Raw genomic sequence first — 57,671 nt, forward strand, 5'->3', positions numbered from 1 at the left:
GTTTATTATCCATCTAAGTATTTGGCAGATGAAGCGATGGGTATCTAGACTCTTATTTCCTACGGTTTGGTGTCTCGAACACATTTTACAGTGGTCTTATTGGCGACGTGCCCCAGAACGCGACTGCGCGTTACTGGCATTTTCAAAAACGAGCTGGTCTTTCCTCTACTTAAATACAACTGTAATATGACTCCTCCATCAATGCTTTCCCAAGTGGGTGAAGCCGTTTGTCTTCGATCTGGTATTCGATAAGGATCTATCCTATTCCCAAGTGTTGAGCCTGAGCCAAGGTTGGATTAACAAGGTCAAGCGATCGTCGCATCATGCCTCGTGAAACATCAATAAGATTGGCGCATTAAGGAAGAGTAAGACCTGAAACTTCAGATATAGCAAAAGAGGTAAAGATTAGGACATAGTAGAGTCGGAGTAAATTGGAGCAAAAAATGGCTGCCCCCTACAGCTATGACTTGAGAAGAAAAGTCATTGAGACAATAGATGGAGGAATGGGGAAAACCCTAGCGAGTAAAATCTTTAAAATTAGCCGAAACACTACCAATTTCTAGCTTCATAAAAGGAAAGAAACAGGATATTATCGAGCTAATGAAGGATACCAACGAGGCTATGGCACAAAAAGCACCAATTTAGAAGAATTTAAGGAATTTACTCGAAAACATGGTAGTCGAACTCAAAAAGAAATGGCTCAAGCTTGGCAGGGAGAAATTAGTGACAGAACTATTGGCAAAGCTTTAAAGAAAATTAAGTTCACACGAAAAAAACTTACGGCTATAGAGAGAGAGATGAGGCGAAAAGGCAAGAGTTTTTAACAGAAATGCGTTGCAAAACTTGCGGTAACTGCCGCATCTACAGCTTTAACTTAACTGAATGCTCAGTTTACTCCACGTTAGTAGGAAGGATTAAAGCAGAAATGGTGCTTGAACTTTTATCAAACTCATTTTGTTCATCGAGTTGATAGTGAGAACGATCGTTCTCACTTGTTGCAAATTTTCGATCGCGACAATCGAGAGCGCCCTACTAGTGGGATAACTCCTCAGACATTTCTATTTACTGAAAAGGTAATGCCTCGATAAATCCATATTTTACCTCTTAAATATGCAATCTGCGAAACAGATAATGCTGTCTAAACTTCAGATCGAGTCCAACTACCCACTTCTGCATCGGTTAAGGGTTTCTCTAATTTGGCATACTCAGCTTGGGCTGCACGTAACAGGTGTTTCATTTGCACCGATTCTCCAGCATCAGCAGCGAGAAAAGCTGCATTGAGAGCGATATTGTAGATGTTGCCCCCTGCAACATTTAATTTTGCCAACTTCATCGGGTCTAACCCTTCTGTGGGAGTATTCGTTGGGAAAACCTGGCGCCAAATTTCTGCTCGTTGAATCATGTCTGGAAAGGGAAACTGAAGCACAAAGCGAATACGACGTAAAAATGCTGTGTCTATCGAACTCTTAAGATTAGTTGTCAAAATTGCCAAGCCAGGGTAAGCTTCCATGCGTTGCAATAGGTAACTGACTTCAATATTGGCATAGCGATCGTGGCTCTCTTTGACTTCACTGCGCTTGCCAAATAAAGCATCAGCTTCATCAAATAATAAAATGACTCCGCTTTCCTCTGCGACATCAAAGACTTGCCGAAGATTCTTTTCTGTTTCGCCAATATACTTGCTAATAACTGAAGACAAGTCAATCCGATAAAGGTCGAGATGCAATTCATTTGCTAGAACTTCAGCTGCTAGGGTTTTACCCGTACCGCTAGCACCTGCAAAAAGGGCGCTAATACCCAATCCCCGCGCACTCTTGCCACCAAATCCCCACGATTCATATATAGTAGTTCGTTGACGTACATGGGCGGCTATTTCATGCAGTATTTGTTTCTGTAACGGCGGTAGCACTAAGTCTTGCCAACCAGCTACTGATTCAATTCTCTGAGCGAGTTCATCTAAACGCGGGCGTGCTTGAATTCGGCATACATCCCATAATATGTCATCGATCTCGTTTTCCTGTCTTTGGCTCAAGTTTCCTACGACTTCCGCACGAGCGGCTTGAATGCTGACAGCGTTCAAGTTGAACTGTTTCACTAAAGTATCGACCTCACCATTTAATTGGGGAACCAAATCGCTGAGTGCCTCTCGCCATAATGTGCCTTGCTCGTCTGAGGTTGGTTTGTGAATCTCAAAGCTAACTGCTGGGCGTTGTTTTACAGTCATTTTTTCTTGACTAGTAATAATTAAAACACCGTGCAAATGCTCGATTAAATGCGCGATCGCCCTCACACGAATTACGTCATTTGTATCTAATTCATCGCAATTTATTAGTAAGGCATTTCTACTTAAAAGGATCTCCCGATTCCACAAGCGAATAAAACTATTTAATTCATTTGGTGTGACTGGAATCGCCCGTGCAGATATTGCATTTAGCTGCAAACTCAACATCTCACACACCGTGACCGCAATATCGCGTTTATTTGCAAAATCTTTACCATAAAGTTGAATAACTGGCAATTCCTTTACGGTTGAAGCGTGCGACAAAACAGTTGTGACTCTCTCTACTATTGTTTGATGTGAGGGTACTAGACTGTTACTAGCTAGTAAAGGCTCAACGATCGCAGACAATCGTTCGTCAAGATATTGAATTCCCAGTAAATAGTGCAAAATCCTTTCGTCAATTCGTAACGGGCAGAGAGTCAGTGCATGACCTTCTCCTATTTCAATTAAACGCCAAAAACGTAAAGGTGCGTATGGGGCGATCGCATCCCAATGAGGGTTTGGTAAGGCTGCTAGGGCTAATCCTAACGTAGGGTATGGTTTTTGCCCCTCTGGTTGAGCTGCACTACACACACTAGTAAAATCATTGCTCAATTCCAATGCTGCACATAATAGAAGCAGATCGCGTTCAAAATCTGAGAGAGCGAAAATTTGACAAATTCTCTCCAATGCCGATGGTGCTGGCAAAGCCTCAGCCGCTTTTTGTAAAGCTTGCTCGTACTTGTCATTGTTACTTAACCGATCGGGAGAGTTATGCAAACTCACAGCATACTGCTCCAATATCTGCCTCATCGAAGCCATGGATGCAGATAAATACCGTTGATTTGCTTCATACCAGCGATCGCTCATATCGTTACCTGTAGTGCATCATGCTGCCTAGATGGATCGCCTGGGAGGGAACTTTGAGTCCCATCTACTTGTATTTGTATTAAATAAGTTCCTGCCTTCACATTATTGATAGGAACTACCAGTAAGTTAGTCTCTTCATGGCGTGAGGTGGCTGAGAAAGAGCAAGACTCTGCTCCATGACTGGAAGCCTCACAAAGTGTTAGTGTCACCCTTTGTGCTTTTCCCACTTTAGGGTTGCACTGAATCGAGATTTCTCCTGAATATGATTTGTTATCATTCTCTCGAATGTGAGCCTCTGAGGCAGTAATGGTTGGATGCAAAACGAAAGGCACGACGTTAGATTCGCTTTTAAAGTGTTGTATACCTGCTGCTTCTAGCTTGAGGTGTACGACCTGGACACCATGTATCCCAGCATATAGATTTGATGGTAGTGAAAAACTAACCTGAGTTTCCGTCACCTCTTGAGGTTCTAACAGTGACTCCATAACGCCCAATCGCACCCGCGTTAAATCGCCAAGCAACTGTTTTCCACGAATCAGAAGGGTGCTACCCGCCACAATCTCTTGAGTTGCTCCCGATCGGGCTGTCACTGCTTCTACAATCGGTCTTGATGACAGTACTGTATAGGAGGAATCTCTATTAGTGTTACGGCTGTCTATCGCTACCATTGATACGCAATAGGCAACTGATGGACGATAATTTGTTTGTAAAGCAGACCACAGCTTGGAGGTCTCTTCCATACTAAAGAATTCTGGGTTAATTTTGATTTGCCCGATCTTCTCAGCTAAATCGGTGACAGATACAGAAGAAAGCACTTGAGACAGGATACTCGATGTATTAACTGCTGATGCATTTTTCAATGCCATCTCGATCGCCTCGGAGGTCAAAACTGGAGTCTCATGCAACAAATGCATTACATATTCTAGTAAAAGCTCAGATTGAAAATCTTTGGCTCCGTAAGCTGTTAATAAGTAGTGTAAGTTAAGGGCGAGGGGTGGATTTGCAGAACGTATTTCTCTAGTTATTGGCAAGCGCTTTCTTCCGATTTCTGGAGCTATCCAGTCAGCATTGCGATTTTGCGTCACTTGATAGAGAAATAGGTTGAGTTGAGCGCGTTCGTCAGTTCCTACGGAAATGCGATCGGGTGGCAAGGCAGTGACAATCACTTCACCGAGACTAGCAGCGATCGCGTCATTGACCAATCCATTTTCTAACAAATTTTTCAATACTGCTGTCACGGTTACTAAAGAAAGTCTATGACTCATACTCATTTCTCATTGAGCAACTCGTCACGTTCCTCTTCTATCAAGTATTAGCGATTTTTTGGTTAATTTGATTAATTTCATTCACCCAACGTTTACGGCTCGTGTGGTCGAGATTGAGAATTTCTGCTTGCGACCAGTGGAAGTGAAATGCAATAAAAGCTACCTCCTCGTATAATTGCGCTGAGGGGTAGCTTAAGACTCCCCCGCTAAAGCAAATTCTACGGCAAATTGAGAATTACAGTGAGGGCATTGAGTGGGAATATGTGCTTGTCCGCTTTGATTAATTTGATTGTAAAATTCTCGCATATAAGCAATGTCTTGCAGCACCAGCCCCTCTAGCATTTTAGGTGTTACAGAGGTGAGGCTACCTAAGCGAGTAATTACCCGCGATAGCATGACTAAACTACCATAAGCGGAATTATCTCGCACTTGTTGCTGTTGCTGCACCAAGATTTCATCTATAGCGGTAGCTAAGCGCATTTTCCCCTGCCGATTAACTCGATTTTGAGAATCGCTCAGCCCACACGGTAGTGTGAAGGAATATTCTGTAGAAATAGTTTCTTTACGAGACATAGACAAACTCGCGTGAATCGGGTCAAGTCGCAATTTAAAAACTTAGGATGCCAAAGTCGTTAGACTGTCATCTGACTTCACTTCCTCTGATTTTACTGCCTCACTTTTCAGCCCATTGATCTGACGGTAAAAGTTTTGTAAATAGTTCAAATCTTCAGCAAAAAAACCTTCCACCACGGTAGGTGTAATTTCTGTTATCGCTCCTAAACAGGTAATCACACGCGCCAGAATGATAATAGTAGAATAGGCGGGATTGCTCTTAACACGGGGGTCTCGCAAGGGAGCAATTTCATCAATTGCAGTTGCTAGCCGCATCACTCCTTTGCGATGCAGATTCCCTTCACCATCTGCATACCCTTTTGGTAAAGTAAACTCAAACTCAGTTTGAAACATAGAACTCCTTAAGTCTGAATCCGCTTAAATCCTTCAAACGCGACTTCTATCTCCTCAATTTCAAGATCTGTACTCCGAGCATTGACATCAGCAAGTTTATAGCTAGTAGGCCAAGCGGCAATTAAGTTAAATCTTGCTTGTGGTTTTTTTGCTTGGTCGTAAATTGTTAAAGAAGCATCTTTTCGCTGCTTTGACCAATTACCATCTTGAACTAATTGAAACCAGTTCCAAAAAGTAATGGAATTACTCATACCACGTCGCAGTGTTAAGTTACCACTCTTGACATTGCCAGGGAGTTTTGTCCTGACAACTTCACCTTTACTTGCTTTACCCCATTTATTCGGAGTCACTTCACAAATTTCAATCACATCTTGAGTGCGGTTAAATCCCTGACACTCTAAAAAAATTGCATCAACTTGTTCTTTGAAGCCATCTAACTTTAGCTCCAGATAAAACCTCTGGGCTGTGAGAAACTCAGTTATGTTTGGCATTGGTGATTTTAATCGCTCTGAATATGGGAAGTAAAGCCCCCCTGAATTAGAGGGGTATAAGGTAATTACTATATTTACGACTCGCGAATTATCTCTTGCGGCACTAATTCAATCGTCTCAGTGAGTATATCAGTTCCACTAGCATTGAGCGATGAAACATTATACTTGCAAGGATAGCATTGTTTAATCTGCCAAACCATCATTTTAGAACCTGCTTGATCGTAAACTGTGATACTAGCGTCTCTGAGGTTGCTACTCCACTTACCTTTTCCGCCTGTATTTGGATTGCAGTCCATATACCACTTGTAGAGATTTTTATCCTTCGATCCATAGATGACAACAGTTGGATTCGCGGGTTTGGGTGGGGTAGGCAGTGGTTGGTACGTCCACCCCTTCTGATCGGAACCCATATTGTGTTCGGTCGGAGGTGCGTCAATCCCTACATTGGAAAATTCCTTGACTGGTGCTTTAACATTACCTGCTTCAAAGTAAAACCGAGAGGCTGTAGCATATTCAGGTGCCTGTGGCATAATTAAATCTCCTACAATGAACTAAACTAATTGGATAGTTGAATTAATCGGACGGCTCTATTCCTCAGTGTTTTCTAAAGGACTCCACTGGCTGACGCGGAAGATCACGAATTCAGCTGGTCGCACGGGGCAAACCCCAACATCAACATATAAGCGACCTAGAATCATGGTTTCGGGCGGGTTATTTTCCGCATCACACTTGACAAAAAACGCTTGTTGTGGAGTTGCTCCAAATAAGCCTCCCTCGCGCCAGATCCGCTCTAAAAAGTTGCTGACCGTACGCCGGACTCTTGCCCACAAATCTTCATCATTCGGTTCAAATACTGCCCATTGAGTTCCTAGCTCGATAGATTTCTCAATGTAACTGATCAATCGCCTCACACTGATGTAACGCCACTCTGTTTTGTCAGGTTCTACGAGAGTGCGAGCGCCCCAGATGCGAATGCCTCGATTGGGGAAAGTGCGAATACAGTTAATGCCTATCGGGTTGAGTAGCTCCTGTTCGCGGAAATTAACTTCGTAGCTTAGACCAATAACTCCTTTGGGAACTTCATTTGCAGGTGCTTTGTAAACTCCTTGCGTTTCATCAGTACGCCCCCATACGCCCATCATGTGACCGCAAGGTGGAACTGCAATGGGACGACCACCATTTCGCGGGTTGGGAACTTTAATCCAAGGATAGTACAAGGCTGCAAACATGGAACGACGGTTAAATGCCTGCAACCACTCCACCACCTGTTGAGGTTTGACACAATCGGGGGGTGGATCGAACACTACCATGCGGTTGGGAGGATTGGGAATTTCGCCACTAGCAGATCCCTCGCACATACTTACCATCAATTCCATGATGCCGTGAACCTGATCCAGGTTCATAATCTGGGCTTCATAAGCTCGCATCAGATCGGGACAAGCTAGCATCGTAATTTCATCGATCTCAAAAATACCGCGCACACCAGTGCGATCGTCCCGTACTCCTTCAACATCGCGAGAAAATCTGTCTAGTGTTGATACTACCAATGGCGGCGATAAGTCATATTGACCGTTCACAGGGCGGCGAGTCAAGGGCTGTCCTGGTTGCGCCCGATCTGCGATCTCGACGTACATCGAGGAACGCAGTGCATTAATTGCATACGTTGCTACCTGTTCTGGAGGACTTGGATTCATGGTCAAGTTGTCATATTGCTCCAGAACTTCATCGCCGCGTCGTAGTTGCAGAGAAAAGTATTCTCCTGTATTCGGTGGTGGTTCGCCTTCAGTTCCTTCGGGGAGAGCGCGGGGTCTGCTATCATCAATTACAATTTGGATAGCGCCACCAGATGCCTGTTCTGGACGGAGCGACAAGTTTAAACTGGGGCGATTTCCACGTCTGGGAACCTGCACGCTAGCTACTCGCTGTTGTGCTGGTTGAGGTGTTCCAGGTAATTGAGTGCCAATACTCGTAATCCAGCAACGCCCGCCACCGTTCATAAAGTAGCCGTAGACAGCAAAGGGCATATAGGCGTTGAAGTCGGTAAAGCCGTCAGAATTGGGACTGGCAAAGTAATTCAGGTATTGCGTCCAATTGGTGACGAGCATTGGCTTGAATAGCTCCGCACCGTCACGCACATCCTCGGTAAAACCAACGAACCCAGCGATCGCAGTACTGACTCCTTCAATCGGGCGACTACCGCGATCGACCTCCTCGACGTACACGCCAGGAGCAAAATAATCAAGTCTAGCCATAAAAGCGTTACCTCAAGTTTTGTTGAATAAACTTTGCGGCATTAGTCGCAACAAGGGAAAAGAAAAAGAGTTAAGAGAATAGAATTTTTTCTGCTTCCCTTGCTCTTTAACCTGTAACCACCTCTAATAGAGGCTTAATAACGTGGCATTAAATAGGGGGCATTAAACAGGGGTTATTAAACTGGGGTTAGCAAAATTTCTTTAAAAGTGTAAGTGAGACTATCTACCAGTACGTTACAGTTTTGTGACTGGTAGCCCAGGTAACTTAAACGCAACACGTAGTTGCCAAAGCGCAAGTTTTCAAAAAAGAATAGTCCTTCTGAGTCACTGGTCGCTGATTTTTCAGTTCCCAGTAGTGCCACCTCTACTCCAGCTATTGGCTGCGTCGTGACGCTACTTTTAATCGTACCGACAATAGCGACGCGCCTGGTTTTAACACTCTTGCCTTCAGTCACATCTTGCAAAGGGTGTTGCATTCCAAAAATTCGTTGCCAAACTAAAGGAACTGATGTTCTTCGCGGCTCAATTGGAACTGTAATGGTGAGATGAATCGCCGGACGCAGGGGAACAGAGAGCGCACTCCATAACCCTCCGAGTTCAATGGCTGGGTCTAAAGAGATATTCATGGATAAATTACCATAACCCCGTAAGTCAGGCGGTAGGAACTCTTCTCGCAGTGAATTGTGCCGTAGCAAAAAGGACAAAGCCTCGCTTAGCAGATGATATTCTCCTAGAGCGGTGCGATCGATCGCTGTAATGATAATAGAAATGTCAAACCAAGTAGGTGCAGAGCTTACCGTTGCTATTCCTTGCCGCTCTCCAGTAAAATAGCGATCGACCTGTCTGCCAGATTGTTGCATCTGCTTGCTCTCGCGAATGTCATAGAGGTAAACATTCAGTAAGGAACCTCTATTTTGGTCTGTGAGACTGGCAGGATGGCTAAAGTCAATTTGCTCTGTACTAGTGAGTGTTGTCCCCCCAGCTAGCAGTTCTGCCAACGTCTGAAGAATCAAAGTCAGCATGAATATGCCTACGATTAGTTTCGATGTTTATTAATTTAGCAGCATAATTCAATAAATGTAATTAGACATAAGTCTAATCGATCGCACTAGCATCAAAAGTCATAATAGAGATATTACTAGGTACAAAACTTGCAGAAGATTGTCAATCAAGTACTGCTATTTAAGATTTAGTTGATGCTAAGTAAGCCGTACAGTAAAACACTTACCGATCGGGCTTAGTGCGAATATTTCAAGTTGGAGGAATCTTTGATTGAAGCAGAAGTTGAACTTAATTTCTTCTGCGATGGGCAGACGGTTTTTTCGATCGCGGTGACTTCTTCAACGCTTCTTCAAAGCTTCGACGATCGCTGCCTTCTTCACGAGCTTTCTAAACTCTGCTGGGAAATCCCGATCGCTTAATTTATCCCAACTCACTTCCTGTTTCAAATTATGCTTGTCTCCTTTCAGCTTTAATATTTGATTAACTGGAGTTGTAGGCTGCTGAAGTTCTTCTGATCCCAAATACTGAGCTAGTACATCATTGTAGACTTGTTGAACTACACTATCTTTCTTATTTTCATTTAAACCAATACTAGAGAATATAGTTTCTTTTTCCTTGTTGCCAGAACCTTCCAGCATGGCGAAAACATTTTCAGCAAGTTCGCTCCTGGTCTGATTTTTTGACTTTGTGGACTTGGTTGCATCAAATCCTTTCATTTCCTTGTCTCGCATTTTTTGCTTAAATTTTCTTGTTCCCCATTGCCCAATTTGAAAGGCTCCCACACCAGCACCCATAGCAGTAGCAGCGATTAATCCTGGTGGACCAGCAGTGAATCCAACAACCCCAGCAGCTAGTGTTGTATTTCCAAGAACTGTATTTATGGCTGCGCGCTTAATTTTCTTATCTTGTATTTGTTTTAGTTTATCTATAGTATCTGTATCCTCTGTTTCTATCCGATCCAGACCTTTTTTGTTCATGCGAGCCTTATGAATTTTGTAGCTGCCTTGGATAGCCTCTGCGCTACCGACTACCGCATTCGCAGCAGGAGCAACCGCCCCTCCAGCAACTATTTTCGATGCTTCTGCCGCTACTGCGCCACTATTCTGTGCCAAATTAGAAGCGTCTTTAACTGCACCGGCGATTGACCTCGTCAAGTCCGCAACGTTTTTAACACCCCTACCCACAGACTTGTGACCGCCAAAATTCTCTTTTTTAATAGCTTTCACTGCTGCATCAGTATAATTGATCAGTTTTGGTACAGTTGTTAAAATACTACCTAATGCCTGACCAGCATTAATGGGTATCGACGTACCTGCTGTACCTGGTGGTATCCTACCTCCTTCCCTAGCACCTGCTATAGCTCCTGACGCTGGCGTGGCATCCTGCTGATGAATATGGTGTGAGATGGCTGCTGCTGCTTGGGTTCCTACTATCGTAGTGTATGTACCAGCGGAAGTCATCTCACCTGCACCACCAGTCGCATTAGCAATCCTTTCTCTAGTCGGCTTCTTCTTATTGGTAAGTCCATCCCGAAGGCGACGATAAGAATCTCGAAGTATGATCAAACCACCAACAGCTCTGACTTCATCCCTGGTTTCACCAATTACAGCAGCATCATTGCCAAATTTTGCCGGAGTGTCAGTGGGAAGATTGGGTAAAGCCGTCCCTGGATCTCGATCGTTGGCAGGAAGATTTTGTAGAGCAATCTGATCGACATTTGTGTGTGTTGAGTCCTGTCCCAGAAGTTTGGTTTGATCCGAATAAGCCTCGTATTGCCTCATTCCTTCCGCAACCTTTTGCGGCGACGTTTGTGCTGCTGATTGCTGTTCTTGCTGTGGTGCTTGTGACAGAATTCTCCCTTCTAATCCTCTAATTGCGGCTTGCTGGCGATCTAGTTCCCTTAATTCCTCAATAACTAAATTTACAAAAGCCGATCGTTTCTGCTGCTGTAAGTCTTTAATTGCCTGCTCTCTTGCCGTATAGTCCATTGGTAGTAGCCGTTGTGCTTCCTGCTTTGGTGTTGCAGGTAACGGTTGTTGGGGTGACTGCTGTTGTTGCGGTATTGGAGGTGCTGGTCTTGTTGGGGCTGGCGGTTGTTGGGGTGACTGCTGTTGTTGCGGTAGCTTATCTGCCTGTTTGTCCAGTTTTGATTCTGAATCTAGCAAATCATCTAATTCTGCTAATAGTCGATCTATGTCCCTAAACAATTCTTTAATCGAGCTTTCATCTTCTTGCTGCATATCTTGAGAGTTAGATTGCCCAGAAGAAAACTCTTGTCCATCTCGATCGAGTAAATTTTCTTCTGAATCTTGTGAATCATTAAATTCTGCTAATAGTCGATCTATGTCCCTAAACAATTCTTGAGGAGATCTTTCATCTTCGGATGATTCTTCTTCTAAACTGGCTAATAACTCATACAATTCATCATCAGATATAGTCTCGTTCCCGCGAGAAGCCAAATTATTTTCTTCATTACCAGATAGTTGTGCTCGTTCCTTCCCTTTATCTGCTCGCTGCATAACATTACTCTGAGTAGGTATATGCTGTATTTCAGCACTCGCAGGCTTGGTAGAAATCGCTGGTTTCATTCCTGAAAACACGGGGATCTCAGCAAAATTAAATCCTTGCGGCTTTGCTTTTTCTGATGTCTGAGTTAACTTCTGACTCTGTGAGGCTGAGTTCGCTACAAAAGGACGCGACTTAATTTGAGACTGTACTGGTATTGCAGCGTCTGAAGTAGATTTTTTCTCAAGAAATTTCTTCGTATGTAACGCTTTCATTCTCAAGTCTCCTTAAGTGCATTATCTTGATACATTTGGGAAAATCAGAAGATATTTTGAAAGTTAAAGAGCGAACGAGTTAACTTTTTTGTCGATGTGCAAGTGTTAGTTCATCGTCTAGCATCTGGACTTAACTGTAAGTGGTCAAAACATTGTCTATTGTCTTACCTGTCACTGCCTTAATCTATTAGACATTAGTCGAATATTTATTGGCGTTTAGTTATTGTCGAGTTAAGATAACGTAAAAGTTCTCGGCGGCGGTATTCTATTATTTGCTTATTTACCACGAGCTAGAAGTAAGGATGCGACTAGTTTTGAGCTTGATGTTAAAAAAAAAACCAGAGACACAACCTCATAAGTGGAATTAGACATAAGTCTAATCGATCGCACTAGCATTGAGTGACACAATAGAGGCATTATCTACTCATCAGTTCCGATCGCATTAAATTTCTCAAAATTCCTACTGACAAGCGTTTTTCCATCAAAAATCTAAAATCTACAATTCTCTAAGGTTGGTATGGTGCGCGCAAGAGTACAAAAATTCTCCGAAAGAAGTCTACAGCCACAGGAATCTACTATGGCTCCTGTCTTAACTCAACGTCACTCGTCCTCACCTCATGCTCAGCAGGATACCGAATCTCATGTCATTCAACAGCACCAGCGTGAGGCGACAGTCCTGAAAATTCAAGCTAAGCATGGCACGATTACGCCCGAAGGACAGGAACGACTGACTTTCCTACAGGCAAAGATGGCTGATGAGATGCAGCGAAAGCTGGATGTTGCTAATCGCACCCATCAAAACAGCTTGAACTCGTTTCCTGGCGATGTCTCAGTTGCTCCGCCTGAAAGAAAAGCAATGCCACCAATACAGGCAAAACTCACGATTGGACAACCAGGGGATAAGTACGAACAAGAGGCAGATCGGGTAGCTGCCCAGGTAGTCAACCAGATTAATGCACCAACTACCCAGCGCGAAGCATTACCAGAAGAACATGAGCTTCAGATGAAGCCGGAAATCGGCAGCATCCAGCGCCAAGCGATGCCAGAAGACGAAGAACTTCAAATGAAGTCTACTGGTGCAGGGATGACTGCCTCTCAAGATTTAGAAACATCTATCCAACAGGCACGAGGTAGCGGACAGCCCCTTGCAGACAGTATCAAACAACCAATGGAGCAGGCGTTTGGGACTGATTTCAGTGGGGTGAAGGTTCACACGGATGCTCAATCTCACCAGTTGAATCAATCAATACAAGCTCGTGCATTCACAACGGGACAGGATGTGTTCTTTCGGCAAGGGGAATACAATCCAGGCAGTCGAGGAGGACAGGAGTTGCTTGCCCATGAGTTGACCCATGTGGTGCAGCAGAATGGTGGGGCTGTGCAACGGGATCGATTGCAGAAGGCAGAGGAAGTAAAGGCTGAGAATGAAGTTCCACAGATAACAGTAACAAAATATGAAACTGGATTATTAAACAACGGTCCTTTCTTCGAGCATATTTATTTTAGTGATGGAAGTTTCTGGAGTACAAAAATAGTTTCTAGTGGAGAATATCGGGGAAAGCATGTCTACTTAGACATCAGGGAAGGCTTGCACAAAGGCGAGGGATATACCGAAAAAGATGATAAAAAAGGGTACAAAGCACAAGAAGTCAAGAACTGGTTGCTAGGCTTACACCCAGATCTAAAGAATCATTGGACAGCATACCGACAGGCAGCAACGTAGCTGCGTTAGTGCATCTCAAACCCCATTAATAGTGCGATCGCCCGCTTCTGTAGTGTGCGTTAGCGGTAGCGCGATCGCACTTCAGCTCATCAGATCGTCCATTGCCGCTTCACCTGGATAGAAGCGATCGCTCAAAATATCTTCCAGCGTGTAAAGGCAGTCTTGTGGAAAAGTTTTAATGGGTAGATTTGTTTCTCCAGAAGCCAGTGCAATTGCTTTGGGATATGCTTTCTGGAGAGCTTCTTGTAAGTACGGCTGGAGACTAGGATTTTCTTCAAGTAGTTCCAACGTATCTATCCGTTGTATGCGAATCGTATTCAACCAACTACGGCTTCGTCGATCGGGCTGATATTCCCATTTCAGCAAATGCCCAATTAAGACACTCAAGCGATTTCGTAATTCGGCACGTTGCTGTCTTCCCAAAGATTCAATTTCCTCAATTAAATTAGGTAGGTCAAGCTGGCTCCATTGATGATGGCGAAGGAGGTTAACCTGTTCTTGAGTCCAAGCGTAGAAGTCAGTTTCGTAGAGGTTTTGCATCAGGTTTCCCGCTGTTTGTCCTGTGTCTGGTGTTGGCATCGTGGGGTTAAAACCTGGCTATCTTTTCCCAATTTTAGTATCAGTTAGCCTATGTTGGCTGAGCGATCGCCTGCTCTTAATGGACGCGTTAGCGGTAGTGCGATCGCACTTCAGCTCATTAAATCATCCGTCGCCGCTTCACCTGGATAGAAGCGATCGCTATATCACTGTGATGTGGCGTTATATCTCATAATAGGGATTTAAATTCGTCACGGTTTATTTGACAATCGCGCAGTATTTGTGCAAATAAACCCCGACCAATTGCCTCTCCAGAATGGACTGGAATCACCGTTCTACGCCCATCACTATGTAACAAAATATGATGACTTCCGCGTACCCTAGCAACTTCAAAACCTATTTTACCAAGAGCTGCTATGACTTCGCGTCCTGTCACACTTGGCAGTTGGCTCATAGTTCAACTGCCACTCGTTGGACACCCACAAAATCTAATGAATCCTGTTCTTGCTCAAATTCCAAACACAGTGCGATCGCTTCTCGGATACGTTCCATCAACTCATCTAAAGATTTAGCTTGCGTATGACATCCAGCCAGCTGAGGAACCGAAGCGACAAAGTAGCCATCTGTATCCCGCTCGATAATCACACTAAATTCTCGCTTCATAACTTCATAATTAGCTGCGCTTGGTTTTTATAGGACTTATGCAATCGTCACATAATTCAGGGTAAATAAGCCAGTTACATAAGTCCTGTTCCATTTTCTCACGATTATAAGAGTGCGATCGCCGCTCTTGTAGCAACAGTCTTAGAAGTCAGGCGATCGCTCAAGGATGATGTTGATGAGCGTGCGCTCGCCATTTTGGAGTGCGATCGCGCTTCAATCAAGCGGCAAGCTCCTTTTTGCTAGACTAAAAACACATCTCTTCAAGCAGGATTCTTGGAGCTATGAGCGCCACTACCCAAACCCTCACCCTAGAAGAATTTCTGAAGCTCCCAGAAACCAAGCCTGCTAGCGAATATATCAACGGTGAGATCGTTCAAAAGCCAATGCCAAAAGGGAGACACAGCCGCTTGCAAGGTAAACTCTGTGCTGCGGTCAATCAAGTTGCAGAGGATCGGAAAATCGCCTATGCGTTTCCTGAATTACGGTGTAGCTTTGGGTCACGCTCCATCGTACCCGATGTGGCTGTATTTCAGTGGACGCGCATACCATTCACAGTTGATGATGAAGTTCCCGATAACTTTGAACTACCGCCAGACTGGACAATTGAAATACTTTCGCCAGAACAAAAACCTAATAAAGTGATTGGCAACATTTTGCACTGTCTGAAGTATGGTAGCCGTCTGGGATGGTTTCTCGATCCTGAGGACTTTAGTGTTTTAGTATTTTTACCAGAGCAACAGCCATTGCTGCTCCAGGGAAAAGATTCTTTACCTGTCTTACCAGAAATTGAGCTTGCACTAACTGTCGAACAAGTTTTTGGTTGGTTAAAAATGGGTAGTTAGTATTGTGATATGGCTCTTAACTGATAAGTTAGATCGGCGTTGCGATCGCCAGTTTCACTTCCCGTAGGTGGCATAATAATTACTTTCCCTGTAGCTGTGCGCTCGAATCTCAAGTCACGGTTATTTTGACAAAGCTGAAAAAAGTGCTCGTCAGTTAAGTCAATATCTAATTTGAGGGGAGCAGGTAAACTAACGGTATTAGCATTCAGATGATTTGTTTGGATAGCAGCAATATATGTCTCAATTTTAGTCTTACTCCAACTGAGACACTCATGCGATTTAGCAGTTCGGCGCAGAGTTTGCCAAATTCAATCTAGAGGTAGTGACGTTACACTTTAAGGAAGGAGCGTAAATCATTTAGTCCTTGCAATATGCCAGACCCCTTTGTAAATCAGTCCGATGCTTGGATTGGTCGCACTATTGGCGATCGCCAACGATACCGCTTAGATCGGCGCGTGGGGGCGGGCGGTATGGGAGATGTTTTCTTGGCAATGGATACCTTACTCGGTCAGCAGGTAGCTTTAAAGCTGCTTAAGGATACATTAGTCACATCCCTAGACCTGAAAAAGCGATTTGAGCGTGAGGTAGCAGTGTCTGCGGCGCTCAAAAGCGACCATATTGTAGAAGTTAGCGACTACGGTGTAACTGCTGAAGGATTTCCCTTTTATGTGATGGAATATCTGCGCGGGCAGAGTCTCGGACAACTTCTGCGCCAACAACGGCAGTTATCGATAGAGCGCACTGTAAATATTATTACTCAAGTCTGTGACGGGCTTTCTCTAGCACATGAAGGGGTAACTTTATGGCGGGAAAAAGCCACAGTTAAAGAACATATTCAAGTGGTTCACCGCGATTTGAAACCAGATAATATTTTTCTAGTTCCTACAACTCTAGGAGAATTGGTAAAAATTTTAGACTTTGGCATTGCTAAAATTCGCGAAGATCGGGTTGAATATACTCAACTAACTAATATGTTTCTTGGCACGTTTCACTATGCTGCTCCAGAACAAATAGAAGTAGAAAAAGATATTGATGGACGTGCAGATATTTACAGCTTGGGCATTATTCTCTACGAAATGCTCAGCGGTACAGACCCGTTTGGCTTGGGACTAAATACGCGCAGCATTAATCAAATGTCTTGGGCTTTAGCTCATACTTCTAAGCCAGTAAAACCACTGCGATCGCAACCAAGTTTATCGAATTTATCTCCTGTATTAGAAGCGGTAGTATTGCGCTGTTTAAATAAAGCTCCCAGCGATCGCTTTGCTTCAGTCAACGATCTGAAGATAGCTTTACAAGTTGCTACTACCGTGGAAACTGAAACAGTTTTGCCCCCAAGAACTCAACACGATATTGAAGACAAAACTACTAACAAAACCACTATACGACCGCTAACTCCCCTCTCACCTATAGTTACCAAATCAACGAATATTAATAACTCAACTGTTATTCGACCAATGGGCGATCGCACCATCGAACGACCGATAGAACCAGTAGCACCAGGAGTTACTGACACTATTCTGTCTTTAGGACAAGACTCTTTGTTAGAAATTATTACAGAAATTATTGGACCTATTGCTTCCACCTTGATCGAAGAAATAGCAGCACAAACCTCTAGTACTAAAGAATTAGTCGAGAATTTGTTTCTCTATCTTTCTACGTCTCAACAGATAGAATTTGAAAAAAAGGCAAGAGGATTGCTGCAAAAATCTGGCACTCAAACTAGAACGGGACAAACTCAAGCAATTGATGCTAATTTTTTACAACAATGTGAAGAATATTTAGCTGAGATTATTGGTCCTATTGCTAGCTCGTTAATTCAAGAAGTTATGGAAACTTATCCGCAAATTTCTCCAGCCGACTTGGTGAATATGTTAGCAGAGAAAATTCCTAATGCCAAACAATCAAAAAAATTTTCTCGGCAGTTAATAGGTTAAATATTTAACTATTATTTTTCCTCCGTTCTAACATCGTTTTAGCTATTTCTAAACTAGATTTCATACGATTAAAAGATGCTGCTAAGATGCCAATTTCATCATTAGAACGTTGTTCAAAATCAGCATTTGTTTTGCCAGTACTGACTGCCTGAGCAACTTGAGAAATTTGCGCGATTGGCTTGATAATGGTACGTTTTAGCAATAAATTAATAACAATCATGACAGCAACAGAGATAGCAAATAGCATGATCATGGTTAACTGCCAAAACTGACGAGCAGCTGCAAAAACTCTATTTGCTGGAACATAAATAATTTGGGCAAAAACAGTTTTATTTAATTGCCAACCAAAACCATGTTCGCTACCGTAAACTGCTATTTGACTTTTAGGAGCCTTATCCGGTGTTGAATGACAGCGCAGACAGCTAGCATCTGTAATTGTAAAACGTCGAGCAATGTAAAAGAATTCTCCGCCTGGAAAGGTACGAAAACCCGATTTTTGTGTATTGGCTGGCTCTTTGGTGAATTGCTCGATCAACTGGGTTTCAAATCGATCGGCGCGATCGCGTAAATTAGTTGGATTTAGAGCAGCTTCTCTATATACATAGTCTCGATAATTAGCGTTTTTGCGGAACTTATCAAAAACCTCGATCGCAGAAAAAGCTGCTACTGTTTCTGGAATAAAATTTTGGCTATTTTCTAGCTGAGATGTTAAGAGGGGGGTTATGTTTTCGTTAGTATAGCTCCTAACGGCACTCATTGTTTGTAAGAGTACATCTGCTTTAGTTGTTACTTCTTGCTGCGCTCTTTGTTGTAGTAAGTTTGATAGACTAGTACCACTAATTAAAATAGCGACTAGGAAAACAAATAACAAAATTAAGTTGAATTTGCTAGCAAGTTTAAGATTTTGCAAAAATCTCAATTTATGAGCTATATAACGAGTTCCTAACATGATTGTTAAATAAGTTGTAAAATTTTTTGGTACTCAGAGCAAAAGAATTTGATGCAATCTATCTTTGTTAAGATTCGATCCCTCCTAGCCCCCCTTTTTAAGGGGGGAACTGGAAGCGCCCATTTTGAGGAGAGAACTGGAAGCGCCCTTTTTCAAGGAGAGAACTTAAAGCCCCCTTGTTAAGGGGGTTGGGGGATCTTCAACAGCTATGCATCCTAACTGAGAAGTATTGATTGCGATCGCATTAGTGTCAGTTAATTTGGCAGAATATGGTTTGTAGATTATGGTGTATGATCCTCAGATTTCTCTTGTTGCTTTCGATCGTCTGGAGTTGTGTTGTTGAGTGGATCGGCAGTTGCTTGTCTATCTGCACTTTCCGGATCGGGTTTCTGAGGAGTTGTAATCTCTCTCCAGGCAGAGTTGAAGGCAGCTTTAGTTGCAGAGCCGAGACGATTTTTTAGCTGTGTAGCTCTTTTAACAGCAGCAGAACCTAATTGGCTGCCTAATTGTGAAGTTTTTTTCGCAGCAACAGAACCAAGACGGTTGCTAACTTCTGAAGTATTTTTGACAAATGATTGCCATTGCTTTTCTGCCTGTTTTTCAATCTCCTCTGGTTCGAGCAAAATCTTGTTTTCAATTGACTCACGCGCTTTACGGACTGCCTTGAGGTATGCCTCCCGCGTCAAGTTACCTGCTCCCTGCAACTCATTGAGAATGCGTTTATTGATTGCAGCGAACAATGCAAGAGTTTGCTGTTTGGGATCGTCTACTTCAGTATTTGAAGGTGTCGCTTTTACCAAAGCGCTTGAGTGTGACACAACGTCAGCTGCGACGACCTCAGCATCAGAATCAAAGCGCCAAGGTGCAACAGCGTCTAGTGGTTTAACAACTGTTGCATCTTCAGGAAATTCGCTAGTTTCTTGAATAATCAGAACAAATTCTCCAGCTTGGATCGCATCCCCATTTTTGAGTAGATAATCTTGATTGACTACAGCGGCTTGACCGTTAATTAAAGAGCCGTTTCTACTACCGAGATCGGTGTAATAAATCTCTCCATTTTGTTGAGAAAACTTACCGTGTAACCGACTAATATCAGAGCTATCCAAAACCAAACTAGAATTTTCAGAGCGACCTATTAAGTAAGTGTCTTCCCGTTCAAATACTTCATTGAAGTCTAATTCAGTAATTTCAGTCTGGGTTTGTGAATTAAACACTTTAATTTTCATTGCCCTGAACCTTCAGCTAGGTTAACTTTTGGACTGGATGTAATTAAATGCTGGATGTATCCTTCAAAAGCTTGAGCTGTTGCAAGATTTGTTGCTAAGATAACTTGATTCACATTGCAAGATCTGGACAAAGCTTCATCATTTGCTTGTGTCGGTTGGGGAACAAAGAAATCTCGTAGGAAAATTACACCTAAAAGATTTTTAGAGGCGATCGCCGAATTAATTTCTTGATAACCACCAGCAGTTAAGTTAGGTAGCTTGCGGCTTACTGGTATATCATATTGCATCAAAGCTTCACTAATAGCAGCAGGAGCCATAAACAAACATTTGGAGAAAGTTGCTTGATGGCGCTCGATGAAATCAACTAACTCTACTTTTTGGCTATCATGAGCCAGGAGAACAATATGTTTTTCCTTGAGGATTTCTGGAACTACTGAAATATCATCGCGATCGCTAAGTTCTTCGTCAGTCGTTTCATTGGGTGGGGAAACGATTGCATCGCTGACTTCCACACTCATGCAGTCGGGCAGATCGGTTTGAATGAAGGTATTCTCAGTCAATGTAGCTTCAGCTTCTAAATTTTCTGTGGGTGTACTCGCTGCTAGCTCAGAAAACTCTGAGGATTCTTCTAAAGTGCTTGCTTCTGCAACTTCTACTGCTACTGAATCTTCTGCAACCTCTGCCGCGTTTTCCTCAGCAATCTCTTCTGCATCTGTAGTATCGGTATGGAGTTCTTCACTAAGTTCTGGTTGTTCAGCAATAGCTGCGAGAATGTCTGCGGGATCGCTTTCAACTAAATCTTCTGCGGGATCGCTTTCAACTAAATCTTCTGCGGGATCGCTTTCAACTAAATCTTCTGCGATATCACTTTCTGCCATATCTTCTGCGGTGTCACTTTCTACCATATCTTCTGCAATCTCGCTTTCTACCATAGCTTCAGGTGACATTAACCTCGCTTCTCGCTCCTCACTCCTCACTTCTTCAAGAGGCTCGCTTTCAACCATCTCTTCAGGTGACATCGACTCTTGTAAAATAGTAGATTCGTCCGTAGCTATTGCTGAGATATCTTCATGTGGCTGTTCCAAGGAAGCATCAGCAGGGATATCTTCAAGATCGGACTCAACAAGATCGGACTCGGCAAGATCGGATTCGCTAACAATAGCATTGGGCATTTCTGCTGTGCCTTCTACTATCACTTCTGGCGGTGTTGATGCTTCCACGCCATCTGTAATTTTTGCCCTGTCCTCACTAAACTCTTCTGAAGCAATATCATCGAGATCGGACTGTTCCATATTCTCCAGTTCACCAGTTGCTGCTGGAATTTCTTCTGCGGCGGCTTCGTCTGCTGGTTGTGCTGGTGTCATTTCACTGATTTCTGATGAGGCTGAAATTTCTGAGACACTGGGTTTCTCGGCATTAGATGGAGATGAAAACGCTAATGGCGCGATGACTGTAGCATCTTCATAAACTCCAGTAATCTGCTGTGGAATTAGCAGAAAATCTCCTAGATGAATTACATCTCCAGCCTTAAGTAGATAAGCTCTATTTTTTGTAGCAACTTGATTATTGATTAAAGAGCCATTAGAACTACCTGTGTCAGTAAAATAATATTTACCGCTCTTGTAAGAAAACTTACCGTGTTTACGACTAATATCAGTGCTTTCGAGAACCAAGCCAGAAGTAGCAGAACGTCCAACAATACATTTTCCATCGCTGCGAATTGCTGATGCTAAGTCGAACTCCTGAAGTTCTTCATTAGTTTGAGAATTAATAATTTTGAGTTTCATATAGTCTCCTTGTACTAGCGTTCGATGATTTGAATTAGGATAATTTTCTTTAAAGTCAGCAATTGTAGAGTGGGCATCACACACACCACGCTTGAATTAAACGAATCAGATAGGGTTGCTATGGTAGCGATCGCAATTTTCTGCAATAGTTCATAGTTAGATTTATGCAAAATTTTCTGCTGTATGCGATCTAACGTTACGCACGCAATCGAAAATTGCTATTAGGGCTTAGGACAAGATATGCCTTTATTAAACATCAACTTGTAGCAAAAGAAATTCGACTTCTGGCTAATTCTTTCTCTAAAAAAGATAGGGTGTTGAGATAACTGCGCGATCGCCTTGAAAATTCTTACTAATGCTATGATACGAACGATCTCCTACCACTGTCCTGAATAATCTTCCTTTTGCAGATGCATGAGTTGCCGACGTTTCCAGGCGTAGTGTAAAATGTTGATTCCTAGCTCTTGAGCAGTACGAATCGTGACTCGCGATAAGCTCAGTCCTTCGTCTAGTCCCCAAGCACTACCTAAGTTACCAATCGCTAAGATTAAGCCCCCACCGCACAAAAGTTGGATCGTCTGCTGACTTACTAATGGTAATGCGGCGAATAAAAATGGTCGAGTGCGTAAAGGATGATCGCGCCGCAATTGCTCTAGCGGCTTGAGCGGAGTTTTCAGTTCTTGAGCAGCTAAGGATTGTACCGATTCAATTAGTTCTGTTGCCTCTGATAGCACATCTACAAACAAGATACCACCCGATTGAAGATAACTCTTTAGTGCTTTAAATTCGGTAGCATCAAGCGATAATTTTTGTTTACCTGTAAGATATAAAAGATCGTAGATTTGGAGATCGGTTGTCCAATCTACGCGATCGATAATTTCTCCTCCTCGTAGTGGCGAATAAAGTGCTTCAACCGCTTGCAATAGATAGGAGAGGTTAAAAAAATTTTGGCTAGATTCAGAATCGTCGCGGCTAACTTGAGCAACGCGCAGCAAAGCTTGAGGACGAGCCTGGACTTGAGAGCGATAGCGCAGATCGATATCGCCATACCCGGGAAAGAAAGCATCAGCAGGTTGGGTAATCGCTTTTTTGTCAATTTGCAGGCGAATTCGACACAACTCAACATCCCAAATATCGGGAAGAGAGCTTTTTTCATCAATGCGGAACATCTCCTGCACAATTTCACGCGGTTTTTGAGCTTCTAGTTCATCTGGATCGCGATATCTCGCCACTACGTACACCATAACTGGCTCAGAATCTTGCAATTCAGTAGTAATCCGAAAGTTGAAGGGTTTTGGCAACACAATAGGATTTCCGGCGAGATCGATCGCGATACCTGGTTGAATTTGCACCCAACTTTGATTGCGATACTCAGCAGCTACTTCCTTGGGAGCGGCGATCGCCCGCACGCCTAAACCACAAACTATACCTGGTTGATTTAGCGATTGATAGTGTACGTTCTGGCGCTGACGGTGGTAACTGTGGGCGTGTCGCCAGCGTTCGGCATTAATCAGTAGCCCGTCAGCAACTTGTAGGCGTTCAAAAGGGTTAATTGGTGGAGTAGGAAAAGGGCGTGTCATATAGTAAAAATTAGGTAATAGGTAATGGGTAATGGGTAATAGGTAATGAGAAGTCGTAAGTTGTAAGTGTTTCACGCACCACGCACCACGCACAACTACCAACTACCAACTACTAATTAAGAGTTATTTTCAATAATTAATTCGTAGGTGCAAAAAGCTGGTTTTTCGGAGTCAATAATTTGCCGTACTAACTGCTTGTCAATTGCGCGATCGCGATCGGATCTTAGTCGTACTACAAAATGATAGGGGTTTCCGCCACCTAATACAGCATCCTCACCTATACGAGAATTTCCCAGCACCATTCCCGTACCGAAAGGTTCAGTGATACTGATATGCTTATTAGCTTCTTGTGGAACGTCATCATCTAAGGGTAAGCCCGTGTATAAATGCAAATAAAGGCGCAATCCCTTACGAGTACCACGCCAGCGATAAAGTTCCATAGCCTGACGAATTAATCGCCGCTGTTGGTTGAGGTTCCAATGGGGTTCTACAGACCAAGCTACCCAGTGGGCTAAAAAAGGCAACAGTGCTTGTGGAGAAGTCAACGGATCTAGATTTGCCCACATACTTCTGTAGCTATTGACCACAGGTTCAAAAGCCTGCTCGAAAATACTAATCAAGCGGTTGATAAAGTCTACTTCTCGGTATAGTAGTGGTAGGAAATTGACATAGTTACTGTGAGGGCGCACGTACAGATCGAAGTTCACCTGCTGCATAAATTCCAGCACAGGCTGCTGGTGGTGGCTGCGACGCTGATAAACTGAGAGAGAACCGCGCAAGTCAAGGTTTAAGCGTTTTTTGCTACCAGATTTAATCGCTTGCCAATCTTCAAAAAAATTGTTGGGGATGAGAAACAGCAGTTCTCCCGACCATTTTCCTTTAGCCGGAATTTCTATCTCCTCTAGATCGATCGCCTGCCATGCGCCACTCCTATTAATTGTGTTAATGACTTGTTTTGGTGTCTCTGGTACAAGCTGACACCAATCAGCAGGAAAATTACCTTCAACCCAAAAGAGCAGTTGCAGGGAATTGACTTCCCAGTTCTGCACTTGCAGTATCATGCGGGTAGGCTCTCCTGGATGTAGCACCAAACACGGATTCTTCTGTACTGCTGCTGTTGCTAGCTCGTTAAACCCCGCTAACACCGAACCTGGCTGAGGAACAGCTTCAGGCAATTGCATCGGAGTTAATTCCAGGCTGATGCCGTGCCGATCGAGAGCAGAAATCATAATTGAAAAAAGTCAAAAGTTAAAAGTTAAAAGTCAAAAATTGTCGGGGCGGGTTCACCTGAGATACTGGTTGGAGTCAAAGATGATTGGTAAACCCGCCCGTACAGAAGTTAAATGTCAAAAATCTCTGCTGTTGATAGTTACCAAATAATTACGCATTTATCTGTCTCACGTCATGACTGAAACGTTGGCGATCGCCTGCCCAAGAACAAATTAGTCCCAAGGAACCAGGATCGATGAATGGTTCTGGAGCGGTTTGCCGCTGCCAGGTTTCGCCTTGCCGTCGCAGGGCAAATAACAAAACAGTCCCTAAGTAGGACACTCCAGGTGTCTTTTGTAGCAAAGCCACAATATCAGAAGTATAAACAGGGCGACCGAAGTGCCAACCCGTCCCTTCTGAACCTCCGCTCAAAGGGTTGAGGTAGCGATAGAGCGATACTTTCAGTTGATTCAAAATCTCCCGCCGCGCAGTAGGATTGTTGTATGCTGGTTCGATTGCGACTTCAGCTTGAACGGCAACTCCAACATACTCCGGTTCTTGCAACTGCACCTGTACTCCTAGTAGGCGGCGTTCATCTAGATAGTTCATGACCTGTTGTTGTAGTGCCGATGTGAGGGCAAACCGTTCCGGTGAAATTCCCAGTCCTTGAGCGATCGCGTCTGTATTAGCTTGAGGTACGACTAACAAACTGACGCGACCAGCACTTTGACTCGCACTTGCGCTTAAGCATTTGACGCGGGCGATCGCTCCGGCTCCAGCTCGTTGAGTCAAGACCTCGAAATCTTCTGCGGTTACAGCGCGATCGCGAGTCCGAAGTATCCGAGGCGCTTCTAACACAGCGCGATCGAGTGAATCTGCATCTGCGCCGTTACGAGCTAGATAATGATTTGTGACCCTGGCAATATAGGGAATTGCTGACTTGAGAAATCGCAGCGTCCCAGCTTGCACGTTTCCTTTTTTCCCGCCACCTGTACGATAGGCAACCATTGTAATTACAGAGCCGCGAGGTGGCACTGCCCCATATTGATGCTCTAATAGCTTTTGCTGTAATTCACCACCTGAGAACGTTTCTTCAGCTGGTGATGCTTGCAGGCGATCGCCCGACGGCGTTTGCAGTTTCAACGCCTCTGGCTCTCGAATTAGGGGTCCGAATTGAATAGTTCCAGTCAGAGAATCAATGGTATAGTGCAGGTCTGCGGAACTAGAGTCAGCAAAGTCTGTAACCTCCTGCCAGGTTTGCGGCAGCCCGCTAGGGGGCGTGACTTCTATATGTTCGCCTGCTCGGCGATCGAGAATTGGTGGGGATTGTACCTCAAAACTTTGTCCCGATCTGCCATCACTAATTCCTAGCTGTTCTTCGCGAATCAAAAGACTTTGACTGGCTCGAACAGTACCACCAATGGTTCGCACGGCTAACCCCGTCACTCTTGGCGAATTGGTATAAACAGGTTGATGAGATTGAGGAGCTGTTAAAATGCAGCGCAGCCAATATCCTCGGTAAGTTGTAAAGTTGGTAATAGGTAAAGTTTGAGGCAAGTGGAGTATTACATCAGCCCCTTGTTCGAGATCGCCTCCCCGTTGGGCAATTTCATTAAAACTAAAGCCTCGCGTTGCATCGTAGGACTCTCTCAATAATACTGGTTGCCAGCGTTTACCATTCCAGGCTTCCCAGCGGCGCGGAGGGGCTTGAGGATCTATGCCAGTTGGCGTACCTCTGGCTCCATAAAAAGTAATAGCTAGGACATTACCGTTAAGGCAGTCTTCTGACGCAGCAGGTGACTCCCCTGCCTCCGTAACATTGGCAGCACACCCGATCGCGAGATAAAAGCAATTTCCTGGTTGTGGTTGTTCGGCAAACAATAATTGCTCGCTTCCCGACCAGGCACTTTCGCCAAAACGCTCCCAACGGCTGGTGCGATCGCTAAACGTTTGGGGAATATCTTCTGCGGTTGAGGCAGTTAAGAAGTGCCGTAGGGTTGGTTTTCCAATTGTTAAGTCCTCATCGGTACTAAAGATAATCGCTTCTTCAGTTTCGGTACGCTCCGTTGCAACTTCTATCCCTGCGGGAATTGTGTAAGCTGATGGCAAATCTGTAGTCAGATAAAACGTTAAGTTTGTTTGGGCAGGGGTAGGAGGATTGAGGCGAATTCCTAATAACTCTAGAAACGCAATGTAGTTTTTTCGGGGTACTTGATTGAAGCGGATTAGCATCTGATCGGTCAACCAGGCAAACAATTCAATCAGCGTTACGCCAGGATCGCTGGGGTTGCGATCCGTCCACTCTGGACAATAGCGGGGAATCCGCAAGATACACTCATCGACTAATTCGTCAAAAGTGCGATCGTCCAAGTTAGAGTTAGGTAGTTTTGGCAAAAAATCAAATTCCACAATCACTCCGATATTGAAACCAGATAGAACGGGTAAACAAGGCTATAGGTGTCAGGATAATTTTTTAGCTGATAGTCGATAGTAATATCCACGCGCCCGCGAATCGGGTCGGGATCTGTCCGCACGTCATCAACAATAATTCGAGGTTCCCAAATCTGTAGTGCTTCCAAGATATATAAGCGAATCCGCAGCATTGTATCGGTGTTTAAGGGAGCGAAAGTGAGTTCTCCAAGGCGACATCCAAAGTTAGGACGGTAAACGCGCTCTCCTAGTCCGGTGCGTAGAATAATCCAAATTGATTCTTTGACTTTCTGAGCTTGGGCGCTGAGCTTAATTTCTCCCTGCACGTTTAACTGTATGGGAAAAGTCAAACCCGTACCTAAGTATTCTTGTTGCTCGTCCCACAACTCTGGCATATAGGTAATCCTGACGATCCAGATATGCGATCTAGAATATCCAGACAGGGCGGATATTTGTATTAGCTGAAAGTCGAATGAATTGCTTATCTCAAATAATCGCTGACATTGAGTTATGAACTTATCATTGTCGCGACTGACAGTTAACGATACTTCAAAAATTTATGCTCTGGCTAGTATCTAGGGCGATTTAATATTTGCCAATTGGCTGGCAGCAATGAGTGGCGCTAGCTGAGCAACTGATGCTGGGGGTGGTACGGGAACACCGCCAAGCAAAATTCTAGGCGCAGCAATTCCAACGACGACTGGAGATCTTAACAACATATTCGTATTAGCACTTAAAAACATCTGTGCTTGAGCATTCAACAACATAGTTGGAGCGCTTAATGTCATTTTTGTTCCAGCATCTAATGACAGTTCTCCGCGAGCGCTCAATGACAGATTTCCTCTAGAACTGATTGAAATAGTTGGAGGCACCTTGCGGTCTTCCATTTTTATCTCATGCCCCCCAGATGTTTGAATCATGACAGACTTTTCCATTCTGCTGTCATTAAGATGCACTTTGTGTCCGCCAGCTGTTGTTATATAAATGCCTGCTTTGGTTCTAAGGCTATCCTCTTCCACAAATTGAATAGTGTGCCCTGTGCGAGTCTTGATTGTACGTAACCTAACTCTACCTCTTTGGTCAACTGTTTCATTTACAGTTTCAACAGTTTTATCTACGCCATTCCAAACGCCTCCAATTATGTATGGTCGATGAATGTCTCCATGCTCGAAACCAACCAGCACTTCGTCATCGATTTCTGGCAAGCAGTAAAATCCGCGCTGTTTGGCTGCTCCTAAACCAACAACTCTTGCCCAGTTGCTGTCATCTTGTTCGCTGAGCGTTGGTAGCTTGACCTTTACCCGTCCGTAGCCTTTGGGATCTTTATTATCAGTGACAATTCCCACCATGAGAGTTTGACCTGGTTGCAGATGCGTCTGGGGCGCTAAGGTAGAAAGTAGGCTGCCCTCTTGCAGTCCGCGCACGCTAAATTCTGTGCTGTAAATGTTTTGGCTGTATAAGTGACGGGTTTCTGTAACGTAATATTTACCGCTATAGCGATTGCCCATTCCTTTTAACTGCACGACTTTGCCTGGACGAATTTTGGGGTTGCCATCGGCTCTGGCATCAGCACAGATAAACTCTCCACCTAATTCATTGCAGAGAGCTTGAGCCATTTTTTTTGCTTCACGAGCGTTAGCGACTGGTTGGTCTACCACAACCATTTTGGGAGGCTTGCTGCCTTTAAATGCCGTGCTAGTGCTACTTCCCTTACCATTACCCGTGGTTGTAACTACTTGCTCGGCTTTAGCAGTTTCATTAATTAATGTTTTTTTAGAGTAGTCCCAACTTCGCACTTCTACACTATTGACTTGCTGGGCGCTGGTGGCACGAACGCTAAAGCTATTAATCTCATCTAGCCACTTTAGTTGCAATGATGCATTATTCTTGGGCTGGCGAAAATAGAGTTTATTATCTTGCAAGAACAGTTCAAAACCAATTCGCGCTGCTCTTTCCCGCAGAAATTCCATATTAGTTTGATTTTCCTGAAACACATATTCGTGAGGCGTGCCACTGCGATCGATTTGACCAATTTTGATCCCGGACTCTTTGGCAATTTTCTTCACAATATCGCTGTCAGTGGTATTTGTAAAAGACCGATTGTAGCGCCCGCGATGCAAGCGATGGGAGACATCATAGCCTCGGACAACAATATGAGCCTTTGATTCTTCTACGAAATTCACCTCCATTGCGGTAATTTCGCCTTCAATTAAGCTCGGTTCTTTTAATACTTCTTGAAATGCTCTGTCTTCGGTGGTACTAGCAGTAAAACCAATTGATATGCGATCGCCTATTTTAAAATAGCGATCGTGTCGCCAAGCCTCGCTGCGATCGGTAGCTGATAGGTATGTATTATGGATAACAAGCGTAAACATTGCTGGTAAATGCAAACTTTCCTCTACACAAATTTCCAGCACGTCCTTCATCAACTCAGGTGGAGCGATCGCACCTCCTAGTTTCAGAATAAGTTCAGATAGGTAAAGGTTTGGGCTATTGTTAGCAGACGCTTTACCACCGGACGGCTTTGACGCTGCATTTTGAGTGCTAGATGAAGTTGCCGTACCACCAGCGGGGTGTTGTGGATTTGCTGTTTTTGGAGTCTTAGGTGGAGTTGCTTTGCCACCAGGAAGATTTTCTGGATCGACTTCTCGCAAAGTGATGTCTACTAACGCTCGTACAGGCGTACCGTCTGTCAGAAACATCGTGAGCTTATAAGTTAAGCTTTCTATAACGCAATGAAAATATTTATTTTTCCAAACAAAAATATAAACAGGCGGGCGCGAGGGAGCTGTTGCCCGCGCACTCACACCTTGTTTGATATTGTCGATATACTTTTGCATTACTGATATCTTCGTTTCATATGTATCAAACAAAAGATTACTCAGCGTCAGTTGATAAGGTTCAACCCCAGAAAAATTGACTTTGGGCAAAAGGGACGATCCACGATTACCAGGCTCGTCTTCCCAGTTTGCCGTTCGCGTAAAGCTAATTTCTGTGGGATTGAACATGAACTCAATATCTCTCGCCTGAGGATTGTAGGGAGAACTATGAACTATCAGTTTCGCTTTCTCAAGTGGCATTGTTGTCTTTCTCCAAAAATTAGATCGAGAATTACCAAGGTAATCTTTTTGGTTAAGGCAAGATCCCCCCTAACCCCCTTAAAAAGGGGGGAACAAAGCCCCCTTTTTAAGGGGGTTGGGGGATCGCCAAGATCTCTGCATCATTAACCGAGATGTATTGACTACCAAGGTAAACGTCCAGAGTAAAAGCCATGTCTTTCTCGTTCGAGTTCCAGTCGTTGACGCAGGCGTTGATAAATTTCCCGCGCTAACATTTCCAGAACGTTAGGATCGGCTTTTGTTGCGGATGGAGTAGGCATTTCTATTGTGTGGGTGACGGCTTTTGCTGGGGTAGATGGATCGGCACTCACTTCTCCCCCCTTATCAAACCCTTTGGGTTGCACAAACGATTTGACTGTCCTCTGATGAGTAGTTTCTGGAGTAGATACTGTAGCTGAACTTTGATGGTGTATTTTCTTGGAAGTTGATGCATAGCTATTATCAACCGCAAAATTGCTCAATAGTAAATCTTCAACGCTAGACCACTGTTCGGGAATTGAAGTGGTAGGAGCAGAAGGGTTAGGATTATTATGTTTGCGATAAATTAACTCAGTTGCGGTGTAGTGAGTTTTGGATAGATGAGATGAATTTTTTGGGGCTTCCGAAAGATCGGGTTGCAGTGGATTGAGAGGAGAAGCAGGTTGTGCTTCAGCAGCTAACTGTAGAGTCGGGGAAACTAAAGTTTTGACGACACCAGGTAAGGAAGCATGAATTTGGCGCTGCACTAAACGCTTTGGTGTCAACGAGGGCTTGACAGGAGTATCTGAAGATTCAACTTTAGTCGAAATCTCAGGCAAGTGTTCTACCGAGCCTCCTTGATTAATGTGCTGTAATATATCTAGATGTTTTTGAGCATCTGTAGCATTAACTACAAATTCTCCAGGAGTAAGCATAGCAGGCACGGTATCTGACGGCGCTATAGGCTTACGGCTGAGATTAGTCACAGTTGGCACTTGTCCCCCAACCGCTAAGCCTTGAGGCGGAACCTGCTCAAAGGGAAATAGGCTCTCGCTTTCTGCTGCAATGTCTGGTTGAGCAGAGATAGTATTTTCAAAGCTTGTAGCTGCTGCTGGGTGAGATCTTGATAAATTGCGATCGCCTGCTCGGGGAGTGTCTGTAGAAGATTGCTGAGTTTCAACAGGAGCAACACTCGGCTCAACCACGCCAGAAGAGGTATTTTCTATCTCTACGCTCGGCTCAACTTCTATCTCTACGCTCGGCTCAACATTGTCAGGAATCGCGATATTTTCAGGAGTAACGCGATGTGCAACTTTCTCTTGTTCCCCCCTTTCACAAGGGGGGCTAGGGGGGATCTTTTCGTGATTATCGTAGTCCTGCGATCCCCCAACCCCCTTAAAAAGGGGGCTAAGCAAAAAGTCGCACATGGGGTGAGTAGGAGTATTATCAACTAGTGTTAGCTCTTGATGGCTAATTTCGCCTGTCGGCGCTAGTTGGACAGGAGTTGTTGGCTCGGACTCTACAATTCTGTCTAGGCTAGCAGGTATAGGTATAATATCTGCCCTCTGAGATTCTAGATCGTCTTTTTTTGCTTCGTCTCTTTTGTTAATGATACTTGGTTCAACCGCAGATGCTAAATCTATATCGCTCTGATGGTTGTCTTGCTGCCTGCTTACCTCTGTTGTTGCCTTGAGCAATTCCTCTGGTTGTGCAGGTGAAAAATCTCTGTTGGCTAGCGGTTGACTATGTGCTTGAGCGGTTGAATCGATAATCGGGACTTGCTGTATCAGATTAGATGAGGTTTTTTGAGCAGTTGTGTTTCTGGTTGTCGATTTGAATTGAGTCGCTTTTTCTCTTGTTTTGTTTTCTGGAGTGGATGTTTGACTGGTTGGATTAACCAAATCGCGCTGTTGTGCAGGTTTGTCCAATGTATCAACTGGATGGGAGAATAAATCTTCAGATTTAACGCTATTTGGCTCGATCGCTCCATGACTATCATTTTCTAGTACTTCCGACAGTAATAATTCAGAAGTCTCAAACTCAGTCTTTTGCTCTGGCTCTTGCTGCACCAGATTAGATAAAATTTCGCTGGGAAGATTTTCTGAAGTAGGGAAATAGCGATCGCTAACGACAAGTGGCTCCGCCTCTACCCCCGTCTCAGTGTCAGAATTTGAGACTTCTTGAGCAGAAAGAGTTGGATCGAGTGTTAGCTCTCGATCGCTAGTATCATCTTGCCCCACTTGTAACGCTGGCAATTCTCCTAAATTCTGTGTTTTTGACGGTGTAGTCACCTCCGTTCTTTCCTTGTTTATGACAGGCTGGAGGGGAATCTTGGGGGAGTTATGGGGCAGATGTTCTGTAGTTAAATTCGCTGTCCCAATATTATCTAATGCAGGGGAGATCTTTTGCTCGTCTGGTTGTTGCAGCTCTTGTACATTTTCTAGCGTCACTGGCTGGAAGTGTGGCGTATTCTCTTTAGAGTAGATGGAGCGGCTTGACTCTGTGGTTTGAGGTGTGGAAACTTCTGCTTCTAGAGGTGCGATTGTCGTAGACTCTATTGGTGGTGTATTTGAAACTACAGTAGATATCTGCTCGGAATGAATAGGTGTTGAATGAATAGATGTTGGTAATATCAGACTGTCTGTTTCTCCAGATGGTTGCAAGCTATTAGGTTGAACGATCTGGCTAGCTGGGATATCTTCTGGAACAGTGAAGTTGCGATCGCTAACGACGAGTAGTTCTGTATCTACACCCTGCTGAGCAATATCAGGAGATATGACTTTTTGAGCCACAGGAGTAAAGTCAGGTACGCTTGGCTCTGTGGGTTGTAGTTCTGGTTGCCCTGATGCAATTATTGACTTTGTTTGAACTGGCGTAATTTCTGAGCCACTATTTGGCAGTGTAGGAACTGCTGGGAGTATGGTTTGAGCGGGTTGAGCTGAGGTATTCTCTGTACGGGAAGCTGGTGCAAGTGAGGCGGGTTGCGGAATACTTTCTAAGGAAGAAAGAGGATCGTTCGCTGGGGAAGATGGGATGCGATCGCTAACAATATGCGGCTGTGTCTCTATGCTCTGCTCGATGTTGCTAGGAATAAGAGTATCATCAGGTAATGTTAGCCCGCGATCGCTAATTTCACTTGTCGGTGCTAGTGGGACAGAAGTTGTTGTGTCAGGCTCTAAAATTCTGTCTAGGTTGGCAGGTATCGCATTTGTAATTTCAGATTCTACATTATCTTTCTCTCTTTCGTCTCCTTGATTAGGATCGCTTGATTGTAGGGAAAACCCTACATCCAAGTCGTTACTTTTCCGATCTTGTTGCTTATTTATATCTTCTGTTGTCCTTGGCAATACCTCTTGCTGTGCCAAGGCAAAATCTGTATTTGCTTGCAGTTGATGTTGCAATTGGGGGCTTGAGTCGATAGTAGGAACTTGTTCGATAATTGGCGCTGTCGTCGATCGAGCAGTTGTTTTTTTCGCTGTGGCTTTTGTTCTAGATTTAGACTGTGTTGCTTTTTTATTTTGTTTCTTTTTTTGTCTTTGAGGTGAGGTTTGATTTTTTGCATTCACCACAGCGCGATCGCTTGCTATTTCGTCAACTACACTAACTTTAGAAGACAATAATTTTTGATATACAATGCTGTTTTTGGTAACTATTTTGTCACTCTCATTGTCTCGTAAAATATCAGACGAAAATAAATTTAAAGCATTAAGTTCACTATTCCATTCCGTCGCTTCATGTACTAAAGTAGATGATGTTTGCGATAGGTCAATTAAGGGTTGAAAATTGAATAAATTGTCACTTGGCTGTCGATGTCTAGTTAATAAGAAACTAGATAGCTTTACTAAGGGCTGAAGAGAGATTAAAAGATTTTTTGCTCCCAAAAAGGGAGGCTCAATTCCAAAAGAACGAATAGCTTTATGTCCTGTTATATCTTTTTTTTGATTGGTGGATGATGAATTTTGTTCCTGTAGTGACATTTTAATTCATTTTAGTTATTTCCATGTGCTAGAAGCAAAAAAGCCAGAGGCATCGCGTGAGGCTGATTCGCCTCCTGCTGAACTTTTACCAACTTTCAAGCCTTCGATCGCTAGTGTTAATTCTTCGATCGCTACAGAGTTTCCATCTGCTTGTAATGTAGAAGTTTTCCAACCTACGGGAATGCTACCAATGAGAGTCCAACTTTTCATTAACTCGCCTGCTTGGTTAAATACGAGAATATTAACGTTACGTCGTTTATTTTTTTGCCCAAATACTTCACCTAGCCATTGAGTAAAAGTTGGATCGTCTGTAATTCCACGTTTGAGAGTAACGTCTGTAAATTCTGCATGACCGAGAGTAATTCGTTGCTGATCGTTGACTCCCCCCTCAAAGTAAATGTCTTTTTGAATTTGAACGCCAAGCTCCGAACACTCAGAGAAACAAGCAACAATACTGCTACCTATTTCTATATAAAAATGATTATTCGTAATGTAATTGTTAACATGACTACTGGAAGTTGTCTTAGGCATTCTATATCCTTGTTCTACGATAATTATTCAGTCTTTCTTGCTGAGATTGTAGATCTGTAAGTAATAAACCGTAAACTCGCTCGGTTAGCTGATTTATAAGTATTGGATTCCGAAGATATGTTTCTGCTGCTACCAAAATGTCACTATCAAATCTAGTAGTCACTGGCACGTAAGTTGCCGGAGAAGTCATACTTCTAGGAGAAAAAACAGAGGGGTTTACCTGCATTTCAACTATATTTCAACTATAAAAAGAGATGTCTATATTCATGCTACGATTAAGCTACTACACTGGAAAGTAGCCAAAAGTCGAACTAATACTTTTCTGATTTAACTACTGCCACATTTCCTTTCAGGAACGCGATCGCCAGCTGCGAATCCAGGCTTCTATCTTGCGAATCAAGCGTCTGATGATGCGATTTAAACTGAATGTAGCGCGTAGAACTGCTCTACGTATTTGTTGAGAAATTCTCCGAAGGCGCAGCAAGAGAGGTTGCTTTTGGTAAATCGTCCGATCTGTGTCATTTTGTTTCGATGAGCTAACGCTTTGATATATTGTGCGATCGGGTTGGTTGTGTCTTGGTGAAGCTACACCTTGGTAGATCGTTCCATCGGGTTGGTTGTGTCTTGGTGAAGCTACACCTTGGTAGATCGTTCCATCGGGTTGGTTGTGTCTTGGTGAAGCTACACCTTGGTAGATCGTCCCATCGGGTTGGTTGTGTCTTGGTGAAGCATCGCCCTGATATATTGTGCTGTCTGGAGAACTAGGTGCAGGTGAAGCATCGCCCTGATATATTGTGCGATCGGAATCCCGATCGCTAGAGTCTGATATTTGTGGTGTTGATGCAGATTCGGCAGAAATCTGAGCAATGGTAGTAAAGTCAACCGACTCTGGTTTTGCTAAGGGGATCGCTCGCCGAGGCACGGTTGGACTATCTGATATTGCTGGCGATCGCGATTGAACGATCGTATCGCTGGAACTCGTTGAGGTGACGGAGGGACTAGCAGCGATCGCCACTGACAAGGCTTGCTCCAAGTCTGCTATTGTTGCAAAACGATCTTCAGGAGATTTCTGCAAACACTTCAGCACTAAAGCCTCTAGTTGTGAGGAGATCTGCTCGCCTCCAGGCTGCAATCGCAATGGCTGTGGTGGTTGAGAAGTATGGGCTTTTGCCCAAGTAGCATCATCGATCTGCCGTGTTTGGGAGCCAAGCCCAAAAGGATCGGAGCCGCTGAGCATTCGATAAAAAATGATTCCCCAACTATAGATGTCAGCCCGTCCGTCAATTTCTTGCGAGATGGCTATTTGCTCTGGAGCAGCGTAACGCAAAGTGCCGAGAAATATATCCGTAACAATCGTATACTTGCTCTGGCTCAAGGTTTCGCGAATTTTTTTAGCAATACCAAAGTCAAGAATCTTGACCAACCCCCCTAGTGCTGTTGGGACTAAAAAGATATTGTCTGGTTTGAGATCCCGATGTACGATCTTCACTCGCTTGCCCTTCAGCACGACTCCAGCGTGAGCTAGTTGCAAACCCGCACAAACCTGTCTCATAATCTCTACCGTGCGCTTGACACTCAGCCGCTTTTGTCGCTGAAGCAGTTGTCCTAGACTTTCTCCTTCTAGATATTCCATCACGTAGAAAGGAAAGTCTTCTGGGGTAGTGCCAAAATCTAAAATCTTGACAATATGTTCGCTGTTGAGAGCCGTACACAGCTCCACCTCGCGCTGAAATCGCTGATACATCTCTGTCGATTTTGCTAGCGATTCCTTCAGCAGCTTCAACGCCACTGGTTGGTTCAACTTGGTATCTATTGCCAAGTAAACCTCTCCCATCCCACCTATACTGAGACATTTTGATATGCGGTAGCGATCGCCCTCACCAACTAGGCGATCGATCCAAGGATTATTTTGTGGGGGAGAACTCATTACTGTATCACTCCAGTATATCGAGCAGATCGCTTGGCAAATGCGTCATATCGGTTGCACTAATAAAACTTTGAGACGTACTAGCTGATTTTGACCGAGTTGCAATTCGTCTCCATGATTGAGGCGATAGGATGAGCCAGGGGTGAGTAGATTGCCATTGAGGTAGCTGCCATTACGACTACTATCGACGATCGTGTAGGCGTGTTGCGATTTATCCCAGGCAAGGCGGGCATGGGCGCGAGAAACTACCCCTTCATCGGGAAGTCCGCTTAAATCGATCTCTGGAGCCTTATCGCTGGCGCGATTGCGACGACCGACAATCCCTGTTTCTCCAGATAAATAAAAATCTTTGCCGCTAGGATGACTTAACTTCAGTTGGGGACGGAGGGAATTCGATTTGACGGGTGGCGGTGGTTGAGGTTGAGCAGTGGATGGTTGAGTCGCAGGCATTGAAGCAGCTTGAGAAGCAGCTTGAGATTCACCCACCGATCCTAAAGGAGTACCACACATGGGACAGACCTTGGCGTTGTTGGGCAAGATCCGATTAAAAAAGACGCAGCTAGGTTCGGGGCAACGATTCGCCATAGATCGGATAGTTAGGGAAGGGACGCAGAAGGCTGATAGTCTCTAGGGATCGGTTGGAGTGGTACGAGTCCGGTTTGCTGTAAGAGAAACTGTCCGTCACGAGTCTTGAGCAAATCGGCAAACATCGGAGCAGATTTAAAACCAAGAAGGCTGTTATCGTTAGGATAAACGATCGCTAGGGGAAAACCCAAGGGGTAAGTTCGTTGGCGATATGCTTCGACATTGGGGAAAGGCTTTTTCTCCTGGCATAAGTTATCATCCTCAGTAATGGGTACGAGCTTGTTGTCAGTTGTCTCTCGTAGTAAAGCTTGCACGGGTTTCGCGTTTCCCTGCACTAAAGCTAGAGGATACACCTTACACTGATCCCATGTTTGCACGAGCGTACCAAAACTAATCGTACCAGCCTCTAATTGCTGCCCTTGCTCTTCGGCGAAATCAATTGCTCTTAAAGTCTGAAAGGTTGAGCGTTGTTTTATCTGATTAAACTTAGCAATTAGCTGTGGATCGTCTTTTAAAACAATTTGTGCAAACAATTTTAAAGCTTCTGGTTCTAGCGGTCGATAGGGTTTAATCGTGAGATTAGGCAGATTGGGATTAAGTTCTTGCCAATTCTTCACCTGACCTGTAAAAATTTTTTGCAAATCGTCAAGACTAATTTCTCCCTGTAAAGCAGCAGGAAGATTTTGAGCTTTGTAAGCAGGTACAAATACGAGTAAACCATCATAGGCAATCTGCTCGCTGTTGAGCGCGGGAGGTAAATTATCTATTAAGCTCGTAATCGCAAAGTTTGCTTGGTTATTCTGTTCTGTTACTGTTTTAAGCGGAGAACCTGAGGATTTTGGTTTCGTATGAATAAAGCTAGCAGCAATATCCATGCGAGGACGAGTCAAGATATCGTTGAGGGAGCGATCGCTCAAAGGTCTTTTACCCACAACAGTCGTCCAAGTACTATCTCGTTCTGCTGTATAGGGATATTTACCAGCTTGGATCGTATTGAGATCGTTAAAGCTAGGAACCAAACGCTGAAATTCAGCAAAATTAGCCTCCTCTTCCCGATTGAACTGCGATCGCACTAGCCACAAAAGTCCTCCTAGAAAAAGTAAAAGCGGCAACCCTAACAGCCAGAGTAACCGTCGCCTCCCGAAACTTTTACCTTCGAGCGTACGTGGCGCTGTTGTCGTTGTCGTCTTGGGGTTTGGAAGTTGTAACAACGCCTGACGTGCTGCTTCTGCACTGGAAAAAGGAGTTTCTAGTCCTATCAAATGGTAAAGAAATTCTCTTAAGGCTGGATCGGTCTTAGACCAAAGCTGCACGTTGCGTAGATCGGGCGATCGCTCCGATGTTGGCTCCTTAGCTCGTCCCAACCCCAGATAGAAAGCAATATGACCTAAAGCCACGAGATCTTGCGCTGGTTCTGGAATCGGAAATGTATTAGGAGGAGGGTCGAATAGCCTTTCCCAAGCAGCGAGGTCGCAGGTATAGATGTAGGAATTTTCAGTTGCGATTAAACTCTCCAAGCTGAGATTGCCGTGAGCCATTCCCCCTCGCACTTGCCCAGACGGTAAGCGGAATTTCTGAGCGTGGAGAAATTGTAAGGTTTGCAGGACTTGAGCCAGCAAGTCACGCACTCGCTCCGGTGGCATTGCCCCGTTTTGTTGCAATACTTGACTTAAATTGGGAGCGGCAGCTATGTTACCCAAAGTAACGAGGTGACAGCGATCGCCTTGTCGATCGGCAATCGCTTCCCAAGGCAAGATCGAGCGAAAATCTGGCGAGCGATCGTTGACCGGACTCATTCCTGCGATCTGCGTAAACTTGGCTTTTCGCTGCTCGGCTTCTTCGGCGTTAAAATACCGACTCGGTAACAAGTATTCTTTAATTACCACTGGCTGACCATCACTGACTTGAACGCCCTTGTACAAGCGTCCCATTCCCTGCGATCGCACGAACTCCAGAATGCGATAGACATCCCGACTACCGCGAATTTCTGCCTGGTTTGGTAAAGTAGCAGGAAAACCGCATTCCAAACAAAATTTGGCGTTCGGCACTTCCTGAGCTGTTTTCAAGGGGCGATCGCAACTTAAAGGTGCATTTTGCCAACAGCGATAGCTTCGAGCATAAGGATCGGTAGGCATAGGGGAATCAAATCTCAGAAATTAAATTGCTCGGAAATTAAATTGCGTGAATTATCTACGGTTGTACCAGTCCTAGTTTCATCGCCGTCACGATCGCCTGGGTGCGACTGGTAACTTGTAATTTCTCAAAAATGCTGGTCAGGTGCGCCTTAACGGTGGCAATTGAGATATAGAGTTGTTTGGCGATCGCTTCGTTGGATGCGCCTCGTACCAACCACAGCAAGACTTCTACTTCTCGATTCGACAGTTGACAGGTTTCGGCTGGAGTAGGGGAAGTAGCATGGGAAGCTTGAAACTGGCGAAAAAACCGTGTAGCCACCGCAGCAGGTAGGTATACTTCACCTCGTAACACGGTGACAATGGCATCCCATAGCTGCTGGGCTAACTGTGGCTTGAACACGTAACCCATTGCTCCAGCTTGCATGGCGCGATAAATCCAGTAATCCTCTTGATGGGCTGACAGCACCAGTGGCTTAACTTGCGCCTGCCTTTCTTGTAGCTGCCGCAGTACTGCTATTCCATCACCATATTCTAGTTCCATATCCAGTAGCATCAGGTCGGGATGTCGCTGTGTTGTTAAAGATATGGCTGTTTCTACGCTACTGGCTTCTCCAACTACGGTACAACTTCCACCGTGTTCTGCTCGATAAAGATCGAGTAGCGTTCGTAGCCCAGATCGAAAGCGTCGGTCGTCTTCAACGAGCAAAATTGATAAAGTTTTTGTTTGTCCCGAGCGAGTTAACATAATAACTGCCTCTAATAGCTAAGTTACGCCATGTGCGGCTTTTTTTAGCCCCCTTTTTAAGGGGGTTGGGGGATCGCAGAAATGCCATCTATGGAAAGATCCCCCCTAACCCCCCTTATGAAAGGGGGGAACAAGAGAAAGTTGTTAGCGTTAAGTTGATGTGAGAGAACGCGGGAGAATCAGTGAAAATTCTGCCCCTTTGACAGGCAAATTTTTTGCCCATAGGTTTCCTTGGTGAGCCAGTACCACTTTTTGGGCGATCGCTAGTCCTAAACCAGTGCCTCCAGAACGGCGAGAATAAAATGGAGTAAATAAATACTGCAAATCGGTTGGTGACAGTCCCGTGCCTTCATCAGCTATGGAAATCAGCACTTCGCTATGAAATACCTGCCAGCCGATCGCGATCGTGCTGCCAATTGGACTAAAGTGGATGGCGTTACTGAGTAAGTTATCGAAAACTTGCTTCATTTGTAAGCGATCGAGGCTCAAGACAACTGAAGTATCGGGATAGCGGATTTGTATTTGTTTTTCGGCAATCCAAGCCTGAAAACCTTGAAGGCTTTCGACAACTAAACCCTGTAAATCTTGTAGGGTGAATCGCAAAGTTTCAGAGTCGCTACAGTAAATCAGTTCTGTTAAATTTCTGTCTAGATCTTGAGTTGTTTCGCGGATAATAGCTGCCCGATCCTGCAAAGTACCTCGTGTTAAACTGCGATAAAGATTTTCGGCATATAATCCAATTAAACTGAGTGGTTGGCGTAACTGATGTCCTACCCGTTGAATAATTTGTTCTAAAATTTTAATTTGATGCTGTTGTTGCAAAGATTCTAAATGACGTTCTAAATATTCGCTAACTAACACTGCTGTTTGTTGGATATATTGCTGCCAACTGAGAGAGAGAATGTCTTTCGCTACAATCAAAAGATACTGGCATTGCTGCTGTTGATAACCATACGGACAAAAATACACGACGGTATTTTCCAGGCGATCGCCAACGATTTGAAGCAGTGAAAAAGCTGGAGGAAATTCCACTAACCAGGTTTCCGAACGTAGATCGGATAATAGATCTGGCGAAAAAGGTAGGAGGGTTTCTGCTGCTACCACTTGTCGCCGCGCTCCAGAAAGGGGATCGATATAGATAATTTGCGCCCAAGCAATTGCCGATTGAGCCGTTAACTGCTCTAATTGAAATTGCAAAAAATCACGCAGCTTTTGAGAGTTATCAGTACTAGATCTACCCTTCAAATTTAGCGGATTTGAGCCTGAAACTAGCTTGAGCCTGCGATTTAAACTGAGTGTTTTGTCCGCCATGATTTTTCTAAAGATGCAGTCTGATTTAAGGTATTAGATAAGAAACAAAAGATGACGAGATCCAAATTATTAAAGTCTTCACTATTTTTTAGGAGCTTTTAAATTTGGGGAGACAGGCTGTGGAAAAGGAAAAGCTGGAGCGAGAGAAGTTGGTGAGGGGGTGGGAGTTGGGGGTGCAGGCTGAACCTGTACGAGAAACGCTTGTTTAACAGATTGTTGCTGGTTGTTAGTGGCGGTGAGAACAATTTGAGATAAATTTGTCGTGGCTTTCAGCGTACTGGAACCGCTAGCCGTCACATTACCAAAAGGATCTAATGATACGTTGAGATCGTCGCCTTTAGTTTGCCACTTCAAAGTAATATTTTGTCCCTCTTTCAAAAACACAGTAGGAGACTGTTGCGGAGTTTTACCATTGAGGGTAAAAGAAATAATTTTTGGTGCTACAGCTATGACTTGAACCTTAATTGTTTCTGAAAGTTGAGGTTGCTGTCGATTCTTGGACTGAGGCTGTAATTGAAGTGTATACCCGCCTGGTGTAGCAGGAAGATTCACGGGTACATCGTTACAGGTTAATTCATCATTGAGCAGTTGCGGACAATTTTGGCGCAAATTTTGAGGAATCTTGCCATTAAAGTTGAAAGTTGTAGGAGCGATCGCAACACCATTGTCACTCTTACCGATCGCTAATAACTGCCTCATTTGACTAAAGTTTTTCACTTTCCAACTTAACAATATGCGATCGCCTTGCTGATATTGAGCTTGTTTTGATGAAAAGCTGACAACTTGTGGTAAAGGTTTTGGCTTAATCTCAACATTTAGCTGTTTGTCGATCGTTGTATTAGAATTTTGTGGTAAAAGTTGCAGGCTAAAGCTATACTTTCCTGCTAACCGTGCTTCTGTAATGAAGTTACGACAATCCAAAATGCGGTTCTGAAATTGGCAAAATTGGCTCAAATTTTGGGGTAGTTGTCTATTTAAATTGAAGCGTTGTGTTGGATTGGAAACTCCATCCTTAGTGGTTGCTAATGTAAGTTGTGCTAAGCGATCGGCATTCAGAATCTTCCAGTTTAGGCGCACTCTCCCTCCTTCAGTATAAATCGGGCTATCCGTGCTAAACTCAGTCAATTCTGGTGGAGAGACAGGCTGGAAAAATATCAGCCAAATCGCAAATCCCAACCCAGAAACTAAGCTGAAACATCCTAAGAGAAGTAGCAGAAATTGCCACCAAGGTCTACTTTTCCACACGAGCATCCCTTGCGGTAGCTTTTCTGGTATGGGTAATCCCTCTAAGTCTTGAAGTTCTACTTGAAATGGGAGCTGTAGCCCAGAGCCAAATAGGGGTCGTTGCCACCAGCGAATCGGTTTAACGCTAATATTGATATCTCTCCGCATACCGATCGGCAGTTGCACGGGTGAAGGTTCGCAGATATATCTACAAAATTCATCCTCATCCTGACTTTTGGCACTAACTTTTAACTGCCGCAATAAGTTTCCCTGGTTCGTCAGTTGCAGTTGATACTGACCTGGTTTGTGGCTGACTCTACCCAAAATTGTTTCTAGTTCTACGCCTAGCGAGTATACGGCTGGTACTTGCAAATACACCAAATCGAGTAAAACCAGATCCGCATCGTTGGTTGATTTCAGTTGCACTGTCGGGGAGTATTGTCCCGCTGGCGTGTCTTCTGGCAAATGGAGATCGAAGATAATTTGTCCTTGCTGGTTTGGGTTTAACTCTAGTCCATCTGCTGCTACTACCAGCCCAGATTCCTGAAATTCAGGTGGTGAATACTTGACAGTAAACCAGTCTTCGTCTGCGTCAAAACAATTTAAATAAAACCGATCGACGCGATCGGCACGATTTTTGACTGTAACGAGTAGCTGTAGCGATCGCCCTGGCTGCACTTGTAAAGGGCGATCGGGATTGGTAGTAGGCGTAAGAGTAAAGGTAGGGTCGTGGAATCGCGTGACTGTTCGCTCTTTAACTAAAACTTGGAGCTGACGCGGGTACTGAATCGGCGTATCTTCAGAATAGTGTTCTGGGGAATCTACTACTAAGGTATAGTCATACGTTCCTGGAAGTGCTTCAAAGGGAATCTGAAACTGAAACGTCACTTCGCCGCTTTGTTGCGGGTCGAGCGCAAGGCGTGTCTGTGTATTAGGACACCACTGGCTGAGGGTTTGGGAAACTCGATCTAAAAAAATATCGATCGCCGCGCCGCGATCGCCCTGGTTGATCGCAATAACGTGAAGTTCTAGCGTTTCTCCAGGAAACCCTGCTTGAGCGTCAACCGGATTGAGAATGATTTGTAAGGGAGTTTGAGTAGCAAACATATCGAGCAATTCCTATTTGAGCAAATGCAGCCTGACTTGAAAATCTTCTCCACCACTGGCAATTAACGTTCTCTGCTGGTTTGCCACCAGATCGATAGACGCGATTCTCCGAGAGAGGCTAGCGACAATCTGCTTTTGAGTCGGATCGTGCTTTTTGTTTTCGGCGATCGCCCAGGCAACAATTTGTCCGTCATCTCCTGCACTGACAAGCCGCCGCCCGTCTGGGGTGAAGCGAATACTTCTCACATCTGCTGGAGATGCTTGCCAGCGATCGGAGATTTCACACTTGGTCTGTGGCAGTTGTGAGCTAGGATATTTCAAATAATTGGATTTCATCATTTGGCATTTTTGCAAGTCCCAAAGAGTGATATAACCATCCGAATCAGCAGTCGCCAACAAGTGAGATTTTGGGGCAAAGGCAATACTCCAGAAAAAGTCATTTTCACCCTGATTCCCAAACTGAGATGAAAGCGAGATTTGAGTAGGGCGAGGATTTCCTGGTTGACTGAGATCCCAATGCAGTAAGCGTTTGAATTGTCCCGTACTGATAAGTACTTTTTCGTCTGGACTTAAGGCGATCGCCCAGACTTGAAACTGAAAGGGAGCGGGGGGAGTAAACGGCTGCGGATTAGAGCCAGATTGACCGCGAGGCGGAATCTGCCACTTGCGCACAGTACCGCTACCATAACCGCTGTATAAATAGCGAGAATTTTGGGTGAATGCCAATGAGAGGACGCGATCGCCTGTTTTATCTTTGCTATCTTTCAGGCTATATTGCTTGCGTCCCGTATTCACATCCCACGCTTGAATCTCACCATTTTCTAAGCCAGCAAAAACTTGGTTATTATTCACTGGGATCAGTTCCAGCGCTCTCACAGCTTGTCCTAGTACTGCTAGTAACCCTTTGGATTCGGGTTTGCGACTACTACAAACCGTGTTTAAGAAATCCTCAGCCAATTCACCTTGGGGACGAAGCGTTTCTGGCTTGGCAAATAGCCAACTTGGGGCGGTTGTCCAACTGCGAATCGTACAATCGTCAGCGCCGCTCAAGACTAGGGGAAAACGACCGCTCGTACCGCTAAAGCGGACGACATTAACTGTAGCGAGATGGGAAATTGATGGTTGTAAGATGACAGCTAACAAAGCCGACAACAAAGCCAGCAAGATGAGAAGCAACCACGTTGGCACAATCGGAAACACTTTTAGCGTCAATACTTGAGTCGTTGGATCTGTGCTGCCTAATATCTGATTAGATAACCAGGCTTTAGCTTCAATCTGTAAGCGTTTAACCCGACCAATCCAAGGGCGTTTGACTTTTACGCTCAATTTTACTGATGTCTCTGTTGCCAATGGCAGATCTGCATTTTCAGGATCGACTTGGAACTGACAGGATTGACAATCTTTTCCCCGCAATTCGATCGCCACTTTTTGCAAGAGGTTACTGGCATTTTTAAACTGTAATTGAAATATGGCAATATTAGATAACCAGTGTCGCAGCTGGCTGCTCTTTGCTGGTAGCCGTTGCTGTGAGGGCTGTACCTCAAATTGCACAAATCCTACTGGTAAGACTTCTAAAATACCTGCGGTACTTACTGTCGCTCCTTCTCGATTTCTGGCAACGACTGTAAATGGATAGTCCTGGCTGGCGGCTTGACTAGCTCCAGGTGGACGGCATTGAAAGGAAATCTCTGCTTGCTGACCTGCTTCGAGCTGCAAGCGTCGTTCGGCAGTGCCGACTGTCCATGTGATGTCTATATCCTTCAAGTCTAGAACAACTTCAGTTGAACGCAATCCTAAGTTTTCCACCTCTACGGGAATGTCAATGGTATTGCGAGGATAAACTTGCAACCGTTGTCTGGGTAAAGTTACGCTTAATAAAGGTGCTTTTTCTCCTGGCTCTACGGTGAGGCGTAATACTAGCCTGCGTTCTGTTGCCAATTGTGGCGAAGAAACTTTGACCGTTAGATTGATATCGCCAACAAAATAGGCTATTGGCGAGGCTAAAATTTCTACCTGAAACTCAGTGCGATCGCCTGGTGGTTTAGCGGCAGAAACTTCAGGTGAGAGACGATACCAAGATTCTCGATCGCCTGCTGCGGCTAAAATTTCCAGTTCAAAAGCTGCAAATTGTTCGCTACGGTTGATCGCTACAACCCCAAAAGTAACGGGGTTTCCAGGTCGGAAGGTAAGGCTTTGCGTTGTCAGTTTGGCATCGATAACATGATTCATCATGATAGAAATTCCTTCCTGCCGTCATTGGCGATCGATAATCAACTTTTCAGAGTAGGAGCGTCCCTTCACTCTTAGACAATGCGATCGCTACTCGTGTCACAGCAGTCTCGCTACTCTGCATTGAGGGACTAGCACAAATTGCGTGTATTACCCCACGCATCAAGAATGGGAATGGAGTTCTAGTATTCGCACTAGTGGACGATCTTGCCATCCTTGGTTTCCAGTCGTATGTTGCTCCATAGCAGCTGCTGGCTGCATTAGATTCTCCTAATTCTATGTAGTTCGAGTGTATTGAGTTCCAATGCTTGACTTCTTTCAGATTCTTACGATGTTTTATCAGATTCTTATTAATCTGGAAACTAGTACGTAGTGCATCACCGTGACCAGCAACTCACAACCGATCGCTACCGCTTTAAATAACTTAATTTGACTGTATCGCTGCACAATGTAGGGTATGCTGACAGAGGTTGGCGATCGCGTGCCTTGTCGTGACTTGAAGCAGCAACATGACTCCTAGCAAGCAATGCGGATTCTGGAAGTTGGTGGGTGCAAGTTGCTTGGCAATGGCTTGCTGCATTGTTGTTTGTGAAGCTGGTGCTTTCGCCCAAATCGTAAGCGATCGCACGCTCCCAAACAGTTCTACTGTGACTGATTCCGGTAATACCAGCACGATTGAGGGCGGAACCTCTGCTGGAAGCAATTTGTTTCACTCTTTTGAGTCGTTTTCTCTCCCTACAGGCAATAGCGCCTATTTTAACAATGGCGCAGACATTACAAATATCTTTAGTCGGGTGACAGGGCGATCGGCTTCTAACATCGACGGTTTAATTCGCGCCAATGGTGGGGCAAACCTATTCTTGCTCAACCCCAATGGAATTATTTTTGGACGCAATGCCAGCCTGAATATTGGTGGTTCGTTTGTCGCCACAACAGCTGATGCAATTGGATTTGGCGATGGGTTTGAATTTAGCGCAAGAAATCCTCAATCTACACCTTTGTTAACTATTAATGTACCTATTGGTTTGCAATTTGGCAGCAATGCTGGAAGTGTTTCGATAAACGGGTCTAGTCTACAGGTAATTCCTGGTAGGAGTTTAGTACTTATTGGCGGCAATGTGAGTATAGATGGCGGGAAACTTGTAGCTCCTTCAGGACGCATGGTGTTGGGGGGAGTCGCAGGAGAAAACACCATCGGACTTTTTCCTATCGGAAATTTCTTTGATTTGAATTTTCCCCAAGGAGTTCCACAAGCGGATGTGTCTCTTACCAATCAAGCTGAAGTAAATGTACTTTCAAGTAGTGGAGGTAGTATAGCAGTCAATGCAGCGAACTTGAATATATCGGGGGGAAGCCAACTGCTGACAGGAATTTCAGGCATTGGCTCACCCAACACTCAGGCGGGAAATATTGAGATTAATACCACAGGGGCAGTAAACCTGGATGGGAGTACTATCTTCAATGTGGTGCAACCAACTGGTGTAGGTAGAGCTGGTGATATCATCATCAAAGCTGAGTCGCTTTCCGTCGCCAATGGGGGTGGCATCCAAGCGAGTACCTTTGGTCAGGGGAATGCAGGTAGCTTGAGAATAGACGCTCGCGATACCGTCTCTTTTAACAATGGTAGTGCTGTTTTTACCACTGTGGAACCAGGGGCGGTGGGGAATGGAAATGATATCCAGATTCAGGCGAGGTCGGTTTCGATCGCCAATGGCTCGTTTCTGACAGCGAGTACCCTAGGTAAAGGAAATGCGGGCAATGTGATTATTGAAGCTCGCGAGACTGTTCTATTCGATCGAGGAAATGCTAACAGTAGTGTGGGTATAGATGACTACCAATATCGTGTAGGAGAAGGCAATGGCGGCAATATTAGCATCACAACAGGCTCACTTGCGCTCGCCAATCAAGCGCAATTGCTTGCTAGCAGCTATGTGCCACAGGGAAATGCAGGCAATGTGAATATAGAAGCTCGCGATCGCATCTCCTTATCTAATGAGAGTTATATATTTAGCCAATTGGTAGGCGCAGCGGGTACTGCGGGTAACATCAACATCTCAACAGGTTCGCTGTGGGTCACTGATGGCTCAATTCTCAGTACTGACACCTTCGGAAACGGAAATGGCGGCAACATCAGCATAAAAGCGCGGGATACCGTCTCTTTTTTGACGGAGGGAGGTGCCTACAGCCTTGTACAGCCTTGGGCTGTGGGCAAAGGGGGCAATATTGACATGACTATCGGCTCTCTAGTTCTTGCTGATGGATCTTTTATAGCAGCAAGCACTTTGGGAACGGGAAATTCTGGCAATGTGACGATTACTGCTTCTGATTCTATTTCCTTAGATGGAGTGAATAAACAAGGATTCTCCGGTGGACTTTATAGCGAGACGGCAACACAAGACATAGGCGATGGAGGCAACATGAATATCAGTGCGCGATCGCTCAAAGTCACTAATGGCGCTCGCGTGGCTACTGATGCCAATGATGAAGCAACAGGAAGTGCTGGCAGTATAAACATTAATGCCACTGATTTTTTATCTTTTGACGGTGTAGGTAGTAATGGGGTTTCTAGTGGTGCATACAGTCGTGTGGAAACACAAGCGGCAGGCAATGCAAATGATATCAACATCACTACGCGATCGCTCTCCTTAACCAACGGTGCTGTAGTAACTGCTAGTACTCAAGGACGTGGAAATGCGGCAAGAATTAAGATTGCTGCCAGCGATTCCGTCTCGATCGATGGAGTAGGTAGCAATGGAGTGTATAGTGGGGTTTCCAACACTGTAGAAACACAAGCTGTCGGTAATGGGAACGACATTGACATTATCACTGGGACGCTTAAACTGACTAATGGTGCTGAACTGTCCAGTAGTAGTAAAGGGGATGGAACGGCTGGCAACTTACGAGTTAATGCTCGCTCCATCCGTCTAGACAACAACGCCTTACTCACTGCTAGTACACAAAGCACTCTTGTCGATCCCAACTCTGAGCAAGCCACAATTAACATTAACTCTCAAAATTTGTTCATCAGTCGCAATAGCAACATTTTCACCAACGCTGAAGGAGAAAATGTCAGTGGGGGCAACATTAACATTGACACCGATTTTCTCATTGCTTTTGAAAACAGTGACATCAGCGCCAATTCAGTGAATGCGCGTGGTGGCAATGTCGCGATTGATGCAACTGGTATCTTTGGGATTGAGGTGCGCGATCGCCCCACTCCCTTTAGCGATATCACCGCTACCGGAGCTAATTCAGCCTTGAGTGGCAACGTCCAACTGAATATCGAACAGGTGGAACTCAACCGTGGACTAGTTGAATTGCCCGCGCAAGTCGTGGATACTTCGGGTTTAATTGCCTCTAGCTGTCGAGCTGCCACCGAAGGCAGTTCTTTTACCATGACCGGACGTGGGGGATTGCCACCGACTCCCCAGCAAGAATTGGACGACGATCCAGTGTGGCGCGATCGGCGTTTGGTGAGAATGAGGGAGCAGGGAGCAGGGAGCAGGGAGCAGGGGGGACAAGGAAGACAAGGGAGACAAGGGGGACAAGGGAGAACAACCAACAACCAACTACCAATTACCAATTACCAACCCGTAGTAGAAGCAACAGGGTGGGCGATTGCTCCCAGCGGAGAGGTGATGCTGACGGCAGCTGCAGCTAATGATGTGTTGCAAAAAGCATTGAGACAACCAAGTAACTGCAACGGGCGGTAATCCTGCTATGTGGAAACGTCAAGGGAAAGCAGGGAAAAGAGAGCTGAGGAAGCTGAGGGAGCAAAACCTACTTTCTTTCCCGACTCCCGACTCCCGAACGCCAGTTGCGAGAGCGGGGGACACCCTACGGTCGGTTGCTACAACGGGGGGCGACGAAGTCCGCGATCGCGCCACCCCCGCAACGCACCGACCTCCCGCACGCAACTGGCTCCTCCCGACTCCCGACTCCCGATTTCCCAAAAAGATTAAATCCGTTTTCATCCACCTAGCCTTAGTAGGAGCGATCGCTGCTGTCTGTCTCCACGCGGGTACGATCTGGGCTTTGGGGGCGGATTTACCTGAAAACTCTAATTTCCACACAAATATCTCGTCCTTACCAAATATTCATGCTGCCGCTCCTACCGATCTAGTGCAACAGGGAGAGGAATTTTACCAGACAGAACAATTCTCAAAAGCGATCGCGGTTTGGCAACAGGCAACTGCAACCTTTGCAGAGCGAGGCGATTCATTGAATCAAGCCCTCGTCCTGAGTTCTCTTGCCACTGCTTTCGAGCAGTTGGGACAATGGACGCAGGCAAACGCGGCAATTGAAAAAGCGATCGCGCTACTCGATCCCCAGCCACCTACGGCAAACGCTAGCCAAATTCTCGCTCAAGCCCTGACTATTCGAGGAAACTTGCAATTGAGTCAAGGGCAAGCGTCACAAGCTTTAGAAACTTGGCAACGAGCGGAAGCCACTTACCGCAAAGTAGGAGATGAGATCGGCATATCCGGCAGCCAAATGAATCAAGCCAGAGCTTTGCAAGCGCAAGGACTAGCTCGACGCGCCGCCACCCTTTTAGCGCAGGTGGAACAAACCTTACAAACTCAACCCGATTCGCTCCTCAAAGTTACGGGTTTACGCAACCTGGGTAAAATTCTCCGGTTAGTTGGCAATCTCGATCGCTCCCATGCCATCTTGCAGCAAAGCTTGACTATGGCTGAAAGAATGCGCGATCAAAAGCAAGTGCCGTTGCAGGAATCTAATGCTTCGATTAGTGGCATTCTACTCAGCCTGGGTAACACCGCCCGCACTCAAGTAGAAACGAACAGCGCCTTGAAATATTATCGCCAATCGACAGCAATTGCCCCCACGAGCGCGACTAAACTTCAAGCCCAGCTCATGGAATTAAGCTTGCTCGTCGAGCAAGAGCGATCGGTAGAGGCACGATCTTTATTGCCCCGAATCCAGTCCCAACTTACCGATCTCCCTCCTAGTCAAGTCGGAATTTATGCCCGAATTCATTTAGCTCAAGCGTTGATGAAATTGGGGAGCAGGGGAAAGAGAGCTGAGGAGGCTTATGATGCTGAGGGAGCTGAGGGAGCAAAACCGACTTCCGACTCCCGACTCCCGACTCCCCGATCGATCGCTCAGCTTCTATCAACTGCAATTGGGCAAGCTAGAAGTTTAAGCGATCGCCGTGCCGAGTCGTATGCTTTGGGTACTTTGGGGAGTCTTTACGAGCAGAACCAACAGTGGAACGAGGCGCAAACACTGACTGGGCAAGCACTGCTCCTAGCTCAAGCAATTGATGCACCGGATATTACCTATCAGTGGCAGTGGCAGCTAGGACGACTGTTGAAAGCACAGTCTGGGAGCGATCGCTCTATTGGGGCGGCAATAGCGGCATATACGGAAGCTATCAATACCCTCCAATCCCTTCGCAGCGATCTAGCGGCGATCGCTCCAGAAGTCCAGTTCTCTTTTCGCGAGAGTGTCGAACCTGTCTATCGACAATTCGCTGAGTTACTGTTGCAATCTCCGCAAGGTAGCACACCTAGTCAGAATCATCTCCAACAAGCACGGCAGGCGATCGAATCGCTTCAGCTGGCGGAACTAGATAACTTTTTTCGGGAAGCTTGTTTAGAGGCGAGATCGGTGCAGGTTGACCAAATTAATCCTCACACAGCAGTTATTTATCCGATTATTTTACCTAATCGTCTCGCTGTCATTCTTGCCTTACCTAAACAACCCTTGAGTTATTATGAAACACCTTTACCGCAAGCCGAAATCGAGCGCATTATAGATAGAATGCGGCAATCCCTCAGAGCTACTTCTTTTACACAAGAACGGCTGCCGATCGCCCAACGTCTATATGACTTACTCCTACGTCCAGCACAAGCAAAGCTAGCAGCTAGTAAGATCGCCAACCTAGTGTTTGTGCTAGATGGTTCTCTGCAAAATTTGCCAATGGCAGCACTCTACGACGGTCAGCATTATCTGATCGAAAATTACAGCATTGCCTTAGCTCCAGGTTTACAACTGCTGCCACCCCAATCGTTAGAACGCCAACAGCTAAAAGCATTAGTCGGGGGCTTGAGTCAGCCCCGTCGAGGATTTTCTGCTTTACCAGAAGTTGTATCCGAAGTCAATAAGATTACATCCCAAGTGCCGACAAAGATTCTCCTCGACCAAACTTTTACCAATACGACATTGCAGCATCAAATTGATTCATCTCCTTTTTCAGTCGTTCATCTAGCAACCCACGGTCAGTTTAGTTCTAAGGCTGAGGATACCTTTTTTCTAACTTGGGACGGGCAGGTGAATGTCAAACAATTAGATCGGCTGCTGAGAGCCAGGGAAGAAGGCGACAGCCCAATTGAATTGCTGGTGCTGAGTGCCTGTCAAACAGCTACAGGCGATCGCCGCGCCGCTTTAGGTATGGCTGGCGTTGCCCTGCGAGCCGGAGCGCGTAGTACACTAGCATCGCTGTGGTCGGTCAGCGATCGCTCCACCACATCGCTCATGGTTGAGTTCTACCGAGAACTAGGCAAGCCAGGAGTGTCAAAAGCTGAAGCCGTGCGTCGCTCTCAGCTATCCCTATTAAAACAGTCCCAGTACCAGCATCCGTATTACTGGGCTGCATTTGTGCTTTTGGGAAATTGGCTTTAGATCGGTGTAGAGATATTACATATAACGTCTCTACACCGATCTCTGAAAGCGGTATGCTAATGTTAGGAGTTTTGTTACAAAGCTTGCGATCGCGAGATCCAGAGGTATTTATGAAAGCCTTTTTGCATTCTGCCTCCGTGTCGATCGCGCTGGCTCTAGAATTAGCAATCACTCCAGTCTTTGTAGAAACAGCAATAGCTCAGTCTAATACTCCCAAAGGCGACGCTCGCCGCGATCGCACTGAAGATCGATTACCACTACCACCCCAAAATCCTAATAGCACGACTGGCGGAGGTCGGCGCGATCGCAGTGCGTGTCGTCAAGATCCACAGAATTCTGCCCAGTTGCTGACTGCTTTGAGTCCAACTACCAAACCTGGTTTAACCCTAGCAGAACGTCCGACATTTCTCGTTTACGTGCCGCAAACATCCGCTCGGTCTGTAGAATTTAGCCTGCTCGACTCCAACAATCGCGGGATCTATCAAACAACCTTTGCCCTAACCAAAACTTCTGGTCTAGTCAGTTTTACCTTACCACCTGACGCACCACCCTTAGAAGCGGACAAAGATTACATTTGGTCTTTTGCGCTAATTTGCGATCGCCAAAACCGACTGGAAGACCGATTTATCACTGGAAAAGTGCGACGCATCAGTCTCGATCCATCCCTCACTAAAATCGAATCAGCAGCACCGAAGCAGCGCCTTGCTGCGTATCAAAAAGCTGGCATTTGGTATGAAACACTCTCTACCTTAGTCGAACTACAACGCTTCCAACCAAACGATTCCAACTTGAGGGCAGCTTGGCAAGAAGTTTTACAATCTGGCGGATTAAACGACGACATCGCCAATAAATTCAAATAATTCTAGCTATGTGGGCAATCCTAAAACAGCAAATTTGGCAATGGCATGGAGTATCGATCGCAGCTCCTTGTGTCGCTGGAATAGTCGTTGCTCTGCGCTTGATCGGAGCAATGCAACTATTGGAATTGGTGACGCTGGATGAATTTTTTCGTCTCCGTCCTGCTGAACCTGCCGATCCTCGAATTGTCATCGTGACGATTGACGAATCGGATATCAAAACATTAAGACATTGGCCCATGTCAGATGCCGTATTGGCTCGCTTGCTGTTGTTGCTCAAACAACAGCAACCTAAAGTTATTGGACTCGATTTGTATCGAGATTTACCAGTAGAGCCTGGTCATCGGGAATTGGTTAAAGTCTTTACTTCGACACCAAACTTGATTGGGATCGAGAAAGTTGTAAAAAGTGCTGGCAGTGAAGCAGTTGCAGCACCACCCGTCTTGAAACGGCTCGGTCAAGTTAGCGCCGTCGATTTCGTGTTGGATATAGATGGCAAACTCCGGCGTAGTATACTGAATTTGAGAACTGGGGACGATCGCCCGATTTTAAGTTTGGGAGCCGCACTGGCTTTTAAGTATCTTGCTACTCAAGGCATTACCCCTCAAGTCGTCGATCGCAGCAAGAGACAGTTAAGGTTAGGTCGAGCGACGTTCGCCCCTTTACAGGCTCAGGACGGCGGTTATATCGGTGCTGATGTGGGGGGCTACCAGATTTTGTCAAATCCTCGCAGACTGCGGCATGGTTTCCGCACGATTTCATTAACCCAAGTTTTACAGGGACGGATGCCCCCAGATCTGGTGCGCGATCGCATCGTCTCGATCGGTGTGAAGGCTGAAAGCGTCAGAGACAGCTTTTACACCGCCTTTTCAACTAGCCCAGACACGGCGATTGCTGGGGTTGAAGTTCACGCCCAACTGACTAGCGAACTGTTGAGTGCAGCTTTAGACGGGCGACCTTTACTTCGGACTTGGGCTGAGCCGTTAGAGTGGTTGTGGATTTTGCTCTGGGCGGGAATTGGTGCGGCGATCGGCTGGAAATCGCCATCTCCTCAATGGACGACAATAGGTGTTTTGCTTGGCGGGATGCTACTTTTAGGTGGCGCATACCTGCTGTTTTTAGTTGGCTGGTGGTTAATTGCGATCCCGCCGCTATTTGCCTTAGTCGGAGCAGCGATCGCTAGTAGCGGCTACCTGCTTTGGCAAAACCTAAAACTATCTCACCAACAATTAGAAGATTACGCCCAAACGCTAGAACAAAACATCGCCGCACGCACTTTGGAATTAGCGCGGGAAAAAGAACTTTTGCAAACAATTGTCGATCGCATTCCCGTCATGGTGTTGCTCTACGATGCTAATGGACGATTACAATTCGTCAATCGAGAAGTAAAACGTCTTGTAGGTTGGTCTGCGGCAGACTTTGCCAACAATAACTTCATGATAGAATGCTTTCCCAATCCAGAACAGCGCCAGTTAGTTATAGCTCACAAGATGGCAGCGACAGGAAAATGGCTGGATGTAGAAATTAAAACAAAAGACAATCGCTATCTGGATACGAGTTGGGCAAACATTCGGCTCAGCAACGGGATGAGTATTGGCATCGGGCAGGATATTAGCGATCGCAAACGTGCCGAGGAAGCGATCGTTTTAGAAGAACGCAACCGCATGGCGCGAGAAATCCATGACACCTTGGCACAAGCTTTCACTGGCATTCTGATCCATGTCAGGACTGCTTCAAATAAATTATCCACAAATCCTCCTGATGCCGTCCAAGTATATCTGGAAACTGTAGGCGATCTAGCTCGAACTGGACTTGCAGAGGCACGGCGCTCGGTAGAAGCACTCCGCCGCCCCTACTTGCTGGAAAACAATAACTTGCACAGTGCGCTCAACCGTCTGGCGACACAAATGGGATCGTCCTCTAACACGCAAATTGTTTGCCACGCGATCGATACGCCATATCCCCTACCTGCTGAGGTTGAGAATAATCTGTTACGGATCGGGCAGGAAGCATTAACCAATGCTCTCAAATATGCCCAAGCAAGCGAAATTCGGATCGAGCTAATTTACGAATCAACACGATGTCTTTTGCAGATCGAAGATAATGGACGAGGGTTTGCGATCGACAGCCATCCCAGTAGCAACGGCTTTGGTTTGCGGGGAATGGCAGAACGTGCCGATCGCATTGGAGCGCAATTACAGATCCAAAGCACGCCAGGAGGGGGAACTTCCGTAATTGTGTCGGTGAGTCGAGAGAAGTCATCATGAAACAGTCCAGCAAAATTCGCCTCCTGGTGGTTGACGATCATCCTGTCGTGCGCCAAGGCTTAGTCGGAATGCTAGAGGAAGCCCCAGACATCACCGTTGTCGGGCAAGCTAGCAACGGGCGCGAGGCGATAGAAATCTTTCGCCAACAACAGCCCGATCTCACCCTGATGGATTTGCGGATGCCCAAAATGGACGGCGTTGCTGCTATTACTGCGATCTGTAGCGAGTTCGATCGCGCCCGAATTGTCATCCTCAGCACTTATGACAGTGACGAGGATATTTATCGCGGACTGCGGGCAGGGGCAAAGGGCTATTTACTCAAGGATGCCGAACCAAAAGAACTACTGGCAGCTATACGTACTGTTTGCAGGGGTCAACAGTACATCCCGCCCACAGTGGGAGCCAAACTCGTGCAGCGCATGACTAGCCCAGAATTGAGCGATCGCGAATTGGAGGTACTCCAGCTGATCGCCACGGGCAAGAGTACCCCAGAAATTAGCAAGATGCTGCACATCACCGATCGCACTGTCAATTTTCACATCAACCATATTTTGAGCAAGTTGGGAGTTAATGACCGAACGCAGGCGATCCTTATCGGACTGCGGCGAGGGATTGTCACTTTGTAACTCAATACTTCTCGATTAGATCGTACAGCCATTGGAGATCCCCTTTAAAAAGGGGAAACTAGGTCGTGTCTTAGCCCCCCAACCCCCCGATGAATTGGGGGGATCGAATCAAAACCTGCGAAGTATTAACTTTATAATCCGTTAGTTGTAACACGTACCTGTCAAAAATATCAGCTCCAAATCTGAAATTCTTCTCAGCGACAAAATTCTATCTATTTTCTAAAGTGAGAACATCGAGGCGTTTAACTACCGTCACGAGTTATTCAAAATTTAGAAAATAAGTCCTTATGAACTTCCTTATAAATAAACCAATCGATCGCAATAGGCTACTCGTGCCACCAATCGCTAAAGATAACGGAAGCTTATCCCATGCCCAATTGCAACCAGCGATCGATTATATTCACGCTCACCTTGACCGAGATTTATCACTGCTTGAAATTGCTAAAGTCATCAATATTAGCCCGACTTATTTTGCTAGTTTGTTCAAACGCACTACAGGGATTTCACCGCATCAGTACGTGATTCAACAGCGGGTAAAGCGAGCAAAGCTGCTGCTTTCAAAAACTGATTTGGCGATTGCTAACATTGCAATACAAGTGGGTTTCTCCAGTCAAAGCCACCTCACGCAACAATTTAAACGTCTCACGGGAATGACACCAAAACAGGTTCGCCAAAACCAGATTAGATCGGCGGCGTACTCATTCCTGGTTTTTCGGTACGGGGTCTTTGGTTCTCAGATTAATAGGAATCTGATAAAACGTTGTAAGAATTTGAAAGAAGTCGAGCCTTGGAACTCAATACACTCTATTTATTAACTTACTGACTTACTGACTTACTGACTTACTGACTTACTACACAATTTCACTATTTAGCAAAATAGAAAGGTTGTCTCATGAATAGTCGTGATACTTTTCTATCCTGGAAATCTAGCATAGCTACTAGTGAAACTGCAATCTCCAAATCCGAGCCAAAGATTGAATCCATCCATGACTCAGCTAACGATCTAAAGTCTAATCGAAATAAGCTAACTGCTAAATGGGTAATGGAAGACGGAAAGTTGGTTTGTCACTGGATAAAAAGAGAGTAAAAATGGCATTTGTTTCTGTTACTCGTTTGAAATTGCGTTCTTGGCGCTACTTACCTCCTTTTCTTCGGCATTCAACCGCGAGCATTTATCAAGCAAAAGCCGCTAGAGGCAATCTTCAGGTGACAACTCAAAGACACGGGCGAGACTTCTGGAGGCTAACAGTTTGGGAAGACGAAGCAGTGATGATGGATTTCATGCGATCGGCAGCGCATCGGGACGCAATGCCAAAGATCTCAGAGTTGAGCGAGTCAGCCTCTACCGTCTATTGGCAGCAAGAAAGTACTAAATTGCCCAATTGGAACGAAGCAGAACACATCTTGTGGGAGAAGGGAAGACATACTACGTTTGACGGACAAACGCCTATATCGCAGTAGGAAGCTGATGATTTCAATATTCTATTTAGTCTCGATTGTAAAACATTTTACAAGCATTTTTATTGAGCCAATGCAAGCAATTTTTACTCAAGCGATTGGATTAGTTTTGGCAGAAAATCAGCGCGTCTTGCATACAATCGCTTATCCAAAAGTCGAACAACTGGCGCAGAAAATTGTAGACGCAGAGCGAATCTTTGT

Annotated in this window: 45 protein-coding genes and 2 pseudogenes (1 of these 47 running past the window's edge); 14 read left to right on the forward strand and 33 right to left on the reverse strand. The window is 45.1% G+C overall.

Annotation, left to right across the window (positions count from 1 at the left end; all coding sequences use genetic code 11):
• The coding region (locus H6G17_RS33170) for a hypothetical protein (protein ID WP_206757171.1) at positions 1–190 on the forward strand (190 nt) is incomplete at its 5' end.
• A 253-nt stretch (positions 191–443) separates the two neighbouring features.
• A pseudogene (locus tag H6G17_RS33585) lies at positions 444–841 on the forward strand (IS630 transposase-related protein); the annotation flags it as partial.
• 297 nt (positions 842–1,138) lie between these two features.
• On the opposite strand, the gene H6G17_RS24930 reads toward H6G17_RS33585, so the two are convergent.
• The 10 genes from H6G17_RS24930 to H6G17_RS24970 form a co-directional block, all read right to left on the reverse strand.
• Positions 1,139–3,130, reverse strand: coding sequence for an ATP-binding protein (locus H6G17_RS24930; protein ID WP_192161275.1), 1,992 nt, complete (start codon positions 3,128–3,130; stop codon positions 1,139–1,141).
• A complete protein-coding gene (locus H6G17_RS24935) occupies positions 3,127–4,395 on the reverse strand; it encodes a DUF4255 domain-containing protein (RefSeq protein ID WP_192161276.1) in 1,269 nt (422 codons plus the stop codon). Before H6G17_RS24935 ends, H6G17_RS24930 begins: the two co-directional genes overlap by 4 nt.
• Before the next feature lie 40 nt (positions 4,396–4,435).
• Positions 4,436–4,624 carry a DUF6760 family protein gene (locus tag H6G17_RS34805; RefSeq protein WP_347276467.1) on the reverse strand — a complete coding sequence of 63 codons (189 nt, stop codon included), beginning with the start codon at positions 4,622–4,624 and terminating at the stop codon, positions 4,436–4,438.
• Positions 4,588–4,968 (reverse strand): phage tail assembly protein, encoded by a 381-nt coding sequence (locus H6G17_RS24940; RefSeq protein WP_192161277.1) that lies wholly within the window; start codon positions 4,966–4,968, stop codon positions 4,588–4,590. Before H6G17_RS24940 ends, H6G17_RS34805 begins: the two co-directional genes overlap by 37 nt.
• Positions 4,969–5,010: 42 nt before the next feature.
• The gene (locus H6G17_RS24945) at positions 5,011–5,361 is read right to left on the reverse strand and encodes a hypothetical protein (protein WP_192161278.1); all 351 of its coding nucleotides are present in this window, start codon (positions 5,359–5,361) and stop codon (positions 5,011–5,013) included.
• An 8-nt stretch (positions 5,362–5,369) separates the two neighbouring features.
• Positions 5,370–5,852 (reverse strand): phage tail protein, encoded by a 483-nt coding sequence (locus tag H6G17_RS24950; RefSeq protein WP_192161279.1) that lies wholly within the window; start codon positions 5,850–5,852, stop codon positions 5,370–5,372.
• Positions 5,853–5,926: 74 nt separating this feature from the next.
• Positions 5,927–6,382: a phage tail protein gene (locus H6G17_RS24955; protein ID WP_192161280.1), complete on the reverse strand. Its 456-nt coding sequence runs from the start codon at positions 6,380–6,382 to the stop codon at positions 5,927–5,929.
• A 57-nt stretch (positions 6,383–6,439) separates the two neighbouring features.
• Positions 6,440–8,104 (reverse strand): phage tail sheath C-terminal domain-containing protein, encoded by a 1,665-nt coding sequence (locus H6G17_RS24960; protein ID WP_192161281.1) that lies wholly within the window; start codon positions 8,102–8,104, stop codon positions 6,440–6,442.
• A gap of 176 nt (positions 8,105–8,280) precedes the next feature.
• Positions 8,281–9,126 carry a Pvc16 family protein gene (locus H6G17_RS24965; protein ID WP_192161282.1) on the reverse strand — a complete coding sequence of 282 codons (846 nt, stop codon included), beginning with the start codon at positions 9,124–9,126 and terminating at the stop codon, positions 8,281–8,283.
• A 318-nt stretch (positions 9,127–9,444) separates the two neighbouring features.
• Entirely contained in the window at positions 9,445–11,886 is a 2,442-nt protein-coding gene (locus H6G17_RS24970) for a hypothetical protein (protein WP_192161283.1), read from the reverse strand.
• A gap of 577 nt (positions 11,887–12,463) precedes the next feature.
• Here H6G17_RS24970 and H6G17_RS24975 point away from each other — a divergent pair.
• On the forward strand, positions 12,464–13,609 hold the full coding sequence (locus tag H6G17_RS24975) for a DUF4157 domain-containing protein (protein ID WP_199316983.1): 1,146 nt from the start codon (positions 12,464–12,466) through the stop codon (positions 13,607–13,609).
• An 81-nt stretch (positions 13,610–13,690) separates the two neighbouring features.
• On the opposite strand, the gene H6G17_RS24980 is transcribed toward H6G17_RS24975, so the two are convergent.
• On the reverse strand, positions 13,691–14,188 hold the full coding sequence (locus H6G17_RS24980) for a DUF29 domain-containing protein (RefSeq protein ID WP_199316984.1): 498 nt from the start codon (positions 14,186–14,188) through the stop codon (positions 13,691–13,693).
• A 1-nt stretch (position 14,189) separates the two neighbouring features.
• Here H6G17_RS24980 and H6G17_RS24985 point away from each other — a divergent pair, with 1 nt between their 5' ends.
• Entirely contained in the window at positions 14,190–14,381 is a 192-nt protein-coding gene (locus tag H6G17_RS24985) for a hypothetical protein (RefSeq protein ID WP_192161284.1), read from the forward strand.
• On the opposite strand, the gene H6G17_RS24990 is transcribed toward H6G17_RS24985, so the two are convergent.
• Positions 14,376–14,600, reverse strand: coding sequence for a type II toxin-antitoxin system HicA family toxin (locus tag H6G17_RS24990; protein ID WP_192161285.1), 225 nt, complete (start codon positions 14,598–14,600; stop codon positions 14,376–14,378). The genes H6G17_RS24985 and H6G17_RS24990 overlap by 6 nt on opposite strands.
• Positions 14,597–14,809 carry a type II toxin-antitoxin system HicB family antitoxin gene (locus tag H6G17_RS24995; RefSeq protein WP_192161286.1) on the reverse strand — a complete coding sequence of 71 codons (213 nt, stop codon included), beginning with the start codon at positions 14,807–14,809 and terminating at the stop codon, positions 14,597–14,599. The genes H6G17_RS24990 and H6G17_RS24995 overlap by 4 nt, the downstream gene beginning before the upstream one ends.
• Before the next feature lie 281 nt (positions 14,810–15,090).
• Between H6G17_RS24995 and H6G17_RS25000 the strand changes: the two genes are divergently transcribed.
• Positions 15,091–15,651: a Uma2 family endonuclease gene (locus H6G17_RS25000; RefSeq protein ID WP_192161287.1), complete on the forward strand. Its 561-nt coding sequence runs from the start codon at positions 15,091–15,093 to the stop codon at positions 15,649–15,651.
• 2 nt (positions 15,652–15,653) lie between these two features.
• On the opposite strand, the pseudogene H6G17_RS34260 reads toward H6G17_RS25000, so the two are convergent.
• Positions 15,654–15,860, reverse strand: a pseudogene (locus H6G17_RS34260) (Uma2 family endonuclease); the annotation flags it as partial.
• Between the two features lie 162 nt (positions 15,861–16,022).
• Here H6G17_RS34260 and H6G17_RS25010 point away from each other — a divergent pair.
• Entirely contained in the window at positions 16,023–17,588 is a 1,566-nt protein-coding gene (locus H6G17_RS25010; RefSeq protein ID WP_192161288.1) for a serine/threonine-protein kinase, read from the forward strand.
• Positions 17,589–17,592: 4 nt separating this feature from the next.
• Here H6G17_RS25010 and H6G17_RS25015 read toward each other — a convergent pair whose 3' ends face one another.
• The 19 genes from H6G17_RS25015 to H6G17_RS34810 all read right to left on the reverse strand — a co-directional run bounded on the left by H6G17_RS25015 (position 17,593) and on the right by H6G17_RS34810 (position 46,320).
• Positions 17,593–18,537, reverse strand: a complete 945-nt coding sequence (locus tag H6G17_RS25015; RefSeq protein ID WP_192161289.1) for a DUF3365 domain-containing protein — start codon at positions 18,535–18,537, stop codon at positions 17,593–17,595.
• A gap of 281 nt (positions 18,538–18,818) precedes the next feature.
• Positions 18,819–19,763 carry an FHA domain-containing protein gene (locus H6G17_RS25020; protein WP_192161290.1) on the reverse strand — a complete coding sequence of 315 codons (945 nt, stop codon included), beginning with the start codon at positions 19,761–19,763 and terminating at the stop codon, positions 18,819–18,821.
• Entirely contained in the window at positions 19,760–21,550 is a 1,791-nt protein-coding gene (locus tag H6G17_RS25025) for an FHA domain-containing protein (RefSeq protein WP_192161291.1), read from the reverse strand. Before H6G17_RS25025 ends, H6G17_RS25020 begins: the two co-directional genes overlap by 4 nt.
• Before the next feature lie 377 nt (positions 21,551–21,927).
• The gene (locus H6G17_RS25030; protein ID WP_347276468.1) at positions 21,928–23,223 is read right to left on the reverse strand and encodes a DUF4159 domain-containing protein; all 1,296 of its coding nucleotides are present in this window, start codon (positions 23,221–23,223) and stop codon (positions 21,928–21,930) included.
• Between the two features lie 23 nt (positions 23,224–23,246).
• Positions 23,247–24,359, reverse strand: a complete 1,113-nt coding sequence (locus H6G17_RS25035; protein ID WP_199316985.1) for a phage tail protein — start codon at positions 24,357–24,359, stop codon at positions 23,247–23,249.
• A 151-nt stretch (positions 24,360–24,510) separates the two neighbouring features.
• The gene (locus H6G17_RS25040) at positions 24,511–26,748 is read right to left on the reverse strand and encodes a putative baseplate assembly protein (RefSeq protein ID WP_192161293.1); all 2,238 of its coding nucleotides are present in this window, start codon (positions 26,746–26,748) and stop codon (positions 24,511–24,513) included.
• 2 nt (positions 26,749–26,750) lie between these two features.
• Entirely contained in the window at positions 26,751–27,164 is a 414-nt protein-coding gene (locus H6G17_RS25045) for a GPW/gp25 family protein (protein ID WP_192161294.1), read from the reverse strand.
• 180 nt (positions 27,165–27,344) lie between these two features.
• The gene (locus tag H6G17_RS25050; protein ID WP_199316986.1) at positions 27,345–29,849 is read right to left on the reverse strand and encodes a VgrG-related protein; all 2,505 of its coding nucleotides are present in this window, start codon (positions 29,847–29,849) and stop codon (positions 27,345–27,347) included.
• A gap of 161 nt (positions 29,850–30,010) precedes the next feature.
• Entirely contained in the window at positions 30,011–33,823 is a 3,813-nt protein-coding gene (locus H6G17_RS25055; protein WP_192161295.1) for a hypothetical protein, read from the reverse strand.
• Positions 33,824–33,838: 15 nt separating this feature from the next.
• Positions 33,839–34,354 carry a phage tail protein gene (locus H6G17_RS25060; RefSeq protein ID WP_192161296.1) on the reverse strand — a complete coding sequence of 172 codons (516 nt, stop codon included), beginning with the start codon at positions 34,352–34,354 and terminating at the stop codon, positions 33,839–33,841.
• 1 nt (position 34,355) lies between these two features.
• Positions 34,356–34,544, reverse strand: coding sequence for a hypothetical protein (locus tag H6G17_RS25065; protein ID WP_192161297.1), 189 nt, complete (start codon positions 34,542–34,544; stop codon positions 34,356–34,358).
• Positions 34,545–34,703: 159 nt separating this feature from the next.
• Positions 34,704–36,281, reverse strand: a complete 1,578-nt coding sequence (locus H6G17_RS25070) for a serine/threonine-protein kinase (protein ID WP_192161298.1) — start codon at positions 36,279–36,281, stop codon at positions 34,704–34,706.
• A gap of 45 nt (positions 36,282–36,326) precedes the next feature.
• Complete coding sequence (locus tag H6G17_RS25075; protein WP_199316987.1) at positions 36,327–36,866, reverse strand: FHA domain-containing protein; 540 nt, start codon at positions 36,864–36,866, stop codon at positions 36,327–36,329.
• A gap of 11 nt (positions 36,867–36,877) precedes the next feature.
• Positions 36,878–39,001 carry a substrate-binding domain-containing protein gene (locus tag H6G17_RS25080; RefSeq protein ID WP_192161299.1) on the reverse strand — a complete coding sequence of 708 codons (2,124 nt, stop codon included), beginning with the start codon at positions 38,999–39,001 and terminating at the stop codon, positions 36,878–36,880.
• 55 nt (positions 39,002–39,056) lie between these two features.
• Positions 39,057–39,746 (reverse strand): response regulator transcription factor, encoded by a 690-nt coding sequence (locus tag H6G17_RS25085; protein ID WP_192161300.1) that lies wholly within the window; start codon positions 39,744–39,746, stop codon positions 39,057–39,059.
• A 150-nt stretch (positions 39,747–39,896) separates the two neighbouring features.
• Positions 39,897–41,057: a HAMP domain-containing sensor histidine kinase gene (locus H6G17_RS25090; RefSeq protein WP_192161301.1), complete on the reverse strand. Its 1,161-nt coding sequence runs from the start codon at positions 41,055–41,057 to the stop codon at positions 39,897–39,899.
• Between the two features lie 81 nt (positions 41,058–41,138).
• A complete protein-coding gene (locus H6G17_RS25095) occupies positions 41,139–43,388 on the reverse strand; it encodes a hypothetical protein (RefSeq protein ID WP_192161302.1) in 2,250 nt (749 codons plus the stop codon).
• A 12-nt stretch (positions 43,389–43,400) separates the two neighbouring features.
• Positions 43,401–45,620 carry a hypothetical protein gene (locus tag H6G17_RS25100; RefSeq protein ID WP_192161303.1) on the reverse strand — a complete coding sequence of 740 codons (2,220 nt, stop codon included), beginning with the start codon at positions 45,618–45,620 and terminating at the stop codon, positions 43,401–43,403.
• A gap of 421 nt (positions 45,621–46,041) precedes the next feature.
• Positions 46,042–46,320, reverse strand: a complete 279-nt coding sequence (locus H6G17_RS34810; protein ID WP_347276469.1) for a hypothetical protein — start codon at positions 46,318–46,320, stop codon at positions 46,042–46,044.
• Here H6G17_RS34810 and H6G17_RS25105 point away from each other — a divergent pair.
• The 8 genes from H6G17_RS25105 to hxlB form a co-directional block, all read left to right on the forward strand.
• Positions 46,265–49,330 carry a filamentous hemagglutinin N-terminal domain-containing protein gene (locus H6G17_RS25105; protein WP_347276466.1) on the forward strand — a complete coding sequence of 1,022 codons (3,066 nt, stop codon included), beginning with the start codon at positions 46,265–46,267 and terminating at the stop codon, positions 49,328–49,330. The genes H6G17_RS34810 and H6G17_RS25105 overlap by 56 nt on opposite strands.
• 7 nt (positions 49,331–49,337) lie before the next feature.
• The gene (locus H6G17_RS25110; protein ID WP_192161305.1) at positions 49,338–52,262 is read left to right on the forward strand and encodes a CHAT domain-containing protein; all 2,925 of its coding nucleotides are present in this window, start codon (positions 49,338–49,340) and stop codon (positions 52,260–52,262) included.
• Between the two features lie 53 nt (positions 52,263–52,315).
• Positions 52,316–53,122, forward strand: a complete 807-nt coding sequence (locus H6G17_RS25115) for a DUF928 domain-containing protein (RefSeq protein WP_192161306.1) — start codon at positions 52,316–52,318, stop codon at positions 53,120–53,122.
• Positions 53,123–53,130: 8 nt separating this feature from the next.
• A complete protein-coding gene (locus H6G17_RS25120) occupies positions 53,131–55,386 on the forward strand; it encodes a CHASE2 domain-containing protein (RefSeq protein WP_192161307.1) in 2,256 nt (751 codons plus the stop codon).
• Entirely contained in the window at positions 55,383–56,012 is a 630-nt protein-coding gene (locus tag H6G17_RS25125; protein WP_192161308.1) for a response regulator transcription factor, read from the forward strand. The genes H6G17_RS25120 and H6G17_RS25125 overlap by 4 nt, the downstream gene beginning before the upstream one ends.
• A gap of 287 nt (positions 56,013–56,299) precedes the next feature.
• On the forward strand, positions 56,300–56,827 hold the full coding sequence (locus H6G17_RS25130; RefSeq protein WP_192161309.1) for an AraC family transcriptional regulator: 528 nt from the start codon (positions 56,300–56,302) through the stop codon (positions 56,825–56,827).
• A 274-nt stretch (positions 56,828–57,101) separates the two neighbouring features.
• Entirely contained in the window at positions 57,102–57,473 is a 372-nt protein-coding gene (locus H6G17_RS25135) for a DUF3291 domain-containing protein (RefSeq protein ID WP_192161310.1), read from the forward strand.
• A gap of 70 nt (positions 57,474–57,543) precedes the next feature.
• A protein-coding gene (gene hxlB / locus H6G17_RS25140) for a 6-phospho-3-hexuloisomerase (RefSeq protein ID WP_192161311.1) crosses the window boundary here: on the forward strand, positions 57,544–57,671 show its beginning. The gene runs 433 nt beyond the window's last position; 128 of the gene's 561 nt are visible here — the first part of the coding sequence; the start codon lies at positions 57,544–57,546; its stop codon lies beyond the right edge, outside the window.

The sequence above is a fragment of the Chroococcidiopsis sp. [FACHB-1243] genome (genome assembly GCF_014696895.1).
GTDB lineage: Bacteria > Cyanobacteriota > Cyanobacteriia > Cyanobacteriales > Chroococcidiopsidaceae > Chroococcidiopsis.

Coding starts and splice junctions, on each gene's coding strand:
- H6G17_RS24930 (WP_192161275.1), bottom strand. CDS start 3,130: ATGAGCGATCGCTGGTATGAAGCAAATCAACGGTATTTATCTGCATCC.
- H6G17_RS24935 (WP_192161276.1), bottom strand. CDS start 4,395: ATGAGTCATAGACTTTCTTTAGTAACCGTGACAGCAGTATTGAAAAAT.
- H6G17_RS24940 (WP_192161277.1), bottom strand. CDS start 4,968: ATGTCTCGTAAAGAAACTATTTCTACAGAATATTCCTTCACACTACCG.
- H6G17_RS24945 (WP_192161278.1), bottom strand. CDS start 5,361: ATGTTTCAAACTGAGTTTGAGTTTACTTTACCAAAAGGGTATGCAGAT.
- H6G17_RS24950 (WP_192161279.1), bottom strand. CDS start 5,852: ATGCCAAACATAACTGAGTTTCTCACAGCCCAGAGGTTTTATCTGGAG.
- H6G17_RS24955 (WP_192161280.1), bottom strand. CDS start 6,382: ATGCCACAGGCACCTGAATATGCTACAGCCTCTCGGTTTTACTTTGAA.
- H6G17_RS24960 (WP_192161281.1), bottom strand. CDS start 8,104: ATGGCTAGACTTGATTATTTTGCTCCTGGCGTGTACGTCGAGGAGGTC.
- H6G17_RS24965 (WP_192161282.1), bottom strand. CDS start 9,126: ATGCTGACTTTGATTCTTCAGACGTTGGCAGAACTGCTAGCTGGGGGG.
- H6G17_RS24970 (WP_192161283.1), bottom strand. CDS start 11,886: ATGAAAGCGTTACATACGAAGAAATTTCTTGAGAAAAAATCTACTTCA.
- H6G17_RS24975 (WP_199316983.1), top strand. CDS start 12,464: ATGGCTCCTGTCTTAACTCAACGTCACTCGTCCTCACCTCATGCTCAG.
- H6G17_RS24980 (WP_199316984.1), bottom strand. CDS start 14,188: ATGCCAACACCAGACACAGGACAAACAGCGGGAAACCTGATGCAAAAC.
- H6G17_RS24990 (WP_192161285.1), bottom strand. CDS start 14,600: ATGAGCCAACTGCCAAGTGTGACAGGACGCGAAGTCATAGCAGCTCTT.
- H6G17_RS24995 (WP_192161286.1), bottom strand. CDS start 14,809: ATGAAGCGAGAATTTAGTGTGATTATCGAGCGGGATACAGATGGCTAC.
- H6G17_RS25000 (WP_192161287.1), top strand. CDS start 15,091: ATGAGCGCCACTACCCAAACCCTCACCCTAGAAGAATTTCTGAAGCTC.
- H6G17_RS25010 (WP_192161288.1), top strand. CDS start 16,023: ATGCCAGACCCCTTTGTAAATCAGTCCGATGCTTGGATTGGTCGCACT.
- H6G17_RS25015 (WP_192161289.1), bottom strand. CDS start 18,537: ATGTTAGGAACTCGTTATATAGCTCATAAATTGAGATTTTTGCAAAAT.
- H6G17_RS25020 (WP_192161290.1), bottom strand. CDS start 19,763: ATGAAAATTAAAGTGTTTAATTCACAAACCCAGACTGAAATTACTGAA.
- H6G17_RS25025 (WP_192161291.1), bottom strand. CDS start 21,550: ATGAAACTCAAAATTATTAATTCTCAAACTAATGAAGAACTTCAGGAG.
- H6G17_RS25035 (WP_199316985.1), bottom strand. CDS start 24,359: ATGATTTCTGCTCTCGATCGGCACGGCATCAGCCTGGAATTAACTCCG.
- H6G17_RS25045 (WP_192161294.1), bottom strand. CDS start 27,164: ATGCCAGAGTTGTGGGACGAGCAACAAGAATACTTAGGTACGGGTTTG.
- H6G17_RS25050 (WP_199316986.1), bottom strand. CDS start 29,849: ATGCCACTTGAGAAAGCGAAACTGATAGTTCATAGTTCTCCCTACAAT.
- H6G17_RS25055 (WP_192161295.1), bottom strand. CDS start 33,823: ATGTCACTACAGGAACAAAATTCATCATCCACCAATCAAAAAAAAGAT.
- H6G17_RS25060 (WP_192161296.1), bottom strand. CDS start 34,354: ATGCCTAAGACAACTTCCAGTAGTCATGTTAACAATTACATTACGAAT.
- H6G17_RS25065 (WP_192161297.1), bottom strand. CDS start 34,544: ATGACTTCTCCGGCAACTTACGTGCCAGTGACTACTAGATTTGATAGT.
- H6G17_RS25070 (WP_192161298.1), bottom strand. CDS start 36,281: ATGAGTTCTCCCCCACAAAATAATCCTTGGATCGATCGCCTAGTTGGT.
- H6G17_RS25075 (WP_199316987.1), bottom strand. CDS start 36,866: ATGGCGAATCGTTGCCCCGAACCTAGCTGCGTCTTTTTTAATCGGATC.
- H6G17_RS25080 (WP_192161299.1), bottom strand. CDS start 39,001: ATGCCTACCGATCCTTATGCTCGAAGCTATCGCTGTTGGCAAAATGCA.
- H6G17_RS25085 (WP_192161300.1), bottom strand. CDS start 39,746: ATGTTAACTCGCTCGGGACAAACAAAAACTTTATCAATTTTGCTCGTT.
- H6G17_RS25090 (WP_192161301.1), bottom strand. CDS start 41,057: ATGGCGGACAAAACACTCAGTTTAAATCGCAGGCTCAAGCTAGTTTCA.
- H6G17_RS25095 (WP_192161302.1), bottom strand. CDS start 43,388: ATGTTTGCTACTCAAACTCCCTTACAAATCATTCTCAATCCGGTTGAC.
- H6G17_RS25100 (WP_192161303.1), bottom strand. CDS start 45,620: ATGATGAATCATGTTATCGATGCCAAACTGACAACGCAAAGCCTTACC.
- H6G17_RS25110 (WP_192161305.1), top strand. CDS start 49,338: ATGTGGAAACGTCAAGGGAAAGCAGGGAAAAGAGAGCTGAGGAAGCTG.
- H6G17_RS25115 (WP_192161306.1), top strand. CDS start 52,316: ATGCTAATGTTAGGAGTTTTGTTACAAAGCTTGCGATCGCGAGATCCA.
- H6G17_RS25120 (WP_192161307.1), top strand. CDS start 53,131: ATGTGGGCAATCCTAAAACAGCAAATTTGGCAATGGCATGGAGTATCG.
- H6G17_RS25125 (WP_192161308.1), top strand. CDS start 55,383: ATGAAACAGTCCAGCAAAATTCGCCTCCTGGTGGTTGACGATCATCCT.
- H6G17_RS25130 (WP_192161309.1), top strand. CDS start 56,300: ATGAACTTCCTTATAAATAAACCAATCGATCGCAATAGGCTACTCGTG.
- H6G17_RS25135 (WP_192161310.1), top strand. CDS start 57,102: ATGGCATTTGTTTCTGTTACTCGTTTGAAATTGCGTTCTTGGCGCTAC.